Source organism: Sphingobium abikonense NBRC 16140 (genome assembly GCF_001598335.1).
In the GTDB taxonomy this organism is placed as follows: Bacteria; Pseudomonadota; Alphaproteobacteria; order Sphingomonadales; family Sphingomonadaceae; genus Sphingobium; species Sphingobium abikonense.
The window spans coordinates 1-54,674 of sequence record NZ_BCYT01000016.1 but is presented as its reverse complement, the minus strand read 5'-3'; the positions used below and the strand labels follow the sequence as shown (position 1 = coordinate 54,674).

Genomic DNA, 54,674 nt, shown 5'->3' with positions numbered 1-54,674 from the left:
TCACCGCGGCCGATGTCTATGTGGGGGCGCAGGTGGACTGGGGCCTGGCGTTTCAGTCGATCCCCTCCCGCCCCGCATTCGAAGCCTATGCAGCGCGGTCGCGGGAACGGCCCGCCTATAAGCGGCAGAAGGAGATCGACAACGCCCTTATCGAGAAGATGCAGCAGGGCGGCTGACCAGGTTTCCACACCCAAAAAAAGGCCCGGCGGAAACCATCCCGCCGGGCCTTTCTGCTTTGCCTGAAATTGCGTTCAGTCGCGGCTGCCGCCCATGAACCGCAGCAGGAACAGGAACATGTTGATGAAGTCGAGATAGAGGTTGAGCGCCCCCATAACGACCGACTTGCCCATCATGTCCGTGCCGGCGACATGCGCGTAGATGCTCTTGATCTTCTGCGTGTCATAAGCGGTGAGACCCGCGAACAGCAGCACGCCAACAAAGCTGATCACCAGGTCCATCGCGCTGGAGCGCAGGAACAGGTTGATGAGGCTGGCGACCAGCAGGCCGACGACACCCATGATCAGGAAGGTGCCGAAACCCGACAGGTCCTTCTTGGTCGTGTAGCCCCAGAGGCTAAGGCCCGCGAAAGCGGCGGCGGTCGCGAAGAATGTCTGCGCGATCGACGTGCCGGTATAGACCAGGAAGATCGACGAGAGCGACAGGCCCATGACGGCGGCATAAACCCAGTAGAGCGTCTGCGCCGTGGCCGTGGACAGCCGGTTGATGCCGAAGCTCAGCACCATCACGAACGCCAGCGGGGCGAACATGATGACATATTTGAGGATGCCCGGCCCGGCGAGCACCTGATAGGCCAGGCCGCTCGACGCGAACAGCAGCGCGACGATGCCGGTCAGCAACACGCCGCTCGCCATATAATTATAGACTGAGAGCATATAGCGGCGCAGCCCGGCGTCGAACGCCTCGCCGCGTGCGGTGGTGGCGTTGCCAAAACCCGCAACGCCGGATCGGGGGTCGGACCAGTTGGCCATGAAATTCATCTCCTTTGCCGGCGCTTGTCGCCGGTCCCCTCATTATCGGCGCTAATGGCCGCGACTTCAAGCCAAACCGGAACAGAACTGGCACATTGCCAATGCGCGACTATAGTCGACCCATGCACCGCCTGTTCGTCGCCATCCGTCCCCCTGCCCCGGTCCGGTCCGCGCTCCTGTCGCTGGCCGGCGGCGTGGAAGGCGCGCGATGGCAGGATGACGAACAATTGCATCTGACGCTGCGTTTCATCGGCGATGTCGACCGCCACCGGGCCAACGACATAGCAGACCTGCTGGGCGGCATCCGCTTCACGCCCTTCGACGTGCGGATCGAGGGGGTGGGCAGTTTCGACCGCAGGGGCGTTGTGGATACGTTATGGACGGGCGTGCAGCCGCGCGACGCCTTGGCGCAGTTGCACCGCAAGGTCGATCGCGCCTGCGTGCACGCGGGCCTGCCGCCCGAGGGTCGCGCCTATCTGCCGCATGTGACGCTGGCGCGCTTTGGACGTGGTGGAGCCTTGGTCGATGCGTTCCTGGCGGTTCACGCCGGCCTCGCCGGCCCGTCCTTCCGCGTCGATGGCTTCACCCTGTTCGAAAGCCGCCTTGGCCATGACGGCGCGCGATATGAGGCGGTAGCAGACTATCGCGCCGATGGCGGGAGCCTGTCCCCCGCCATCTGACGCGAATATGCGGCATCAGCCGGCCTTGAGCACACCGCACGCTACGCGACCGCCGGCATTGCCGGCCGGATCGCTCTTGTTATCGTCCGCCTGCGCATGGATGACCACCGCCGCGCCATCGCTGTCCAGCAAGGGCATGGAGCCGGTCGAAATCATGCCGCCGGGCACGACATATTCCAGTTCGCCCATGCCGTCCGATCCCGCCATCATGTTGGGCATGTCGCCCATATGCTTGCCAGCGGGATTTTCCGAGCCATGCTGGCGATTGGTCGGGTTCCAGTGACCACCGGCGCTGGTGAAATCGGGCGGCGTGCACATGCCGGTGGTGTGGATATGCACAGCGTGCATGCCCGGCGTCAGCCCCTGCGCCTTAACGAGGACGTGCAGCCCGTCGGCCGCTTCGGTCACGGTCGCTGTGCCGCGCGCGCTGCCGTCGGCGGCCATGAGCTTCGTGCTGGCCATCGGCGCTTCGGCGGGCATCGCGGCGTCGGTGGCTGTCGTGGCGCAGGCGGACAGGGCGGCGCCCAGTGGCAGGGCGAGCAGGACAGGCAGGAATTTCATGAGCAAGTCTCCAAGGGCAGAAAAGCAAATATCATAGGCGAACGCGGCAGGCCGGCATTTGTTGCCGATGCGAACCGATTTGTCACGGCTGGTTACGCTCCGCGATCCGGAGAGCGAACTCAACAGGCAAAAAGATTTTCCTTGAGCGGATCCGTCAATTCCGTTATTTCTGTTTTTACGGAAAGGAACGTCATGCCACTTCTCAACCATCCCGACGCCAAGGCGTTCCTGCTTCACTGGGGCGAAATGGGCACGCAATGGGGCGTCAACCGTTCAGTCAGCCAGGTCCATGCGCTGCTCTATCTGTCCGACCGGCCGCTCCCCGCCGACGAGATTGTCGACCAACTCGGCCTCGCCCGCTCGAATGTGTCGACCGCGCTCAGGGAATTGCAGTCCTACGCGATCGTCCGTCGCGTCCATATGGAAGGCGACCGGCGCGACCATTTCGTTGCGGAGTTGGACCTGTGGGAAATGCTGACCCGCATCGCGGCCGAGCGCAAGCGGCGCGAAATCGACCCGACCATCGCCCTGCTGAACGAACTGGCCCAGCGACTGGCCAAGGACGACAGTTGCCCGCCCCATGTGCGCGAACGCATCACCCGCATGCATGAGTTCCTGTCCACCCTAGGCAATTGGTATGAGCAGATGCGCGTGCTGCCCAAGCCGACGCTGATCGCGCTTATGAAGCTGGGCGGCAAGGTCGCCCGCTTCCTGCCGGGCGCGAAGAAGGCACAATCCGACAACTGATCCACCGACCAGCCCCTCTTTCGCATGCCTGATAATTTCTGTTTTTACCGAAATAACGGAATTTACCAAAGGAGATGAATTATGGTTGAAATCGCCTATGCCCTTTATCTGGTCATCACGCTCGCCATCACTATCTGGGTCGCGCGCACCCTGTCTAAAAATGGCGAGGTCTTCCTGATCCAGTGCTTCTGCCATAATGCGCAACTGGCGCGCTCCACCAATCATCTGCTGGTCGTCGGCTTCTACCTCGTCAATATCGGCTTCATCACCCTGACGCTCAGCCTGGGCAAGGAACCGGTGACCTATGCCGACGCAATCCGCTTCCTGAGCGCCAAGATCGGCTTGGCCGTGATTGTGCTGGGCGGAATGCATTTCTTCAACATGGGCGCGATTTCGCATTTCGGGCGCAAGGTGAATGGCTGGCTGACCGATGGTCATACTCAGGCCGCCTGACCCAGGGCGCGGGCGGTCGCCGGCTGCCCGACGCCGCTCCGCCCCTCCAGCAAGGAACGGATCATGTATCGACCCGATCATCCGGGATGGTCTATCCCACTCGCCATCATATTGGCCGGCCCAATCTTCATCGCCCTGTTCTTCATAGCCGACCTCTATCTGAAACTACCCGCATCCATTGCCTTCGAGCCGTCAAACATGCTCGGCTACGCGACCAATGCATTGCTGTTGCTGGGCCTGGGGATGGCCATGAGCGTTCCTATCGCCATCCTGCCCATCCTGTTCGGCATGGCGCTGATGCAAATGCTGGTGCGGTGCTCGCCGGCGTTTCGTCCGCCGGTCGTGTGGGCCATTATCGGCGGCCCGATCGGCGCGTTACCCCTGTTGGCGTTCCAGCCGAAGGACATTTACAGACCGGCCGCCTTCGCGCTGGTGGCGACGTCCGCTATCTGTGCCTGGCTCTGCGGGCGCGGGCAATGACCTGACAGCGTGCTTGCGGGATGATAGAGCGCCCGCTTTCTCTGTAGACATGGAATCAGCATGCCCCATCATCAGGTCCATATCATTGGCGGCGGACTCGCCGGGTCGGAGGCCGCGTGGCAGCTGGCGAAGGCGGGTGTTCGCGTGCGGCTGTCGGAAATGCGGGGCGCGGGCGACATGACGCCGGCGCATCAGACGGACGGGCTGGCGGAACTGGTCTGTTCCAACAGCTTTCGGTCCGATGATGCCGACAAAAATGCCGTCGGCCTGCTGCATCAGGAGATGCGGCGGCTGGATTCGCTCATCATGGCGAGCGCGGAGCCGGCCAAGGTGCCGGCCGGATCGGCGCTTGCGGTCGACCGACATGTATTTTCGCAAGGCGTCACCCGCGCATTGGCCGAGCATCCCAATATCGAGATCGTGCGCGAACGGATCGACGCGCTGCCGCAGGACGGCATGACCATCGTCGCCACCGGCCCGCTGACCGCGCCCGCCCTGGCTCAGAGCATCGGCGCGGCGGCAGGGATGGAGCATCTGGCCTTTTTCGACGCGATCGCCCCCGTTATCCACCGTGACAGCATCGACATGGAGCAATGCTGGATGGCCAATCGCTGGGACAAGATCGGTCCCGGCGGCGGCGAGGGCAAGGATTATATCAATTGCCCGATGGACAGGGACCAGTATCAGGCCTTCGTCCAGGGGCTACTGGACGGCGAAAAGACCGAATTCAAGGAATGGGAGGCCAACACCCCCTATTTCGAGGGGTGCATGCCGATCGAGGTGATGGCGTCGCGCGGGCCGGAAACGCTGCGCCACGGCCCCATGAAGCCGATGGGCCTCGACAATCCGCGCACCGGCCGCTGGCCCTATGCGGTGGTGCAGTTGCGGCAGGACAATGCCAGCGGGACGCTCTGGAACATGGTGGGCTTTCAGACCAAGCTGAAGCATGGCGCGCAGGTCGAATTGTTCCGCACCATTCCGGGCCTGGAAAGGGCCGAGTTCGCGCGGCTGGGCGGGCTGCACCGTAATACTTTCATCCAGAGCCCCAAGCTGCTGGACGAGACGCTGCGCCTGAAAAGCGCGCCGCATATCCGCTTTGCCGGGCAGATGACCGGGTGCGAAGGCTATGTCGAAAGCGCGGCAATCGGCCTCATCGCCGGACGCTTTGCTGCGGCCGAACTGCTGGGCCGGGCGATGACGCCACCACCGGCCGACACGGCGCTGGGCGCGCTGCTGGGCCATGTGACGGGCAATGTCGCCACCGCCGACTATCAGCCGATGAACGTCAATTTCGGCCTGTTTCCCCCTCTGGACGACGTGAAGAAGAAACAGCGCAAGGAAGCCTATACCGCACGTGCGCGATCATCCCTGGGCGCATGGATGGGCGAACTGGAACTGGTATAAACAAATACTCAGCGTTCGGCTCGGCCGCCGGTTTTCGACACGCTCGAACTGAACGGGGAACCTTAGCATTTGCATTGGGGCTTCGGGGTCCGTTTCGGCGCGGTGGTGGCAAATTCCGCTGGGGTCAGCTTGCCGTCTTTGTTGGCGTCGGCGCTGGCGAAGCGATCGGACGTCGCGACCGCCCATTCCTCGAAGGACAGGAGGTTGTCGCCATCCTTGTCCAGCGCCTTGAACGCCTTGGTCCGGCTGCCCATCATTTCGAGTCGGGTGATGACGCCATCGCGGTCCTTGTCATAGCGGGCAAAGCGCTTTTGCTCGCGGGTCTGGGGGCTGGCCTCAGCCGGCATGGGCGGCGGCTTTCCCCTGGCGTTGGGATCGCCCCTGGGCAGCGGTTCGATCGCAGGCGGAGGCGGAGGCGCGGCGGCCAGTTGCGGCAACGGGGCCTGGCTCGCGCGGCTGGACCACCAGAAGAGGCCGCCCGCCATCAGCAGCAATGCCGCCATGCCGCCCATCAGCATACGCCCCATCGTCGCCCTCCTCCGTTCGCGCGACGGGCAACCTAACCCGATGCGTCAGCGCCCGACAAGCGCGATCCGCAGCAGCCGGAACGCCTGACCACGGGACATGCCGCGCGGCATCCCGCGCCCCTTGGCGACATCCTGCCGCGCCAGGGTGGACGCGATGCGCAGCGGTCGCCACGCAGCGGGCCAGCGCACTTGATCGACACGCGGCGACAAATCCCGAGCCAGCGCCAGCGCCGCGTCGGCAAGCGCCGCCTCCTCGACATGACCGGCAAGGTCCCACAACGCCCAGACCTGCCCCGCCGCGACCAGCCAGTCGGGCGCATCGTCCTGCCCGGCAAGCGCGCGGAACAGCCCCCCGCCGCGCCCGGTCGCATAGTCGCGCAGGCCCTGCGCGTCGATTTCAGCGTCGACCACCAGCACTTCCCAACCGTCGATCATCGCGACGAGGCCCGGCGCCGCCATGCCGCCCGTCGCGCGCAGGGCGTCGACGACCGGCTCCCCCTGCCCCTTTACGCCGGACGGGTCTTCGATGACGTCATTCCACCAGGCGAGGCGCATCTGGCCGATCGCCCGCTCGCGCGTCGTGCGCGCGACTTTGGCCAGCTGTGCGTCAAACGCCCAGATCGCCTGGTGGCGCGGCCCGTCCGCCCCGGCATGGGCCGACAGCAGTGTCGACAGCGGCGTCAGCAAGGATTCGATACTCATGCCCGGCCTGCGCGGCGAGGCTTTTCGAGGCCGATTTGCGATATTTTAAGCATTATCCTCCTAAAGACGTCCCGCGTGCGCACGCAGGCGCGCGCAAAAGCGCCCAGCCCGGATGTGGGGGGCTGTCGGGCGCGACATGGGTGATTGCGGACTGATGGGCAAGACGAACACAGATGCCAAGGGCTTTATGAGCCGTCTGGCGCGCAACCAGAAAGGCAATGTCATGGCGATGGTGGCTGCGGCCATCATCCCGCTGGCGGCGCTGATCGGCGGCGGGCTGGACATGGGCCGCGCCTATATGGCGCGCGCACGCATGCAGCAGGCCTGCGACGCCGCCGCGCTTGCTGGTCGGCGGGCGATGACGACGTCTTCGATGACGCCTGACAACATCACCGAAGCCAAGAAATTCTTCGACTTCAATTTCCCGCAGAGGACGTTTCAAGCCGCGACCTTCACGCCCGTCATCCGCAGCAAACCGGGCGAAACGACCACCGTTCAGGTGACGGCGTCGACCACGATGCCGACCACGGTTATGAAGATTTTCGGCTTCGAAACCCTGCCCCTGTCGGTGACGTGCGAGGCGCGCTTCGACATCGGCAATACCGACGTGATGCTGGTGCTCGATACCACCGGGTCGATGGCCTATGCCATCTCCGACGGCAATGGCGGCACGACGACGCGGCTGGCGGCACTCAAGCAGGCGGTGAAGGATTTCTACGACACGCTGGGCGCGGGATCGAACGCCACCGGCCGCATCCGCTACGGCTTCATGCCCTATAGTTCGACGGTCAATGTCGGCTATCAACTGCCTACCAGCTATTTGGTGGGCGGCATCAGCGGCGAGACATGGGATTACCAGACGCGGCGGCTGTTGACGAGCTATGGCACGGCGGTCAACCAGACGGGATCCTGGGTTCATACATCAGGAACGGTCTCCTCACCGACCACCTATAGCAGCACCAGCGGAGGAACGGCTGCGCAATGCGTTGCGCCCGCCAGCGCCACGCCCGTCGTCAATACGCCGACCACGACGACCACAACCGACCCCGTCACGGGCGTTCGCACGACCACCACGGTCACGACGCGCACCACCAATGGCTATGCCTATAATGCGACCTATACCCCGGCTGTTGCGGGAGGCTGGCAGTGGCAGGGATGGAGCCTGGTCTATGTTGCTCCAAAGCCGAGCCAGTGCGTCATCACGCGTACCCAATATAGCAACTATGTTGAAACCAAAACGGACAGCAGCACGCAGACGCCACAGAAGAGCTGGGAATATGGCAAGTTCCCGCTGACGGTATCCTCCTTCATCACCGGAAACGCCGTTGCCAACCCGGCCTATGACGCCAGCGTGCCGACCGACTCCAGCGGCAATGTCGTGGCGGCCACGTCGACTTGGGCGGGCTGTATCGAGGAGCGGGATACCGACAGCACTATCACCGCCAGCACATCGACCAGCAGCACGCCGTCCAATGCGCAGGACCTCAATATCGACGCCCTGCCCGATCCGACGCAGAAGGGCACCAAGTGGCGACCGCACTGGCCCGATGTCGAATTCACCCGCAGCAACAGTGCGTCGGGCACCTGGCTCAACACGCAGGCGCGCAAGGATGGCGGCTGGAACGCCTGCCCCAGCCAGTCGCGCAGGCTGACCAGCTACGCCAACCGGACGAGCACGCCCACCGGCCAGTCCAGCAGCTTCAACAGCTATGTCGACAGCCTGATCGCGGTCGGTGGCACCTATCACGACATCGGCATGCTGTGGGGCGCGCGCTTCCTGTCGCCCAAGGGCATTTTCGCCAGCGACAACAGCAACGCGCCCAACGGGTTCAACATTTCCCGGCATATCGTCTTCATGACCGATGGCGACATGAGCGCCTATCAACAGGTCTATGGCGCCTATGGCTATCAATTGCTCGACGCGCGCGTTGCTGCCGGCAGCACCAGCGACACCGACCTGACCGCGATCCACAACACGCGCCTGCAAATGCTGTGCAATGCGATCAAGGCCAAGGGCATCACCATCTGGGTTATCGGGTTCCGCAACCAATCGGAAGGCGATATTCAAACGCCGCTGCAAAATTGCGCCACCAGCACCAACCATTGGACCATGGCCTATGACGCCGCGTCGCTGAGCCAGAAATTCAAGGACATTGCCAAGAATATTGGCGGTCTGCGGGTGTCGCAATGAGGGGGCGGATTATGGCGATGCTGACGCGGCTGGGTAGGGATGCGCGCGGCGTCACGCTGCTGGAATTCGGGCTGATTGCGCCACCGCTGATGCTGACGATCATGGCGATCGGCGACATGGGCTATCAATCCTACTGGCGCGCCGTTGCCCGTGGCGTACTGGAAAAGGCCGCGCGCGCCGCGTCGGTCGGCACGCTCAACGGCACGCAGTTCGACGCCTATATCACCCAGCAGATGCGCGCCATCAGCGCCCGGAATGCCAGCCCGCCCCATATCGTCAAGAAAAGCTATTATAATTTCTCGCGCGTGGGAAAGCCCGAGAAGATCACGTCTGACACCGCGCCGCTGGGCGTCTATAATAGCGGCGACTGTTATGAGGACGCCAATGGCAATGGCAGCTTCGACGCATCGGGCGGCAGCACCGGACTGGGGAGCGCGGACGACATCGTCTATTACGAGGTCACTTTGTCACAGCCGCGCCTGTTCCCGATGGCAAGGCTGCTGGGATGGAGCCCCACCCAGTCGGTGACGGTGTCAACCATGGTCCGCAACCAGCCCTGGGCGAACCAGGCCACGCCCACGATCCGCTGCTCATGACGATGCGGCGTCCCCTGCTCTCGGCCATGATCCCGGCACTGCGCCGGTTGCGTCGCGACGATCGCGGCCTGGCGCTGATCGAGTTCGCCTTTTCACTGCCGGTGCTGCTGATCCTGTGCATGTGCGGGCTGGAAGCCGCCAATCTGGCGCTGGCGCATCTGCGGATCAGCCAGATCGCGATGCTGGTGGCCGACAATGCCTCACGCGTGCGCACATCCATCGACGAAGCCGACGTTAATGAAATCATGATCGGCGCCAATCAGTCGACGCAGTCGCTTGCGCTTCAGGCCAATGGCCGCATCTTCCTGTCGGACCTGGAACCCAACGGCCTCGCCGCGCCGAACGAGGGACAATTTATCCGCTGGCAACGATGCTGGGGCAATGGCGCCTTCACGTCCAGCTATGGCGTCGCAGGAAACGGTCAGACCAACGCCAGCATGAAGGACGGCATGGGTCCGGGCACGACCGCCGCGACCAAGGTCAAGGCGATGAGCGGGACGGCGGTGATGTTCGTCGAAGTCGCCTATCGCTATCAGCCGATCGTCAGCAACGCCATCTTCGGTCCCAAGGTGATCCGCTATACCAGCGCCTTCAACGTGCGCGAACGCACCGACCAGGCGATCAAGAATGCGGGCAATCTGGCGGCGGCGAACACGGCCCGCTGCACCTGACAGGGACACAACGCGCGCGTTTGCGCGCCTCTTGGCTATCCCGCCAAAACGTGTCATCACCCGTGCGCACTGGGCCGCTTTCACACGGCCGTAGGCCTCTGCGCGTGACTTGATACGGCCGCAATATCCGCACATCAAAAATTAGGAAATTTCATCCATATTGCAAAATATTACACCGGAATGGATGATTATGAACTCGCCGCGTCAGAAGATAACAACCGTGGTCCGTAATCGCTTGCATGATGCCCAGGGGTCTATTGGGGGGCTTTGGGCTGACCGTCGCGGCTCCACACTGGCCTTGATGGCGGCAGGCCTGATCCCCGTGATCGCTGCTCTGGGCGCCGGGATCGACGCCGGCCGGCTCTATCTGGTAAAATCGTAGCTTCAGGCCGGGGTGGATGCCGCAGCGCTTGCCGGCGCCCGCGCCTTCGCCGTAACCGATGGCTCCGCCGCATCGCGCGACAAGCAGGCGCAGGCCTATTTCTACGGCAATTTCTCCAAAGATTATATGGGCGTCAGCAATTTGCAGCTGACCCCGGATTTCAAGACGGTCAGCGGGATCAACGTGACCACCATCACCGCGCGCGCCATGCTGCCGATGACCTTCATGCGAATCTTCGGCTTTCAGCCGCGCACCATGCAGGCCGTCGCAAAGGCGGAACTCCAGCCGCGACCGCTGGAGGTGATGGTGGTGCTGGACGACACCGGGTCGATGAAGTCCAATTTGTCAGGCGGGCGCACCCGAATGGTCGCGCTCAAGGAAGCCGCGACCGACTTTGTCGACATTCTCCATCAGGGCGCTTCCAGTCGTCGCGACCTGGCCATGGGGTTCATCGGCTATGACGTGACCGTCAATGTCGGCAACCTGCTGCCCAGCAATGCGGTCAAGAAGATCGAAGGTTTCAACAGCTTTGCGGGCGCCAGCGCCTATGGCGTATCTGTTCCCGGCTATGCCAGTGGCAATTATCTGGCCTGGAAGGGCTGCGTCATGGCCGATGCCACGGTCAAGGATGTCGACAAGAACCGCCTGACTTCGGAAACCGGCGCCTGGGACCTGGTGCGATCGCTGCCTGGCGAAGGCAGTCACCCCGCCATAGAGCCCTTTTTCGTGCCGCCCATGTATGTGCCGAACGCGAAAAACAGTTCGGGCGCCAGCGATCCCGCCAGCGCCTATTACGGCATCTACAGCACGGAGCCGGGGAATAATCTCTACCGGATCGACAAGTCGACATTCGGAGAAAAAGGCGCTGATTATCTCGCTCGCACCGAACTTTATCGTCAGTATTTCTACGATTATTATATCGGCCTGAATAATGGCGACGCCACCAAGGCGGACGATGTGGTCCGCCGGCTGGATGGCAGCTATTACACGCCGTCGGCGGCAAACCGGGCCGGCAATGACTGGTATATCGACTGGAAACGCATCCCCAAATATTATGACAGCGCCTTGTGGAAAGACCCCGCGAGCGCGACGGTCAACCCGCTGGGCGGTTCGGTGGATTCCGGCAGCAAGAATACAACGCCAATGCCTTCGCCAAACTGGCAATGTCCCGAAGAGGCGATGCCGGTCCGCTATGGCCGGATGAAGAGCGAATATCTGAGCCATATCACCAACCAGCATGGCGCCATCTATCCGGCGAACGGTACGATCCACCATGCCGGCCTGCTATGGGGCTATCGCCTGCTGGTGCGCGACGACGTGTTCACGCGCGCAAACCCGACCACCGAAAGGCCGCGCCGCGCGCTGGTGTTCATGACCGACGGCGTGAACGAAATCGGCGAATCCCAGAATGGCTATCTGGATCGCACCTTTACCTGGTACGGCCGGTGGAGCGACTCGCGCATCGCCGCGAGCCAGTCGAACACGGAAACGCAGATGCTGCGGCGGTTCGAAAAGACCTGCGCGAATATCCAGCGGGAAGCGAACCCGCCCGAAATCTACATCATCGCGCTCGTTGCCAACAGCGCCGCCATTGATACCGCGTTCAACAATTGTGCGCCGGGCCGCGTCTATCGCACCAGCAGCACGGACGAGTTGCGGCGCGCCTTTCAAGACGTGGCAGCCGAGCTTGTGGACCTGCACCTGATCCAATGAGACATTTTCTTCCCCTTGCGAAAGACCGGGCGGGCGTTTCGACGGTCGAATTCGCCATCATCCTGCCAGCCCTGCTGACGCTGATTTGCGGCGCCATCGAGCTGGGGCACATGCTGTTGGCACGGGTCGTGCTGGAAGGCGCGATGACCGAAGCCGCTCGTATCTCCACCGCGTCGCTCGAAACGGCAGAGGCCAAGCGAACCGCCGTGATGGAGGATAGTATCGAACGGGCCATGGGTAATTTCCCCCTGGCCGACGGCGCGCATGTCAGTGTGCAGACGATCGTCTACGGAAATTTCAGCAGCGCGCATCCCGAAACCTATGAGGATGCCAATGCGAACGGCCAATATGACCTGGGCGAATCCTATGTCGATCGCAACGCCAACGGCAAATGGGATGCGGCAACGCCCAAAAGCGGGACGCTGGGGGGACCGGGCGATGTCGTCAGCTACACCGTGCACTTCCCCAAGCGCATATTGTTCGGCTTCCTGGGCGCGCAATGGCTGCTGGGCGACAGCATCATGCTGACCGGATCGACCGTCGTGCGCAACGAATCCGTCGTGCGAAGGACGTCCTGATGCGGGTGCCTCATTTTGTCCAAAGGCTGGCGCGGGATCGCAGTGGCCTGGCCCTGATCGAGTTCGGCCTCGCCCTGCCCCTGTTCCTGGGGTTCGTCCTGTCGGGCATAGAAATGGCCAATTACGTCATGGCGAACAACCGGACGCAACGGCTGACGACCATGGCGGCGGACCTTGTCGCGCAAAGCGGCGCGGGGGCGATCGGCACCAGCGAAGCGCAGATTTACGATCTGTTTTCAGCGCTGGATCTGACAGCGCAACCGTTCGACCTGCGCAATCATGGCCGCATCGTCATCACGGCGGTCAAGGGCACGGATACGAATGCGGACAATGTCGTCGAAAGCCGTATATTGTGGCAGAGGTTCGACGGCAAATATGTTGTGACGCCGGAGGTAGGCTGCGTTCAGTCGACCAGCCTTGCGACATTGCCGGAAAACCGGACTTTGGCGCTGGATGAGCTGCTGTTTCATGTGCAGGTCACCTATCGCTATCAGCCGGTTTTCAGCAGTGCGCCATTTCGGATGCTGTCGCTGCCGGTGGATTTTTCCCGCCACGCCATGTTCCGGGCGCGATCGACCCAGTTCCAGACACCGGCGGCGGATGCGCGCTTTCCACCCAAGACCAAGTGCGCGTCGGTCACGGGGCTGTGACCCACTGAAAAAAGGGCGACCCCGACGGGGCCGCCCCTTCCAATCTTACTTGTAGCAGACCTTCTTGGCTGCCTCGACCACACGAGCCGCGTCGATCAAAGCGGCCTTTTCCAGGTTCGCGGCATAGGGCAGCGGCACGTCCTCATTGGTAACGCGCAGCACCGGGGCGTCGAGGTCGTCGAAACCCTTTTCCATGACGACCGCCGCGATTTCCGACGCGATCGAACAGGTCGGCCAGCCTTCTTCGACCACTACGATGCGGTTGGTCTTCTTGAGGCTTTCCAAGACGGTATCGGTATCGAGCGGACGCAGCGTGCGCAGGTCGATGACTTCGGCGTCGATCCCCTCACCCGCCAGCGTTTCGGCTGCTTCCAGCGCGACGCCCACGCCGATCGAATAGCTGACCAGCGTCACATCCTTGCCCGGCTTCATGATCCGCGCCTTGCCGATCGGCAGGACATAGTCGTCAAGCTTGGGCACGTCGAAGCTGCGGCCATAGACCAGCTCATTTTCCAGGAAGACGACCGGGTCTTCGGAACGGATCGCGGCCTTGAGCAGCCCCTTGGCATCGGCCGCGTCATAAGGCGCGATGACGATGAGGCCGGGGACGGACGCATACCAGGGGCCGTAATTCTGGCTGTGCTGCGCGCCGACGCGGCTGGCCGCGCCGTTGGGACCGCGAAACACGATCGGGCAGCGCATCTGGCCGCCCGACATATAGTTGGTCTTGGCCGCCGAATTGATGATGTGGTCGATCGCCTGCATGGCGAAGTTGAACGTCATGAATTCGATGACCGGACGCAGGCCGCCCATCGCCGCGCCGGTGCCGACGCCGGCAAAGCCATATTCGGTGATCGGCGTGTCGATGACCCGCTTGGGACCAAACTCGTCGAGCAGACCCTGCGTGACCTTGTAGGCGCCCTGATATTCGGCGACTTCCTCACCCATCACGAAGACGCGCTCGTCCTTACGCATCTCTTCGGCCATGGCGTCGCGCAGCGCTTCGCGCACGGTCGTCTTGACGAATTCCGTGCCTTCAGGGATCGCCGGGTCCTGCACCGCGGGCTTGATTTCCGCGGCCAGATTGGCGGTGCCGCTTTCCGGCTTTTTGGGCGCATCGGGCGATGCCTCGGCCTTGGCCGGCGGCGCGCTTTCATCGGCCTTGGGCGCGGGCGCGGCATCTTCGCCGCCTTCGCCCGCCATTTCGGCGATGACGGTGCCGACCTTCACGCCTTCGGACCCTTCGGCCACCATGATCTTGCCGATCTTGCCTTCGTCGACGGCTTCGAATTCCATCGTGGCCTTGTCGGTCTCGATCTCGGCGAGAATGTCGCCAGACTTGACCTCATCGCCTTCCTTCACCAGCCACTTGGCCAGCGTGCCTTCTTCCATGGTCGGCGAGAGCGCCGGCATCTTGATTGCGATACCCATCAATATTGCTCCACCAGCACGTCGGTATAGAGTTCAGCCATATCCGGTTCGGGCGAGGTTTCGGCGAAATCGGCCGCCTCGCTCACGGTCTTGCGGATGTCCTGATCGATGCTCTTGATCTCATCCTCGCTCACGCCGGCCTCGATCAGATATTTCTTCACGCCCTCAATCGGATCGCTGTTGTCGCGCATGGACTGCACTTCCTCACGCGAGCGATATTTGGCCGGGTCGGACATGGAGTGGCCGCGATAGCGGTAGGTCTTCATTTCCAGCAGGATGGGGCCATTGCCGCCCTGCACCCATTTGAGCGCTTCCTCGGTGGCGCCGCGCACGGCGAGCACGTCCATGCCATTGACCTGAATGCCAGGGATGCGGAAACTTTCGCCGCGGCGATAGAGCTGATCCTCGGACGAGGCGCGGTTGACGCTGGTGCCCATGGCATATTGGTTGTTTTCGATGACGAAGATGATCGGCAGCTTCCACAGCTCGGCCATGTTGAAGGCTTCGTAGACCTGGCCCTGGTTGGCCGCGCCATCGCCGAAATAGGCGACGCACACGCCGCCATCGTCATTATATTTATGCGCAAAGCCCAAGCCCGCGCCCAGCGACACCTGCGCGCCGACGATGCCATGGCCGCCGTAGAATTTATGTTCGACGCTGAACATGTGCATCGAACCGCCCTTGCCGCGCGAGATGCCGGCTTCGCGGCCGGTGAGTTCGGCCATGATGATCTTGGGGTCGATGCCATAGGCCAGCATATGCCCATGGTCCCGATAGCCGGTGATAACGCTGTCCTTGCCGGGCTTCAAAGCCGACTGAATGCCGACCGCGACCGCTTCCTGGCCGATATAAAGGTGGCAAAAACCGCCGATCAGGCCCAGGCCATAGAGCTGGCCCGCCTTTTCTTCGAAGCGGCGGATGAGGACCATCTGCTTGTAGAAGTCCAGCAACTCCTCCTTGCTGGCTTCGTAATCGGTGGGCGTTTCGGGGCGAGGCCGGTTATGGTCCGCTCCGGCGGCGGGTGCAGCCGCCTGTGCCTTTGCACTCGAAGCGCGCGGCGTCGTTGGTTTCGCCAAGGCTCTTATCCTTTTGCGTGGGTAGGATGGAAGGAAGGCCGATATAGCGACAGGGTTGCATAGTTTGCAACTGCGGACGCCACGGAATCCGGGCGAAACCAATAGGACAAGCGGGAAATTTATGCCTCGATCGAACGGCGCTCGTCCTTAGTTTTTCGGCCTGGATACTAAAATTGCCGACAGACCGCCGCGCACGCATATTCGTTGCGCCGACCGCTAACAGGCTCAGGACTCGCTTTGTCAGTTGAGCGGCACGATCACTTCGTCATGATGGATGACGCCCAGCTGACGGCGGACCAGTTCATCGGCCAGATCGGGATCGACGCGCCGGGGATTGAGCGCGTCCACCCGGTTGCGCAATTCCGCGCGGGCCTGCTGCGTCTTCTTCAGCTCCAGCTTGGCGCTGTGCAGCTGGCGGCTGTAATCGCCCCAGGCAAGCACGCCGTTGGACCCCAGCACGACATAGCCGGCAAAGGTCAGCAGCAGCATCAACGCGATCGCCGGTCCAAAGGCCGACGCCAGCAACAGTCTGAGTTTCGCGATATGCGCCATGACCTAGTGGAATCACAGGGAAAGGCCGGCCGCAAGCGAAAAATCATCTGCTTGCGACCAGCCGATCATTTTCGGCCCGAAAGCCCTGATTCAGCGAAAGATCGAGCGCCCGGCATAGACAGCCATGTCGCCCAGTTCTTCCTCAATGCGGATCAGCTGGTTATATTTGGCCAACCGGTCGGACCGGGCCAGAGAGCCGGTCTTGATCTGCCCGCAATTGGTGGCGACGGCGAGGTCGGCGATGGTCGAATCCTCGGTTTCGCCTGAACGGTGGGACATGACCGCGCTGTAGCGCGAGCGATGGGCGAGATCGACGGCGGCGAGCGTTTCGCTCAGCGTGCCGATCTGGTTGACCTTGACCAGCAGCGAGTTGGCCAGCCCCTTGCCGATGCCCATGGCAAGGCGAGCGGGGTTGGTCACGAACAGGTCGTCACCCACCAGCTGAACCGTGCCGCCAATCTTGTCGGTCAGTGCCTTCCAGCCTTCGAAATCATCCTCGCCCATGCCGTCTTCGATCGAGCGGATCGGATAGTCGGCGCACAGGGCGGCGAGATAATCGGCCATTTCCACCGGCGACAGGGACAGGCCCTCGCCAGAAATCTCATATTTGCCGCTCTTGAAAAATTCGGTCGCGGCGCAGTCCAGCGCCAGCACCACATCGTCGCCGGGCTTGTAGCCGGCCTTTTCCACCGACAGCATGATGAAGTCGAGCGCATCGCGGGTGGAGGCGATGTTGGGCGCAAAGCCGCCTTCATCGCCGACCGAGGTAGCCAGCCCCTTGTCGTGCAGGCCCTTCTTCAACGTGTGGAAGATTTCCGAGCCGATCCGCACGGCGTCGGCGATGCTGTCCGCCCCGACCGGCATGATCATGAATTCCTGGAAATCGATGGGGTTGTCGGCATGTTCGCCGCCATTGATGATGTTCATCATCGGCACCGGCAGCACATGCGCGCTGACACCGCCGACATATCGATAGAGCGGTAGGCCGCGCGCATCGGCAGCGGCCTTCGCGACCGCCAGGCTGACCCCCAGTATCGCATTGGCGCCCAGGCGTGACTTGTTGTCGGTGCCATCCAGATCGATCATCGCGGCGTCGACTTCGCCCTGGTCTTCGGCATCCAGCCCGATCAGCTGTTCGGCTATCTCGTCATTGACGGCAGCAACCGCCTGAAGCACGCCCTTGCCCAGATATTTCGACTTGTCGCCATCGCGCTTTTCGACCGCTTCATAGGCGCCGGTCGACGCGCCCGACGGCACGGCCGCGCGGCCGAAGCTGCCATCTTCGAGCATGACGTCGACTTCGACCGTGGGGTTGCCGCGGCTGTCGAGGATCTGGCGGGCGTGAATGTCGAGAATGGCGGTCATGATCGCTCCTGAGATGAAGGGCCTGGCTTCGCGGCCGGTCGCCGAATTCGCGCTTCGCTTAGCCAGCGGCCGGCTCGATGGCAATGCGGGGGCTTGCACCGGCGCAAAAAATGCCGATGGTCAAAATGTAACGGCAACGGAACTGTAGTCGCCCGCGAAGCATTAGGGGCTGGAACGCCTGCCGACACACTGTATCGAAAGGGAGAAACAGGACGATGGTCGACACCCCCGAAACCCCGCCCGTCAAGCGCGGCCGCAAGCCCGCCGCCGACAAGACCACCAAGGCAAAGCCCGCCAAGTCCGTCATGGCGTCCGATCCGGTGGCGGTCGAGCCGATCAAGCCCGCCGCGACCAGCGCGGCGGCTGATGAAACGAAAAATGGCGTTGACAGCAAATGGAGCGCCCAGATCGCTCCCATCAAGGCGCAGGCCGAAAAGGCCGCCAAGACCGCCAAGGACAAGATCAACTCGGTGGACTGGAAAGCGCATGTCGATCCGCTGAAGGACCAGGCGGGGAAGACCGCCAAGTCGGCCGCGATCGTCGCCAAGGACAAGACCGGCACGGCGATTCAGAGCCTGGCCAAGCTGATTTCGGACACCGCCGGCACCGTCGACGCAAAGCTCGGTCCGCAATATGGCGATTATGCCCGTCAGGCCGCGGAACAGGTCGCGGGCGCCGGCAGCGCGCTCGAAAGCAAGGATGTCGACCAGCTGATGGACGAAGCGCGCGATTTCGTGCGCAAAAGCCCGGCAGTGGCGATCGGCGCGGCCGCCGTTGTCGGCTATGTGCTGATGCGCCTGGCCAAGGGGTCCGACGACAAGGCCTGAAGATACCAGGCTCGATCGCATCGAGCCTGTCCAATCCCGCGTAGCGGAGGATATATTGATAGAAGAGCCAGCGGAAACGGCGGTAACGCCGCATACCGAGGGGCCGGAGGAGGCTGCGCGGCAGGAATCGGTGGGGGACGCATTCAGGCGGCTCTACACCGACGCGCGCGACTATGCCGCTGCCGAAGCCGAAAAGCAGAAGCTGCGGTTGAACCTCATAATGGCGGGAGTGCGCAATGCGGCGATCTTCGCCGTTACCGCCTTCCTGATCCTGTTCGCCAGCCTGGTGGCGCTGCTGGTCGGCCTTATCCACGTGCTGGAGCCGATGATCGGTCCTTTGGGGGCGACGTTGGCCATTTTCGCCGCAGGCATCGTCATAGCGATCCTTCTGCTGCTGCTTGCGAAGGGATGCATCACTCGCATGAAGAAGGCCATTGCGCCATGAGCCCCACCGAAACGGCCTATCGCGCGGCAATCGCCAAGGCCCAAGCGCAGAAGGCGCAATTGGTGGACAGCGCTCAAGCGGCAAAGGAGCGCATTTCGCCTGCGCGATTGAAGCAGGACGCAAAGGACAAGGTTGCCGCGACGGCGCTGGATGGCGTGGCCTATGTCGGCGCCAAGGTGCAGCAGCGACCCATAGCGATCGCAGCGGCCGCTGGCGCACTTGGCCTGTTCATGGCCCGCCGCCCGATCGCGGCACTTTTGCGCCGCTTATACGTTCGCATCCAGGACAGACATGAACAATCCGGAGACTGAGTGATGGCCGATATTCGCGCACAGATTTCCCGCGCCCGGGAAGCCGCCAATGACGCGGCGACCAGCGCGTCCGACCGCCTTCGTGAAACGAGCGGCAAGGCTCGCGAAAGCGCGGGCGAACTCATCAGCACCAGCCGCGAAAAGGCGGGCGACGCCTATGCCGACGCGCGCGACAAAACGCAGCGCGCGGCCTCTCGCGCCAACCAGATCGTGCAGGATCATCCCGTCATGGCGGTTGCAGGCGCAGTCGCCGCAGGTGCCCTGGTTGCGTGGATGTTCCCCAAGAGCCGCCGTGCGATAAAGGCCCTGCCGGGCCTCGCCACGACCTTGGGCTCCCGCGCGGTCGAGGCGGCGATGGCCGCCCGATCCGCCGCGGCGGAAGAGGCCGATGTCGTATCCTACAAGGCTGGCGGCGTCTTGAAAAAGGCCAAGGCTCTGGCGGCCCAGAGCGCCGACATGGTGCGCGATCGCGCAGACGACGCCTACAGCGCGGCGAGCGACGCGGCTTCGACGGCGCGGGAAAATCTTGCCGCCGCTGACCTCAGTGCCAAGGCGTCCAAGCTGGCGGATGACGTCACCGCGTTGGTCGTGGCAAAGGTCGACGCCATTAGTGAGGCCGTGAAAGCCCGGTTGCCCAAAAGCTAATCGCGGTTGCGCGCAACGCAATCGAGCGACCCATCCCTGTTCTTGGCGGATCGCGGAGTCGATGATAAGGCTTCGCGATCATCCAAAGGAGAACAGATAACGCCATGAGCAAAATGCATCTGGTGATGGGCGGTCGCGTAAAGGACCCGCAGACGCTGGAATTTCAGGATCTGAACCAGGTGGATCTGGTCGGCGTCTATCCTGATTACGCGTCGGCCGAAAAGGCGTGGCGCGGCGCGGCGCAACGCACGGTGGACGACGCGGAAATGCGCTACGTCATCGTGCATCTGCACCGCCTTCTGGAACCCGAGCTGCCGGCCGCCTGATCCGGGCCTTACAGCCTGTAAACTCGTTCGATCGTTACGGTCGGACGGGTTTTTCTTGGTCAGTGAACGACGCGCGGCTTCTTGCGAAAACGCCAGCGCAGCAGCGGTCGGGTGAGCGCAAGTCCGGCGAGGAACCCGCCGATATGCGCGGCAATCGCGATCTGCCCCAGGCCACCGGCACCGCCGGACGTCGCGACGCCGATCATCAGCTGGATGGCGATCCATCCGGCCGCCAGCCACAAAACCCGCACCAGATTGGCCGACAGCGGCCCGACCCTGCGCACCTGCTGCTGGCTATAAAGCAGCGAATAGGTAGCGATGATCGCGGAAATCGCGCCGCTGGCGCCGACCATCGGATTGGTAGACGCCGGATCGACCAGATATTGCGTGAGACAGGCCGCGTAGGCGCCGACACCGTAGAGGATAAGCGTCCCGCTCCAGCCCAGCACATGCTCCACCTGCCGTCCACAAAAGACCAGCATCAGCATGTTGAAGCCGATATGCAGCCACCCGGCATGGACCAGCGTGCAGCTGAGCGGCGTCAGCCAAGCAGGCACGGCGGCCATGCCTGCCAGCAGGGCTGGGTCGCCGAACCGCGCGGGAATGAAGCCGCCAAGGACCGCGGCATCCTCGACCCGATTGGCGGCGATCAGCGCGAGAAAGACGGCGACGCTGATCGCTGCCAGCGCATTGGTGGCACGGCCCGACGGCAGGCGCACAGGCTCAGATGAACTCGATCTTGTCGACCAGGTAGAATTTGTCGCCCGACGGGACAGACACTTCCACCTCGTCGCCGACTTCGCGGCCGATCAGCGCGCGACCCAGCGGGCTGGAATAGCTGATCATGCCGGCCTTGGCATCGGCTTCGGCCTGGCCGACGATCTGATATTTCACCGGCTTGTCGTCCTCGTCCAGCAAGGTGACGGTCGCGCCGAAGATGATCTTGCTGCCCGACAACGTCGTGGGGTCGATCACCTGCGCGCGCGACAGCTTGTCTTCCAGATCGTTGATCGTCGCTTCGACCTGGCCCTGCCGTTCCTTGGCGGCATGATATTCCGCATTTTCCGACAGGTCGCCATGCGCGCGGGCTTCCTCGATGGCGTCCACGATGAGCGGCCGTTCGGCCTTCAATTCGCGGAGCTGCGCATTGAGCTTGTCATAGCCCATTTGCAGCATCGGCATCTTCTCGACGGTCGCCATTCCTGTAAATCCTTCGTCAAAACTTCCCTTTGGCGGCCCCGACATAGGGCCGCCCCGCATCGTCATTCCTGTGCAGGGGATCAGGCGTGCGACCCGGGATAATAGGATTGGAGCGAGCGCACTTCAAGGGCGCGACTGCGCACCGCCTCGATCGCGTCGGCCGCGGCGACACTGGCGGCCGCCGTGGTGAAGCTGGCGATCTTGGCGCGCAGGGCCGATGTGCGGATGGCCTTGCTGTCCTTCAACGACTGCCAGCCTTCGGTCGTGTTGAAGATCAGCTGCACGTCGCCATCGGTGATCCGGTCGACGATATGCGGCCGCCCTTCGGCCACCTTGTTCACGCGTTCGACCGCGATGCCCTGACCTTCCAGATAGCTGGCGGTGCCGCCGGTGGCGATGATGGTGAAGCCCATGTCCGCCATCTTCTGCACGGCCGGCAGGATGACCGGCTTGTCGCTGTCCTTGACCGACACGAACACGGTGCCGCCGGTGGGCAGCAATGTGCCGGCCCCCAGCTGCGCCTTGGCGAAGGCGGTCGCGAAATCCTTATCGATCCCCATGACTTCGCCCGTGCTCTTCATTTCGGGTGAGAGCACCGGATCGACGCCAGGGAAGCGGGCGAAGGGGAAAACGGCTTCCTTGACCGCGATATGGTCGATCGCGTTGCGGTCGATCGTCGGCAGGTCCTTGAGCTTCTCGCCCGCCATCACCCGGCTCGCAATCTTGGCGATGGGCGTGCCGATCGCCTTGGCGACGAAGGGCACGGTGCGGCTGGCGCGCGGGTTCACCTCGATCAGGTAGACGACCCCGTCCTTGACCGCGAACTGGATGTTCATGAGGCCCCGCACGGAGAGCGCGCGGGCCAGCATATCGGCCTGCCGCTCGATTTCCGCGATGATGTCGGCCGACAGGCTGTAGGGCGGCAGCGAACAGGCGCTGTCACCGGAATGGACGCCCGCTTCCTCGATATGCTGGAGCACGCCGGCGACCACCACATCGTCGCCATCGCACAGCGCATCGACGTCCACCTCGACCGCGTCGCGCAGATACTGGTCGATCAGCACCGGCGAGTCGCCTGATACCTGAACGGCGGTGGCGATATATTCCTCCAGCTGCGCCTGACCGTCGACAATCTCCATCGCCCGGCCGCCCAGCACATAGGATGGGCGCATGAGGACGGGGTAGCCGATGCGGTTGGCGACCGCGATCGCCTCCTCCCGGCTGCGGGCGATGCCGTTGGCGGGCTGCTTCAACTTGAGCTTGTCGATCAGCGCGGCGAAGCGTTCGCGATCCTCGGCCAGGTCGATGGCGTCGGGGCTGGTGCCCAGGATCGGCACGCCCGCATCCTCCAGCGCCTGCGCGAGCTTCAGCGGCGTCTGACCGCCGAACTGCACGATGACGCCGGCCAGCGTGCCGTTCGACATTTCGACGCTCAATATTTCGAGCACATCCTCGGCGGTCAGCGGCTCGAAATAAAGGCGGTCGGACGTGTCATAGTCGGTCGACACGGTTTCCGGGTTGCAGTTGACCATGATCGTCTCATAGCCCGCCTCCGCCAGCGCGAAGCAGGCGTGGACGCAGCAATAGTCGAACTCGATCCCCTGCCCGATCCGGTTGGGGCCGCCGCCAAGGATCACAACCTTCTGCCGGTCGCTGGGCTGCGCCTCATTCTCCGCCTCGCCGAACAAAGGCGCTTCATAGGTGGAATACATATAGGGCGTCTTCGCCTCGAACTCGGCGGCGCAGGTGTCGATGCGCTTGAAGACGGGGCGCACGCCCAGCTTGTGGCGCAACTTGCGCACTTCCTCCTCGGTGACGCCGCCGGTCATGGCCTTGACCGCATCATGGATCAAGCCGCTGCTGCGCGCGATGCCGCGTTCCATGCCACGCAGATTGGCGGACTTGAGCGCCAGAAAGGCCAGACGCTTGTCGGAAAAGCCCATCGACTTCAAACGCCGCATGCCTTCGGCATCCTGCGGCAGGCCGTTTTCCAGCACTTCGCCCTCCGCGTCGACGATTTCCTTTAGCCGTTCCAGGAACCAGGGGTCGAACTTGGCGATGCTGTGAATTTCCGCGACGGACAGGCCTTCGCGCAGCGCCTGCGCCGCAATCAGCAGGCGGTCGGGCGTGGGCTTTGCCAGCGCGGCCACGATGTCGTCGCGCGACGCCCCTTCCAGATGGTCGACAGTGTTGAAACCCGACAAGCCGGTTTCCAGCCCGCGCAGCGCCTTCTGCATCGATTCATGGATGTTGCGGCCGATCGCCATCACCTCGCCGACGGACTTCATCGCGGTGCCGAGCAAAGGTTCGGACCCCTTGAACTTTTCGAAGGCAAAGCGCGGAATCTTGGTCACGACATAGTCGATGGTCGGTTCGAATGACGCGGGCGTCGCTCCGGTAATGTCATTCTCGATCTCGTCGAGCGTATAGCCGACCGCCAGCTTGGCCGCGACCTTGGCGATGGGGAAACCGGTCGCCTTCGACGCGAGCGCCGAGGAGCGCGACACGCGCGGGTTCATCTCGATCACGATCAGGCGGCCGTCCTTCGGATTGACCGCGAACTGCACGTTGGAACCGCCTGTTTCCACGCCAATTTCACGCAGCACCGCAATCGATGCGTTGCGCATGATCTGATATTCCTTGTCGGTCAGCGTCAGCGCCGGCGCGACGGTGATGCTGTCGCCGGTATGGACGCCCATCGGATCGACATTCTCGATCGAGCAGATGATGATGCAGTTGTCGTTGCGGTCCCGCACGACCTCCATCTCATATTCTTTCCAGCCGAGCAGCGATTCCTCGATCAGCACCTCGGTGGTGGGCGACGCGTCGAGCCCAGCGGCCACGATCTGCTTGAACTCGTCCTTGTTGTAGGCGACGCCGCCGCCGGTGCCGCCCAGAGTGAAGCTGGGGCGGATGATCGAGGGCAAGCCGGTGAACTCCAGCGCCTCAAGCGCCTCCTCCATCGTGTGCGCGATGCGCGAGCGGGCGGATTCCAGCCCGATCTTGTCCATCGCGTCGCGGAATTTAAGGCGATCCTCCGCCTTGTCGATCGCTTCGGCGTCCGCGCCGATCATCTTGACGCCGAACTTGTCCAGCGTGCCGTCGTTGAACAGCGCCAACGCGGTGTTGAGCGCCGTCTGCCCGCCCATGGTCGGCAGCACCGCATCGGGCCGCTCCTTCTCGATGATCTTCGCCACGATTTCGGGCGTGATCGGCTCGACATAGGTCGCGTCGGCGAATTCCGGGTCGGTCATGATCGTGGCCGGGTTGGAATTGACCAGGATGATGCGATAGCCCTCTTCCTTGAGCGCCTTTACCGCCTGCGTGCCCGAATAATCGAACTCGCACGCCTGGCCGATGATGATCGGCCCCGCGCCGATGATGAGGATGGAGGAAATGTCAGTGCGTTTGGGCATTGTTTAGCGTGCTCTCATGGAATAAATTGATTGCGATGCAATCATGGGAGGCTGGCGATGGGAAGCGTGACGATCCGCAATCTCGACGACGCGGTCAAAGAGGCTGCCCGTTTGTCGGCGGCAAAGCATGGACGATCGCTGGAAGCCGAATTGCGCGCATTGCTGGAGCGGACCTACGCGCCCGCCGGCATCGACGCGGATCATGTCCGCAATGCGGCCGGAGATGACTGGGTTCGCGACCTGATCGCCATCGCCGGAGGCGCGGATATGACCCTGCCGCCTCGGCTGAATAAGGTTTCCCGACGCGAGACTTTTGGTGCTGATTGACACCAATGTCTGGAGCGAATTGACAAGGCCAAAGCCGGAGGCGCGCGTCATCGCCTTTCTGGCGGGCAACCGGGAACGCTGCCTGCTATCGACCATCGTGCTGGCCGAAATGGAATATGGCATTGCAAAGGCGGCCGATCCGACGCGCCGATCACGCCTGATCGCCTTTCGCGACCGGGTCCAGACAATCTGCGGCGACCGGATCGTAACCCCGGACGAAACAACTGCGGCAATCTGGGGTCGCTTGAAGGCCCAGCTTGAAAAGAGCGGGGAAACGATAGCGGACATGGACCTGCTGATAGCCTCCCAGGCCATCGGCGCCGGCGTGCCGCTGGTGACACGAAACCTGTCGGATATGGAGAGAACGGGAGCGGCCATCATCAATCCGTGGAAACCTTGAACGCCCATCCCCGCATATCACCCATCGTCGGCGCCGCGCCGATGATGAGGATGGAGGAGATGTCGGTGCGTTTGGGCATTAGTCTGCTTTTCTCTCTTCGACGGCCGCGTTTCCGATGAACACAAGGCTGATCCCGTGTTGCTCCATATCCGATGCCATCCAAGCATCTGTAAGGCATTCGGCACCCGGTTTTATTGGGAAGGTCAGAAAGTCACTTTTATAAGTGAAGCTATTCTCCCCTATAACCTCGAATGCGCTTCCCGGCTTTAAGCCGCAAAACACCTCGAGCGCATTCAGATACTCGCTCAAAGGACGCTCAGGCGAATAGGCAGGCATAGTATCCAGCTTACCCGTCTTGCGTAGTTTCTCTTGCGCATATGCCTTCATCAACCCGCCGACTTTGGCGTTTTCATAGGCCTGATAGCGATCTTTCAATTCCGGCTGTTCAAATTCGACCATCGCCCGCGCCCAGGTCGCCAAACGAATGCATTCGAACATTGTGTCAGAGGCTCCAGCCGAAGCCGCTATCGAAAGAACGTCGCTTTGTAGGATGTCTTCATACCGCAAAGCGACGCCAGAGCGCTGCAAGCCACATTGCACGACAGCCTCTATGATAGGCACAGTGGACGGTGGCGGCAGATCAATCAATGCACGCCCCCCGCCTGCGCCTCGCATCCCCAGCCGTCATATTCGACGCCGCAGAGGATTTCGATCTGAAGGCATTTGCGGGTCAGCGCGCGGATCGAGGCTTCATCGACGGGCTGCACGCATTCGAGGAACAGGAACAGGTCGCCCTCCTCATCCTCCTCGCGGTCCAGTTCGACCATGCCGAACTGGCTGGCGATGGTCAGGACGCGTTCGAAATCCTGTTCGCTACCCCGGAAGCTGACGTCCACGGGCCGCGCGATGCGCGCGACGTCGCCATTGGCTGCGAGATTGGCGAGAACTTCGCGGTCCGCCTCCCACTCGGCGGCAAGGCGCGCTTCATCGACGGGGGGCAGGTTCTGGCTCACGCCGCGACCGGCCCTTTGAGACCCTCCACGAACCGCTTGAACAGGTAGAAGCTGTCCTGTGGCCCCGGCGAGGCTTCGGGGTGGTACTGGACCGAGAAGGCGTTTTTATCCGTCAGTTCGATGCCGCAATTGCTGCCGTCGAAGAGCGAGATGTGGGTGGCGCGCACATTGGGGGGCAGCGTGTCGGCGTCGACTGCAAAGCCATGGTTCATGCTGGTGATTTCGACCAGGCCGTCCGACAGCCGCTTGACCGGGTGGTTCGCGCCGCGATGGCCCTGATGCATCTTGATGGTCTTCGCGCCCACGGCAAGGCCCAGCAGCTGGTGGCCGAGGCAGATGCCGAAAACGGGAATGTCATGGTCAAGCACCTGCCGGATCACCGGCACCGCATATTCACCGGTCGCGGCGGGATCGCCGGGGCCATTGGAGAGGAACACGCCGTCGGGCTTCTGCTCCATCACCTGCTCATAGGTGGCGGTGGCGGGCAGCACGGTGACGCGCGCGCCGGCCTTCACCAGATTGCGGAAGATATTATTCTTCGCACCATAGTCGATCGCGACGACATGGGGGCGGTCGTCGGTCGCCTCCCCTGCCCCATAGCCGAAACCCAGCTTCCACACGCCGTCCTTCCACAGACGGCTTTCCTTGCCCGTGACTTCGATGGCAAGGTCCATGCCCTCCAGCCCCGGCCAGGCCGCAGCCTTGTCGGCAAGCGCGGCAATGTCGAACGCGCCGTCGGGATCATGGGCGATGACGACATTGGGCGCGCCCTTTTCCCGGATCATGCGGGTGAGCGCGCGGGTATCGACGCCCGACAGGCCGACCCGGCCATGCGCCGCCATCCATGCGTCGAACGGCGCGACATTGCGGAAATTGCTGGGCGCGGTCACGTCCTGCCGCACGATGCAGCCGAGCGCATAGGGGTTGTCGGCCTCGACATCCTCGTCATTGGTGCCGACATTGCCGATATGGGGGAAGGTGAAATTGATGATCTGCCCGGCATAGCTGGGATCGGTCATGATCTCCTGATAGCCGGTGATGGACGTGTTGAAGCAAAGTTCGCCCACCGCATCGCCGACCGCGCCGAAACCGCGACCAAAGACAGCGGAGCCGTCCGCAAAAACCACGACCCCTGTCGCTCCTTTGGGCACAATGAGGGTCTTGGCGTCAGCCATGGTCTGCGGTTCCTTTATGCTTTTGCGGAGGCCCGTCTGGTGCGGGTTAAACGGCCGGTCAGGTAGGCGGGCGTCTCCCCAAGGTCAACGTCTGTTAAAAATCTCTTTTGCCGCTATATCTGGTCCTTTCCGAAAGAGACAGGATTCTATCGCCCATGATTCGCGAGCAGGTTAAGAGCGCCCAGGTTGAAGCGATGAAGGCGGGCGACAAGGAAAAGCTGGCCGCCGTCCGCCTGATCCTGGCGAAGCTGAAGGACCGCGACATCGAATTGCGCACCGCGACCAGCGTGCCCGATGACGACGCCATGGTCGTCGACGTGCTGCAAAAGATGGTGAAGCAGCGCCGCGAATCGATCGAGATGTTTAAGAGCGGCGGGCGCGACGAACTGGCCGCCAGGGAAGAAGCCGAACTGGCCGTGATCGAAAGCTTCCTGCCCGCGCAGATGAGCGAGGACGACACCAGAGCCGCGATCGAAAGCATCAAGGCCGAGGTCGGGGCGACGAGCGTCAAGGATATGGGCAAGGTGATGGCAGTGCTGAAGGAACGCCACGGCAGCGTCATCGACATGAGCAAGGCAAGCGGTCTGGTGAAGGCGGCGCTTGTCTGAGTGAAGAGGATGCGCCTGCGCTCCCCCTCCCGCCTGCGGGAGGGGGTCGGATCGCCCCCTATCCCCGTTCGTTTCGAGCGAAGTCGAGAAACGCCCTACACGGCGCTCGACACGCTTAGGGGTTCGGGCATAATCGCATAATGGCTTTCTGGACCTACATGCTCAAATGCGCGGATGGTCGCTATTACACCGGACACACCGACAATCTGGAGCATCGCACAGGTCAACATCAATGCGGTCACGGTAGCCGTTTCACTCGCGCGCGCCTCCCTGTCACGCTGGTCTGGAGCGAAAATTTCAGCAGTCGGATCGAGGCACTTGAAGCCGAACGCGTGATAGGCGGATGGTCGCGCGCCAAGAAAGAAGCGATGATAGCGAATAACGTGTCCCTGATGTCATATCTCGCGAAACCACCCAAGGAGCGCGACACAGCGACAGGTCCGTTCGGCTCAAGCGAAATGGAGAAGCGAGAAAAGTGCGCCAGCCGTTTCTCGACTTCGCTCGAAACGAACGGATTGGGTATGCCAGATGCTGAGCCACCCGCATGACCCTCACCCCGCAATGGCTGGACGAGTTGCGCGCGCGCACGTTGCTGTCGACCCTGATCGGCAAGTCGATCAAGGTGCAGAAGGCCGGGCGCGAATATAAGGCCTGCTGCCCGTTCCATAATGAAAAGACGCCCAGCTTCACGATCAACGACGAGAAGGGCTTTTACCACTGCTTCGGCTGCGGCGCGCATGGCGATGCAATCCGATGGATGACCGACCAGCGCGGCCTGCCCTTCATGGAGGCGGTGAAGGAACTGGCGGCGACCGCCGGCATGGACGTACCCGCCGCCGATCCGCGCGCGGCTAAGCGAGCCGAACAGGCCAGGGGCCTGCATGAGGCGATGGCGGCGGCGCAAAGCTTCTTCGAGGATCAACTGGGCGGCCTCGATGGCGGGGAAGCGCGCGCCTATCTTGGCCGACGCGGGATCAGTGACGCCACCCGCCGCGCCTTCGGTTTTGGTTATGCGCCCGACGCGCGCGGCAAGCTCAAGACCGCGCTTCGGGACTTTGGCGAGCCCATGCTGGTCGAGGCCGGCCTGCTGATCGACCCCGATGGTGAACGCGACAGCTACGACCGGTTCCGGGGCCGGCTGATGCTCCCTATCCGCGACATTCGCGGAAGGGTGATCGCCTTTGGCGGCCGCATCCTGGGCGATGGCGAGCCCAAATATCTCAATTCCCCCGACACGCCTTTGTTCGACAAAGGTCGCACGCTTTACAATATCGACAAGGCGTCGCCCGCCAGCCGCCAGACCGGCCGCGTCATCGTAGTCGAAGGCTACATGGACGTGATCGCGCTGGCGCAGGCGGGCTTTGCCGATGCGGTGGCTCCGCTCGGCACGGCGCTCACCGAACATCAGATCGAGCGGCTGTGGAAGATGGTGGAGGTGCCGATCCTCTGCTTCGATGGCGACGCGGCGGGGCAGAAAGCGGCGATCCGCGCGGCAACCCGCGCCCTGCCCCTGCTGCGCCCGGGGCACAGCCTGTGCTTTGCCACCCTGCCCACGGGCCAGGACCCCGACGACCTGCTGCGCGCGAGCGGCGCTGGAGCGATGCAGGCCGTGCTGGACGCCGCGCAACCGCTGATCGAACGGCTCTGGTCGCATGAACTATCGGCCGCGCCGCTCGACACGCCCGAACAGAAGGCCGCGCTCAAGCAGCGATTGCGGGACATTAGCGATGCGATCGGCCATCCCGATGTGCGCGCCCATTACGCCCATGAATTTCGCGAGCGGTACAGCGCGCTGTTCTTCGCCCGGCGGGAGGCGGCGCCGTTTCAGCCGCGGGCTCAAGGAAGCGGCGGCGGGCAACGCTGGCAAAGGGACCGGCGCGGCAATTGGAAGCCGCCCATTCCGCCGGCGGGACAAGAAGCGCGGGCAATCGGCGCGGGCGGCATGGAACAACGGCTGCTGCGCGCCGTTCTGGCCGCATTGCTGCGCCATCCCGAACAGATTGCACCGCATCGCGAGCTGCTGTCGGGCCTCCACATCGCCGACCCGCTGCTGGGCCAGTTGATGGACGCGATGATTCGTTGTTCCTTCCGCAAAGAAACAGTTGAAACACAGGCCCTCCTTACCATATTGGGGCAAGGTGAAGTGTATAATATGGCCAAGGGGATGCTCCGGGCCGACACGTTCACACTCACCCCAAACAGGATGACCACCGACCCTGATCGCGTAGCGCGTGATCTGGAGGAGGCCGTTCGGGTGATTGCGCAAGGACCGGAGCTGGAAGCGGCGCTGGTGGAGGCTACGAGACGATTCGAAAGCGATTTCAGCGAAGCCAATTTCGCTGAACAGCAGCGCATCCGCGCACTGAAAGCCGAACATGATCGTCGCCTGGCGGAACTGGCGCAGTCCGAAGATAGTATTTGAACAAGGTTCGCCCTTTTGACGAAGGGCAGCGAAGCAAGGCGATTACATGGCGACCAAGGCGAACAGCAAGACCGGTGTGGCAGAGGGCGAGGATGGTGGCGATGCGCCGCTGCTCGACCTGAACGAAGCGTCCGTCAAGAAGCTGATCGCGCGCGCCAAGAAGCGCGGCTACATCACCTATGATGAGCTCAATGATGCCCTGCCGCAGGACCAGATGTCGTCCGAGCAGATCGAGGACATCATGGCCGCCCTCAACGAGATGGGCGTCAACATCGTCGAGAATGAAGAAGCCAGCGAGGATGGCGACGAGCAGCGCGAGCGCGAGGACGCCGAGGACGCCGAGGACGAATCGAGCGATGATGACGGCCCCAAGCTCGTCACTGAAAAGAAAAAGGAAACGGTCGATCGCACCGACGATCCCGTGCGCATGTATCTGCGCGAAATGGGCGCGGTGGAATTGCTCAGCCGTGAAGGCGAAATCGCCATCGCCAAGCGGATCGAGGCCGGCCGCGACACGATGATCCTGGGGCTTTGCGAAAGCCCGACCACCTTCAACGCGATCATCGAATGGTCGACCGCGCTCAACAATGGCGAAATGCAGCTGCGCGAGATTCTCGATCTCGACGCGATGCTGTCCAAGGACCCTGCCCCGGAAAGCCTGGAAGAAGGCGCCGAGGATGATGATGGCGAGATCAGCGAAAAGACCGCCGGCCCCAGCTTCAAGGAAGAGGAAGAGCCGGAGGAAGAATCCGCCGATGGCGACGAGGATGAGGACGGCCTGACCGAACGCCGCGCCCGGCGGTCCGAGGAAGAGGATGAGGAGGACAACACCCTCTCCCTTGCCCAGATGGAAGAAACGCTCAAGCCCATGGCGCTGGAGAAGTTCGCGACCATCACAGACATCTTTCGCAATTTCTCGCAGGCACAGGAAAAGCGCATGCAGGCGATGGCGAATGGCGATGTGCTAAGCCAGAAGGCCGAGGATGATTATCAGGCATTGCGCGAAAGCCTGACCGCCGAAGTCGAAAGCGTGCAGTTCCACCAGCAGAAGATCGAATATCTGGTCGACCAGCTCTATGCCTATAACCGGCGCCTGACGGCGCTGGGCGGGCAGATGCTGCGCCTGGCTGAACGGCACAAGGTCAGCCGCAAGGATTTCCTCGATCGCTACGTCAATCACGAGTTGGACGATGGCTGGCTCGACAAGGTGAGCGGCCTCGACAAGAAGTGGACGGCCTTTGCCGCAGCGGAGGGCCGGTCGGTCGACCGCATCCGCAACGAAATCGCCGAAATCGCGCAGGCGACCGGCATGTCGCTGAGCGAATTCCGCCGCATCGTCAACATGGTGCAGAAGGGCGAACGCGAGGCGCGCATCGCCAAGAAGGAAATGGTGGAAGCGAATCTGCGCCTCGTCATCTCCATCGCGAAAAAATATACCAATCGCGGCCTGCAGTTCCTCGACCTCATTCAGGAAGGCAATATCGGCCTTATGAAGGCGGTCGATAAGTTCGAATATCGCCGTGGCTACAAGTTCAGCACCTATGCGACCTGGTGGATCCGTCAGGCGATCACCCGGTCGATCGCCGATCAGGCGCGCACCATCCGCATCCCGGTGCACATGATCGAGACGATCAACAAGCTGGTCCGCACCAGCCGCCAGTTCCTGCACGAACAGGGTCGCGAGCCGACACCGGAGGAAATGGCCGAACGTCTCTCCATGCCGCTCGAAAAGGTGCGCAAGGTGATGAAGATCGCCAAGGAGCCTATCTCCCTCGAAACGCCGATCGGCGACGAAGAGGACAGCCATCTGGGCGACTTCATCGAGGACAAGAATGCCATCATCCCGGTGGATGCCGCGATCCAGGCCAATCTCAAGGAGACGGTGACGCGCGTCCTTGCTTCGCTCACGCCGCGCGAGGAACGTGTGCTGCGCATGCGCTTTGGTATTGGCATGAACACCGACCACACGCTGGAGGAAGTGGGCCAGCAGTTCAGCGTGACGCGCGAACGTATCCGCCAGATCGAGGCGAAGGCGCTGCGCAAGCTCAAGCACCCCAGCCGGTCGCGGAAAATGCGCAGCTTTCTGGATCAGTAAAGCAATCTTAACCATGTTCGACGGAAAAGGGCGGCTTTCACGGTCGCCCTTTCTGATTCTGTAAACCGGGCGTTTACTCGGCAAGCGTATGCCGGTGAGGATCCCCGCACAGGCCGGGGCCTGACAGGGATTGCGACATGAGCGAAGCGGCACCGCGTATGCAGTTCGGCGACATTGCGCGGGTCGTCGATGCGCTGGTCGCGGCGGACGGCACGGCTGCCCACGCCTATGTCATCCGCGCGCGCACGGGCCTGGCGAGCGAGGGACTGCTCACGCTCCCCGATTTGGCCGATGCGGCGTCCTATATGTGCCTGCTCCACGGCCGCCATCCCGGCGTCATTGATCATGCCGCGACCCGCTCCGCTGAAAATGCGGCGCGCCAATGGCTGATCGAGACGGCCGACGCCTTCGCCGCCGAACGCGCCTATCTCGCCAGTGTCACGGTCGCTGCCGGCCCCGCCCCCAGCACGGCGGGACAGGCCGATTGCGAAGCGGCGGTCAGCCAGCAACGCCATGCGCTCGACACGCTGGCCCAGTCCGACCGGCGCGGCTGCGCCATGGGGGCGGCGATCGCCCTGGTGCTCGACTGGCGCGGCATGCGGCAGATGCTCGACATGGCGGCCATCCGCGCCGGCATCGAGCCGCACGCCTGCACCCTGCCCGACCGCTCCGCCACGCTGGAGGTTGCGCGCGCGATCGGCGGCGATGACATAATCGACCGGGCAATCCAGTTCGGCGCACGGCAGTTGCTCGCCCAGCATCGCGGCCTGTGGGACTTGCTCGCCGCCCGCGCCGCTTTGCGCGGCCGCCCAGACTGACCGCCGCTTTCGCGATTGCGTCCCACCGCTGCTTTCCCTAGTCCGGTTGCAGGCAGCAACGGGAGCGGACGGATTTCATGCGCTTTGAAGGCACCCAGGATTATGTCGCGACCGACGACCTGAAGGTCGCGGTCAATGCCGCAGTGCTGCTGCGCCGCCCGCTGCTGGTGAAGGGGGAGCCGGGCACGGGCAAGACGGTGCTGGCGCAGGAAATCGCGCAGGCGCTCGACGCGCCGCTGATCGAATGGAACGTCAAATCGACGACCAAGGCGCATCAGGGCCTGTACGAATATGACGCCGTCGCCCGCCTGCGCGACGGGCAACTTGGCGACCCGCGCGTCCACGACATTTCCAATTATATCCGCAAGGGCAAGCTGTGGGAGGCATTCACCTCGCCCCGCCTGCCGGTGCTGCTGATCGACGAAATCGACAAGGCCGATATCGAATTTCCCAACGACCTGTTGCAGGAACTCGATCGCATGGCCTTCCATGTCTACGAAACCGGCGAGACGATCGCGGCGGCGGAGCGCCCCGTCGTGGTCATCACATCGAACAATGAAAAGGAACTGCCCGACGCCTTCCTGCGCCGCTGCTTCTTCCACTATATCAAATTTCCCGATCGCGAGACGATGGAGAAGATCGTCGAGGTGCATTTCCCCGGCATCCAGAAAATCCTGGTCAGCCGCGCGATGGAGATATTCTACGAGATCCGTGACGTGCCGGGCCTCAAGAAGAAACCCAGCACCAGCGAGTTGCTCGACTGGCTGAAACTGCTGCTGGCCGAAGACATGCCGCTTAACGTGCTGCAAAACAGCGATCCGACCAAGGCGATCCCGCCGCTGCACGGGGCGCTGCTCAAAAATGAGCAGGACATCATGATCTTCGAGCGCCTTGCCTTCATGGCGCGCCGTCAGGGACGCTGAGCCATGGCCCATCATGCCGGATGCCTGTGCGGGCAGGTGCGCATCACCATCGACGCCGAACCAACAGGCGCGCGCCATTGCTGGTGCCGGCTGTGCCAATATCTGAGCGCGGGCGGCGGCACGGTGAACCTCGCCTTCCCCAGCGACGCGGTGCAGGTGGATGGCGACATATGCTGGCACGACAGCGTCGCCGACAGCGGCAATGCGATGCAGCGCGGTTTCTGCCCCCGTTGCGGGACGCCCCTGCTCAGCCGGACCGAAGCGCGCCCTGCGGTCATGATCGTCCGGGCGGGCGCGCTCGACAATCCGTCGCTGCTGGCGCCGCAAATGGAAATCTGGACCAGCGCAGCGCCTGATTGGGCCTGCCATGATCCCGGCATCCCGCACTACCCTGAACAAAACCCGCAATAGGGCTTGCGCCCGCCGGGCAAGCCTGTAGCCTCCCTGTCATAGTTCAAGGCCGCGCCAAGACGGTCTGGTTCTGGAGAGGGATGCCCATGCCCGCACGCGCCTTGTTCTTTCTGCCCATCGCCCTTGGTCTGGCGACGCCCGCACTCGCGCAGGCGGCGCCGGACATGGAGGCATGGACCCCGACGGCCACCGCCCTGCGCGCCAATGCCGCGGGCATCAGCCTGCCGCAGACCGTCGGCGGCCTGTCCCTCACCAAAAGCGGGGAAGCGTCCAATGGCGGGCGCGCGGTCGACAATTATGCGCAATATCTCTCGCAGGACGGCGCGGTCCAGGCGACCTTCTACGTCTATATGCCGACCTATGCCGACGCATCGCTCGCCGCCTATATGACCGACAAGGCGATCATGGAGCGGTTTGGCGCAAAGACGCGCCGGACGGCCTATGGCACAGCGGCGGTCGACGGACTGGCGGGCCGGGCCATTCGCGCGGTCTATGACGATGCCGCCGATGGCGCACTGACGACGGCGGCGGGCTTCGTCCATGCCGGGCGCTGGATCGTCAAGATCCGCGTCACCGGGCCGACCGAACGGCGCCGGGATGTGCTTGCGGGCCTGGACGCGATGCTGGCGGGCCTGCAGGTCGAGGACAAGGCGTCGCTCCACGTGACCGCCCCGGCGCAATTCGCCGCCTGCCCGGTGGCGGATGCCGGCGAGGCCAGATTGACGCGCGCGAAGGACAGCGCGCTCGCCCCAGCGCAGGATATCCGCATTCCCCGCGACGGGAAGGACCAGCTTTGCCTGCGCGGCGCGGTCGACACCGCCGAGGGCCGCTACGATATCCTCCAGCAGGCCGGGCGCAGCGACGGCGCAATCATCGTGCCGGTCGACGACAGCGGCACGCTGCTCGCCTTCGATCCCGCCGCGCCGGGCAAGGGCTATCGCCTGTCAATTCATATGGTGGGCCAGACCGACCTTTATGGCACCTATGACCGGGTGCCGAGCGCGCGCCAGATCGCCGCCATTCTCGACGGGAAGGACCCACAGACCGCGCAGGCGCAGGCGATCGTCGCCTATGCGGCCACCGGCGAAGCAACGATGCAGCCGGGCGGCGCAGCCCGGCGCTGAGAGCGCATATTCCAGCGCTGCGCCTCGTGCCCTAAGCCCACCGCATGAGGCCCATCCCCGGCGCAACCCGATTCGCGCGCATCCGCGCCCGGCTGGAGGCCATTCGCCTGTCCCCCGGCCCGCGCGCCTGGGCCTTCGAATTTCTGCTCTTCGGTTTCAAACAGGGTTGGGCCTGCCTGTTCGGTGGGTTGATGCTCGCATTGCTGCTGGCGACGCATTTTTTCTATCCCAACGACGCCGCCCTGCACCGCTATGATTTCCTGACGCTGGCGGCGCTCGCGATCCAGGCGGCCATGCTGGCCTTTCGCCTGGAAAGCTGGGCGGAGGCCAAGGTCATTTTCGCCTTCCACGTCATTGGCACGGTCATGGAATTGTTCAAGACGCAAGCCGGCTCTTGGATGTATCCCGAAGCCAGCCTGCTCCACATCGGCGCGGTGCCGCTCTTCTCCGGCTTCATGTATGCCGCCGTCGGCAGCTATATTGCGCGGGTCTGGCGCATCTTCGATTTTCGCTTCACCCGCTATCCGCCGGTCTGGGCGACGGTGGCGCTGGCCGGCGCGATCTACGTCAATTTCTTCGCCCATCATTGGTTGCCCGATATCCGACTGATCCTGTTCGCCGCGGCCATCGCGTTGTTCGGCCGCAGCTGGATTGTCTTCACGCCCTGGCGCACGCCACGTTCAATGCCGCTGCTGCTCGGCTTTTTCCTGGTCGCCCTTTTCATCTGGCTGGCCGAAAATATCGGCACCTTCGCCAATGCGTGGACCTATCCCGATCAGCGGGACGGCTGGCACATGGTCAGCGTCGCCAAATTGGGCAGCTGGTATCTGCTCATGATCATCAGCTTCGTATTGGTGTCCCTGATCCACGGCGTTCGCGCCAGCAACGATCAGATCAGATAGCCGACCTCATAAAGCCCCCAGCGCCGGCCGCCAAAGATCAGCGGCACGAACACGCTACGCAGCGCCCGATACCGCCCCTCGCCCAGGTCCTGCCGGTAGGTGCAGACGAAGAAGTCATCGGCCCCGTCGAGCGCGCGACCGGTCTGCGCATCCATGAATATCTGCCGGTTGCGGGCATGTTCCATATTCCATAGCCCCTCGCCCGGCCGCTGCGGCTGGCTGCGCGCACTGATATGCGTCGGCAGATAGCCGTTCATGTCGATCAGGCAGCAGCCCACGACCGCGTCATCCTGCGCACTGTGGCGGTCGAGCAGCGGACGCAGCGACGCGTCGGCAAAGGCGGTGAAGCCGGTCAGATATTGCGCGGGATCGGAGCCTTCGATGCGCTGATAATCGGTGTCGAACAAGGCCTCCAGGCTCAGAGCCCCGCGATCCAGCGCGCCGCCGATCGCCAGGCGCACCGCTTCAGCCCCCTGCTGCGCCAGCGCGATATAGCGGCTGTTACGCGTCGCCTGCCCGCCATGCGCCGCCGTATTGAGCATGGCGTTGGCCATCTGCTCCAGCGCCTCCAGTTGCGTGAGCGCCGCACCCACCCGCGCCGTGCTTTCGCGGGCGGAAAGGCTGAATTCGCCCAGTCCCTGCGTCAGCGCATCGACTTCGCGGCTGGCGGCATCGGTGCAATCGACGATGGTGCCGGACCGTTCGCCAAATTGCGTGACCAGCGACGCCATGTCCGCCAGGCGCAGCCGCAACTGATCGATATGGGTGCCTGCACCCCGGCCCCGCAGGATATTATCCTCCACCCCATGAATCAGCGTGCGCGCATCCTGGTCCAGCTGGCCCAGCTTGGCGGCCACGGATGCGGAGGACTCGCCCGCCTGTTCGGCCAGCCGGCGAATTTCATCAGCGACCACGGCGAAGCCCCGTGTCGCCTCGCCCCCGCGCGCGGCCTCGATGGCGGCATTCACGCCCAGCAGGCGGGTCTGCCGCGCGATGGCGCTCAACTGGCCCGACACGTCGCCCACCGCCTCGATAACCGCCAGAAATCGGCGTAATTGGCCTTCCATCCCGGTGACATGATCGACGAGCGCCGTCACTTCATTCAGGGACAGGCTGATGACGTCATGCCCGTCTGCAACGATCTGCTGCGCGCGCCGGGCGGTCTGGCTGAGCTCCTGCGCCGCCGCTACGCTTTCGCCCTGGCTTTCCGCCAGCCGAGTCATGTTCGCTTGCAACCGGTCAAGGCGCGTGCTGTCCGCCTGAATGCGATGATCCACCTCGCCCAGAAAGCCTGCCGTTTCGCTGCACTGCAATGCTATGTCGCCTGATTGTTCCCCCAGATCAGCCAACAACCCCCTGTTTTCCAATGCTACCCCGCTTATTTGCCCGCAACATGAATAGTGCCGGATTAACCATGCACTGCAACACTTAATATTCTGTCGGTTTGTTGGGTCGTTGGGCTTGCATCCCCATCCGCGCTGCCGGACAAGGCGTGTCATGTTGCTCAACTTCCTCGACGCGCTGCGCACCGCCGGCATACCGGCCAGCATCAAGGAACATCTGCTGCTGCTCGAAGCGCTGGATCGCGACGTCATCGCCCGCCGGCCGGAGGATTTTTACTATCTAGCCCGCGCCACCTATGTGAAGGACGAAGCGCTGCTCGATCGCTTCGATCAGGTCTTCGCGCGGATATTCAAGGGGATCATGAGCGACGATGGCGTCGAGGCCGACATTCCCGAGGAATGGCTGCGCCTCGTCGCCGAAAAATTCCTCAGCCCCGAAGAGATGGAGAAGATCAAATCCCTGGGCGACTGGGACGAGATCATGAAGACGCTCAAGCAGCGGCTGGAGGAACAGAAGGACCGGCATCAGGGCGGCAACAAATGGATCGGCACGGGCGGCACCTCTCCCTTCGGCCATGGCGGCTATAATCCGGAAGGGGTGCGGATCGGCGGGCAGAGCCGGCACAAACGCGCGATCAAGGTGTGGGAAAAGCGCGAATTCGCCAATCTCGACAATCAGAAGGAACTCGGCACGCGCAATATCAAGGTCGCGCTGCGCCGCCTGCGCCGTTTTGCGCGCGACGGCGCTGCCGAGGAGCTGGACCTGGACGCCACCATCCGCGGCACCGCGCGGCAGGGATGGCTCGACATTCGCATGCGGCCCGAACGGCACAATGCGGTCAAGCTGCTGCTGTTCCTGGATGTGGGCGGATCGATGGATCCGTTCATTACGCTCTGCGAGGAATTATTCTCCGCCGCGACCGGCGAGTTCAAGAATATGGAATTCTTCTATTTCCACAATTGCCTGTATGAAGGCGTGTGGAAGGATAATCGTCGCCGCTTTTCGGAGCGGACGCCGACCTGGGACATCCTCCACAAATATGGCCATGACTATAAGGTCATCTTCGTCGGCGACGCGGCGATGAGCCCCTATGAGATCAGCCATCCGGGCGGGTCGGTCGAACATATGAACGAGGAAGCAGGCGCCGTCTGGCTGCAACGGGTGGCGCATACCTATCCGGCGACGGTGTGGCTCAACCCCACGCCGGAGGCGCACTGGACCTATAGCCAGTCGACCCGGATGATCCGCGACTTGGTGCAGGACAGGATGTTCCCACTGACGCTGGGCGGTATCGATTCAGCGATGCGCGAACTGACGCGCAAGCGGTAGACGCGCGCAATGGAGTGGCGGACGGTAGAATAGAGCGCGTGGACAAATTCAGACTGTCCGCGAACGACCATTAGCAGTCCTTTAAGCGATGAATGGCAAGTCGGCAGAATGGAGCACTGCCTATGATTAGGTTGCTAAGATTTGCTAGCTATACGGCCTTGAGCGCATGTGCATCATGCAGCGAGGAAGAGCCATCGGCCTTTAGGGTCGGCAACGCGCTTTATCATTTCCCGACTGGCCAAGTCGATTTCGTTCTGGATGATGGCGCTTTGCCGCCAACCTATGTCCACATAGACACTCCACCTACGCCAGACAAAGAAGATGTGGACTTCTTGAGGTTCGTATTCAACACGGAAGATGGCAGACCTACGCGCACAAGCGTTATGTTGAATTATCATGGAAAGCTAGGCTCTCCACTATCGAGGTTTTTGTCGCGGGAGATAAAGGTATTTCATAAACCTTGGGGAACGGTGTTTTGCGATGCCAAGGCAACAAAAGTGGACTTACGATTTCCCTGCGGGATAGAAATAACGGATCGAGGAGCAGACTGGGAAGTCCTTTTCGACTACAGCAGATTAGCAGAAGAAGTAGACATGGCGGCAGAGGGCAAGAGAATTCTTGCGGCGTATCGCCTCGGACGTTCCCAACGATAGGGCTGGAAACTATCGGACGGTCTTCTTTAATGCTGCTTGCCTTTCGGGAGCAGTCGGTCCGCTAACCACCCATCCCGGTCATCCCGCATTGCCAGCTGATTTGTCCAAACGCCCTAGTGAATCAGGCGGTTCAGCGTGCCGACGATATGCCGGATGCCGTCGGGCTTGGCGAGCACCGGCGTGTGCGGGTGCGTGCCGATCACTTCATGGCGCGCCGCCCCGGAGCAAAAGACATAAGGGATGCCATAGGCATCCAGATCGTCGGCCAGCAGCCCGGCATCACTCCCGCGCAAGGCCAGGTCCAGCACGGCGCCCGCCGGAAACCGCGTCGCCAGCGCCGCCATTCCGTCGGCCAGCGTCGCATATGGCCCATCGACGGTATAGTCGGCCTCTTCCAGCATGTCCGCGATCAGAGCGGCGACACGGCTGTCATCTTCCACCAGCAATATGCGGGGCAATTCGGCCATGGCGATCAGTCCAGTCCGAAATGCGCACGATAGCGATCGAAGCATCGCGCGCCGCAGCGCAAGCGAATGAGCGCCCCTTCGGCCATGGCGGTGGCGCGCCGCGGGTCCGCCGCCACCAGCGGCTTGATCGCTTCCTCGTTCCAGTCGGCGCTGTGCTTGATGTCCAGCACCGCATGCAGATCGAAATAGCGGCGCTGGCTGGTCGACAGGCCCACGCGGCGCAAGGCGCGCGCCGTTTGCGCCGACCGGCCCGGCGCCGTCAGCTCGATCACGCCCAGGGCGCCGATGCTGTGCCAGCTATAGCAACGCTGCGTCGCCATCGCCGTCATCGCATTGGCCAGCGCCAGGCTTTCCCAGACGGTATGCTCGATGCAAGTATCAAGGTCGAGCAGGTCGACCAGTTGCCCCAGCATAGGGCCGTGCATGCCCTTGATATTGCCCCGGCCCATCTCGTCCCAGTAATTGCGCGCCAACTCCATCTTGGCCCGGTCCGGGATCTTGACCTGCGTCATCGCTACCAGATCGTCGAAACCCGCTTCGCCCGCCGCTTCCTGCGACAGAAACCAGCGGATATGGTCCATCTGCGCGTCTTCGGCGAGCCAGGGGAACAGGCTGTCATGCTGTCCCGGCCCTGTTGCCTCAAGCCCTTCGAACCAGGCGATGAAGCCGTCCACATCCGTCGGTGCCTGGGCGGCTTCGACGCGCACTTCCGCGCGCAATTCCTCGATGAAGGCATGTTCCAGCCGCGCCATGCGCTGATCTTCGTTGAAGCGATCGGCCGACCAGTCGTCGGGAAAGCCGGGCGAAAGCCGTCGTCGATTCCACCGGCTCAGTTGCTGCTGGAACGAATCCTGGAGAAATTGGGATTCCTCATCCTTGAGTTGGGTCGCCACGTTCAGACCTTTCTATTCCGTTGCCCAACAAATCCCGGAGACAGGCCCCCGTTCCCATAAAAGCGACTAACCTATGTCAGCCAGGGCGGGCGCGGTTGACCATCAGCCGCCATTGGGCGACGTCGCCCCTCACATCGAACAGGGAGCCAATGCCATTCATCCGCTCGACACACCCATTTGGAACAGCCTGCAAGGCGGCTGGGCATCCCTGGCGCAGGGCGATGCGCAGGCAATTCGGCTGGACCGCGATCATGGCCCCTTCGCGGCTACCGCCCATGGCTTGCCCACGGAAATGACCGCGCTTGCCCCTCTATTGCCACCGGGCGATGAACTCTGGCTGCTGGGCCGCGACGCGCTGGCGGCTCCTCCGCCCGGCATGCAGGTCGTTCGTACCGCCATGCTGGCGCAAATGGTGGCGGACCGCCCCGTGGAGATCGGTGGCAGCGGCCCGGACTGGCAGGAACTGGGCGAAGCGGACGCCCCCGACATGCTGGTCCTGGCGCTGCTGACGCGGCCCGGCCCGTTCCGCGCCCGCACCCATCGCCTTGGCCGCTTCATCGGCGTGCGCGAACAGGACCGCCTGATCGCCATGGCGGGCGAGCGGATGCGGATGCCGGGCTTTGCCGAAATCAGCGGCGTGTGCACCCACCCCGATCATCGCGGCCGCGGCCTTGCCGGTCATCTGATGCGACGGATCGCGCGGCACATGCAGGACCGAGGCGAAACGCCGTTCCTCCACGCCTATGCCAGCCACGACCGCACCATCGCCCTTTATCGCAGCCTGGGTTTTGCGGTGCGCGCCCAGTTGCCGATGGCGGTGCTGTCCAAAGCGTGAGGGACAAAGAAAAAGGCCGGCGGATCGCTCCGCCGGCCTCTTCCTGTTTCGCAGGTCGGTAGACTTAGAAGTCCATGCCGCCCATGCCGCCCATGCCGCCCGGCATCGCGGGAGCAGCGGACTTGTCTTCCGGCAGCTCGGCGATGGTGGCTTCGGTGGTGATCAGCAGACCAGCGACCGAGGCAGCGTTCTGGAGCGCGGTACGCACGACCTTGGTCGGGTCGATGACGCCAGCGGCGACCAGGTTTTCATACGTGTCGGTCGACGCGTTGAAGCCGAACGAGGTGTCGCTCTGGTCGAGCAGCTTGCCCGAAACCACCGCGCCGTCATGGCCCGCATTGGCCGCGATCTGGCGAACCAGAGCCGTCAGCGACTTGCGGACGATGTCGATGCCGCGGGTCTGGTCGTCATTGGCGCCGGTCAGACCGTCAATCGCCTTGGTCGCGTAGAGCAGCGCGGTGCCGCCGCCGGGGACGATGCCTTCTTCAACGGCCGCACGGGTGGCGTGCAGCGCGTCGTCGACGCGGTCCTTGCGCTCCTTGACTTCCACTTCGGTCGCGCCGCCGACCTTGATGACGGCCACGCCGCCGGCCAGCTTGGCCAGGCGTTCCTGCAGCTTTTCACGGTCATAGTCCGACGTCGTGACTTCGATCTGCGCACGGATCTGCTCGGTGCGGCCCTTGATCGCTTCGGCATCACCAGCACCGTCAACGATGGTGGTGTTGTCCTTGTCGATGGTGACGCGCTTGGCGGTGCCCAGCATGCCCAGCGTGACGTTTTCGAGCTTGATGCCCAGGTCTTCGCTGACGACTTCGCCCTTGGTCAGGACGGCGATGTCTTCCAGCATGGCCTTGCGGCGATCGCCGAAACCGGGCGCCTTGACGGCCGCGACCTTCAGGCCGCCGCGCAGCTTGTTGACGACCAGGGTCGCCAGCGCTTCGCCTTCAATGTCTTCCGCGATGATGAGCAGCGGACGACCCGACTGCACGACCGATTCCAGGATCGGCAGGATCGACTGAAGGTTGCTGAGCTTCTTTTCGTGAATCAGGATGTAGGGGTCAGCCAGTTCGACCTGCATCTTTTCCGGGTTGGTGATGAAGTAGGGCGACAGGTAGCCGCGGTCGAACTGCATGCCTTCGACGACGTCCAGCTCGAATTCCAGGCCCTTGGCTTCCTCGACGGTGATGACGCCTTCCTTGCCGACCTTTTCCATGGCTTCGGCGATCTTCTGGCCGACTTCGACGTCGCCATTGGCCGAAATGATGCCGACCTGCGCGACTTCCGACGAACCCGAAACGGGCTTAGACCGCGCGCTGATGTCCTCGACGACCTTTCCAACGGCGAGGTCGATGCCGCGCTTCAGATCCATCGGGTTCATGCCGGCGGCAACCGACTTCATGCCTTCGCGCACGATGGCCTGGGCCAGAACCGTCGCGGTGGTGGTGCCGTCACCGGCGATGTCGTTGGTCTTCGAAGCGACTTCGCGGACCATCTGGGCGCCCATATTCTCGAACTTGTCCTTCAGTTCGATTTCCTTGGCGACCGAAACACCGTCCTTGGTGATGCGGGGCGCGCCGAAGCTCTTGTCGATGACGACGTTGCGACCCTTGGGGCCAAGCGTCACCTTGACCGCGTCGGCCAGGATGTCGACGCCACGCAGGATGCGCTCACGCGCGTCACGCGAAAACTTTACGTCCTTCGCTGCCATGATCTTATACCTTTCGAATAAGTGGGATGTTTAGGAAAAGCGGAGTGCGATCAGGCGATGACGCCCAGAATGTCGCTTTCCTTCATGATGAGCAGGTCTTCGCCATCAACCTTGACTTCGGTGCCCGACCACTTGCCGAACAGGATGCGGTCGCCGGCCTTGACGTCCAGCGGCGTGACCTTGCCGTCGTCGGCCTTGGAGCCGGTTCCGACGGACACGATTTCGCCTTCCTGCGGCTTTTCCTTGGCGGTGTCGGGGATGATGATGCCACCAGCAGTCTTCTCTTCCGCTTCCACGCGGCGGACGAGAACACGGTCGTGCAACGGACGAAATGCCATGTTAAGTGCCTTTCCCTTGGCGATGGAGGGGATAGCGGCGGTGGCGGACCATAGAGCCCGCTGACCCGTCGCGCCGGTCCGTCTCCCGATGAACTTTCCTGTGTTAGCACTCTTTGACGTCGAGTGCTAGCGACGCGAATATGGCCTGTGCGGCCAGAGCGTCAAGAGGGTTCCCGCATCTTTTTCGCTAAGCCACGGAACATTTTTCAGCGATGCTTCTGCGGCAGGACGCCTCTCGCGCCAGCCGTGCGCCTTGCCGCCCCTCGCACGGCTTCCTACCTGCCGTCCTGTCTTCCAGCGTCATGAGGAATTTCCGATGAGCGATACTCCCTATACCCCGCCCAAGGTCTGGACTTGGGACAAGGCCAGCGGCGGTCAGTTCGCCAATATCAACCGGCCGATCGCCGGCCCCACCCATGACAAGGATCTGCCGGTCGGCAAGCACAAGCTGCAACTCTATTCGCTCGCCACACCCAATGGGCAAAAGGCCGCGATCATGCTGGAGGAATTGCTGGAGGCCGGCGTCAGCGCGGCGGACTATGACGCCTGGCTCATCAAGATCGGTGATGGCGACCAGTTTTCCAGCGGCTTCGTCGCCGTCAACCCCAACAGCAAGATCCCGGCGCTGATGGACCATAGCGTCTCCCCGCCGCAGCGCGTCTTCGAATCCGGGGCGATCCTGCTCTATCTCGCCGAAAAATTCGGCAAATTCCTGCCCACAGATCCCGCCGCGCGCACCGCCGCGCTCAGTTGGCTGTTCTGGCAGATGGGCGCCGGCCCGTTGCTGGGCGGCGGCTTTGGCCATTTCTACGCCTATGCGCCGGAAAAATATGAATATCCGATCAACCGCTACGCCATGGAAGTGAAGCGTCAGCTCGACGTGCTCGACCGGCATCTGGCGGACAATGACTATATGGCGGGCGACGACTACAGCATCGCCGATATCGCCATCTGGCCCTGGTATGGCGGGCTGGTGCTGGGCCGCGCCTATGACGCCGCGGAATTTCTGGACGTCGCCAGCTATAAGAATGTCGTGCGCTGGGCCAAACAGATTGACGAGCGCCCCGCCGTCAAGCGCGGCCGCATGGTGAATAAGGCGAACGGCCCGCTGGAAGAGCAGTTGCACGAACGCCATGACGCCAGCGATTTCGAGACGAAAACGCAGGATAAGCTGCAAGGCGCAGCCTGATCCTGTTGAAATATAACGGACTGGACGGCGGGCCGTGCCATGGCGATAACACAGCCCTATCGACATTAGGGAGTCGCCCCATCATGGACCGCCGTCTTTTCCTTTCCACCGCCGGAGCCTCCGCCCTCGCAGCCGCCGCGCCGCGCGCTTTTGCGCAGGCGGCCATGCCGGGCAATGGCGACGACGCCCGCCTGTCCGCCGCCTTCGCCGCGATTTTCGAAGGCGTGCTCGATCGCTCGCCCATGTTCGTCACCAGCCTTGGCCTCGACAAGGGCGCGCGCGCCGACGCCAAGAGCCAGCTCGACGACAACAGCAAGTCGGGCATGATGAAGGACCTTGCCGCGACGCAGGCGGCGATCAAGGAACTGGAGGGGTTCAAGGGCGCGAACCTGTCCGACGCGCAGCGCCTCAACCTCGACGTCATTCTCTATTCGCTGGGGCAGCAGACGGTTGCGCCGGGCAGGTTCGGCCTCAACAGCGTGCAGCGGCCCTATCGCATCTTCCAGCAGGGCGGCAGCTATTTCCGCGTGCCTGATTTCCTCAACACCGCACACACCATCAACGACAGCGCCGATTGCGACGCCTATGTCTCGCGGCTCGACGCCTTTGCGCGGAACCTGCGGACCGATACCGCGCTCCAGCGGGACGAAGCGGCGCGCGGCTATCTCGCCCCCGCCTGGTCGCTGGACCTGACGATTGGCCAGCTGAAGAAGCTGCGCGGCCAGCCGGCGGCGCAAAGCTCGATGGTCCAGTCGCTGGTCAAGCGCGCCGCCGCCAAGGGCATCAGCGGCGATTGGCAGGCGCAGGCGACCGGCATCGTGGAAAAGGCGATCTATCCCGCACTCGACGAACAGATCGCGGCGATCGAATCGCTCAAGGACAAGACAGCGGCGGGTGATGGCGTCTGGCGCACGCCGCGCGGCGATGAAATCTATGCCGCCGCGCTCAAGCAGGCCACGACCACGGACCTCAGCGCAGACCAGATTCACGCCATGGGGCTGGAGCAGGTCGCCGACATCAGCGCGCAGCTGGACGGCATCCTCAAAGGCGCCGGCTATGACAGCGGCACGGCGGGCGAACGACTGGCAAAGCTCAACGTCGAACCCTCGCAGCTTTACGCCGACAGCGCGGAGGGCCGCGCCGCCCTGCTCGCCCAGCTCAACCGCGACGTCGACGCGATGAAAGCCAAACTGCCCCAGGCCTTCGCCACCATTCCCGATACGAAGCTGGAAATCCGCGCGGTGCCGGTGGAAATCCAGGACGGTGCCTCCAACGGCTATTATAACCGCGCCGCGCTCGACGGGTCGCGCCCGGCCATCTATTTCATCAACCTCAAGGATGTGGGCGACTGGCCGAAATATGGCCTGCCCGCGCTCACCTATCATGAAGGCGTGCCAGGGCATCATCTCCAGATTTCGACCGCGCAGACCGCCGGCGACATTCCGATGCTGCGCAAGACCGCCTTCATGAGCGCCTATACCGAAGGCTGGGCGCTTTATGCCGAGCAACTGGCCGACGAACTGGGCGGTTATGCGACGCCGCTCGATCGGGCAGGCTATCTGCAATCCTTCCTGTTCCGCGCGGCGCGGCTGGTGGTCGACACCGGCATCCACGCCAAGCAGTGGAGCCGTGAGAAGGCAACCGATTATATGGTTGAAAATACCGGCTTTGCCCGCCCCCGCTGCCAGCGCGAAGTCGAACGCTATTGCACCCAGCCGGGCCAAGCGACCAGCTACAAGGTCGGCCATGGCGTGTGGACAAAGGCGCGCGCGGCCGCGCAGGCGCAGCTGGGCGACGCCTTCGATATCAAGCAGTTCCACGCCATCCTTGAGGAAGGCGCAATGCCTTTGTCGATGCTGGAACAGCGCGTCGCCGCGCGGGCCAGGGCAGCGAAAACGTAAAATCCTCCCCTGTAAGGGGAGGTGGCTGGCCGGAGGCCAGACGGAGGGGTATCACCCTATGGAGACCGCACCCCTTCCCCGCCACGGCTCAGGGCAGCGGACCTCCTCCCCTTACAAGGGACCCGCCGGCGTCACTCGTAGCTCATATCCTGATAGCCATCATCGGCGATGTCGGAGAAGCGCGTGATTTTGGCGTCGAATTTCATGCGGATGCGGCCGGTGGACCCATGGCGCTGCTTGGCGACGATCACCTCGGCCAGGCCGTAGATGCGCTCCATATTCTCCTTCCACGCGGCATAGGCAGCCTCGTCGTCGGGCTTGGGTTCCTTTGCGGCCTCGTAATAATCCTCGCGGAACACGAACCACACCATGTCCGCATCCTGCTCGATCGATCCGGATTCGCGCAGGTCGGACAGTTGCGGCCGCTTGTCCTCGCGCTGTTCGACTGCACGGCTGAGCTGGGAAAGCGCCAGCACCGGCACATGCAGTTCCTTCGCCAGCGTCTTCAACCCGCGTGAGATTTCCGAAATCTCGTTGACGCGGTTGCCGTCGCCCCGCCCCGTGCCCTGCAGCAGCTGGAGATAATCAACGACGATGAAACCAATGTCATGCCGCCGCTTCAGCCGCCGGGCGCGCGTGCGCAGCGCCGCGATGGTCAGGCCCGGCGTATCGTCGATGAACAGCGGCAATTCCTGCAACTCGCGCGCCGCTCGCGACAGATTCTGGAAATCCGCGCGGCTGATCTTGCCCATGCGCAGCGCTTCGCCCGAAATGCCCGACTGTTCGGCGAGCACGCGGGTCGCCAGCTGGTCGGCCGACATTTCCAGCGAAAAAAACGCCGTCTTGGCCCCCATATTCTTTTCCGGCGGGATGCCGTCGGCATTGTCGCGCACCCATCGCGAGGCTGCATTATAGGCGATGTTGGTCGCCAGCGACGTCTTGCCCATGCCCGGGCGCCCGGCCAGGATCATGAGGTCGGAATTGTGCAGACCACCGATCTTGGCGTTGAGGCTGTTGATCCCGGTCGTGATCCCCGACACATGCCCGCCGCTGTTGAGCGCGCGTTCGGCCACCTGCACCGCCATGGTCGACGCCATCAGGAAGCTCTTGACCGACCCGGTCTCGCCTTCGCCCTCCGACACTTTATACAGCGCGACTTCGGCCGCTTCGATCTGCTCGCGCGGGTTGACATCCTCGCTGGTATCCAGCGCGTTTTCAACCAGTTCGCGCCCGACGCTCACCAATTCCCGCAACAGCGCCAGGTCGTAAATCTGGCTGGCGAAGTCACGCGCACCGATCAGCGCCGCGCCATTGCCGGTCAGCTGCGCCAGATAGGCAGCGCCGCCCAGTTCCTTCAACGCTGGGTCCTGCTCCAGCATGGGCTTGAGCGTCACCGGATTGGCGACCATGTCCTTGTCGAGCAGGCGCATGATCGCGTCATAGATGCGTCCGTGCAGCGGCTCGAAAAAATGTTCGGCCTTCAGCTTGAGCTGCACATCCTCGGCAATGCGGTTGTCGATCATGATCGCGCCCAGCAGGGCGGCCTCAGCCTCCACATTGCGCGGCAGTTCGGCGCCGCCATTGTCAGCGGGATTGATTTTCAGCAGTTCGACCATGGCCTCTCTTTCCTCTCCCGGCGGCGCGGGCGCAAGGGGCCATGGGGACGCAGTTGTGGATAAGTCCCGCTTGCATTTGGGCGCGCGCCGCCGCACTGACTATCCGCTCGCATATGGCCGATCCGCGCATCATAGACATCAAGCTCGACGAGCGCACGATCCTGTGGCGCAATGCCGACGTGGAGCAGGAACGGCGCATCGCGATCTTCGACTTGCTGGAGGATAATCATTTCGCGCCCCAGCGGGTCCATCCCGACGGCTATGCCGGCCCCTACAAGGTCGTGCTGCGGGTGGAGGAAGGACGGCTGGTCATCGAAATCAACCGGCAGGACGACAGCCCGCTCGAAGCGATCATCTTGAGCCTTGGCCGGTTCCGGCGTCCGATCCGCGATTATTTCGCCATTTGCGACAGCTATTATCAGGCGATCAGCAATGCCTCGCCCCAGCAGATCGAAACGGTCGACATGGCGCGACGCGCCATCCACAATGACGCCGCCGACATGCTGATCGAGCGGCTGGAGGGCAAGATAAAGGTCGACTTCGACACGGCGCGGCGGCTGTTCACGCTCATCTGCGTGCTGCATATCAAGGGGTGATGGGATCAGGGGTTTGACGTTCGGGGGCATGCTGGTCCGCATCGGGGCGGGACTGGCGCTGATCGCGATGCTGGCGCTGGCATTGTGGCTCTATGCGCGCGCCTGGGCGCCCAGCCGGGACGACTATCCGGTGCAGGGCGTGACGATCGGGTCGGCCGATGGCCCGGTCGACTGGGGCACGCTGGCGGCGCAAGGGGCGGACTTTGCCTATATCCGCGCGGTGCGGGCGCAGGATGGGCGCGACCCCGCCTTCGCCGCCAACTGGCGCGGCGCGCGCGCGGCGGGCATGCGCTATGGCGCGGTGATCGAATTCAGCGCCTGCCGCAGCCCGATCGACCAGGCAACCGGCTTCATGACCACGGTGCCGCGCGACAATGCCGCCCTGCCCCCGGTCATCCGCCTTGCCTTTTCGGCCGGATGCGCGCGTCGGCCGGGCCGCGACCTGCTGCTCTCCAACCTCAACACCCTCATCAACCTGGTGGAGGGGCAGGCGGGCAAGCCCGCCCTGCTCAACGTGAGCGAGGATTTCGATGCGGCCTATGATATCGGGTCGGGCATCAACCGCACCTTGTGGCTGGACGGCAATTTCTTCCCGCCCGATTATGCCAGCCGCCCCTGGGTGATGTGGACAGCTACGAACATGCGGCATATCGACGGCGTCGATGGTCCGGTGCGGTGGAATGTGGTGGCGCGATAATGAGTGATGATTCCGATACCCAAGCGCTGATCGCCGCCGCGCGTGCGGCCATGGCCCATGCCCATGCGCCCTATAGCCGCTTTGCCGTGGGCGCGGCCGTGCGCCTCATCGATGGCAGCATCGTCACCGGCTGCAACTTCGAAAATGCCAGCTACGGCCTGTCGCTTTGCGCCGAAACGGTCGCGCTCGCCACCGTGAACGCGCAGGGGCGCTTTGCCGACGTCGCCGCCATCGCGGTGGTGGGCGGCGCGATGGACAGCGCGGACGAAGCGCTCGTCACCCCCTGCGGTCGCTGCCGGCAGGTGATGAACGAAGCGGAACAAATGGCCGGCCGCCCGCTCGCCATCCACTGCGCGACGCCCAGCGGAGACCGCGTGCTGGCCCTCACCCTTGCCGATCTCCTTCCCCATGCCTTTGGTCCCGCGGACCTTGGCATCGCCCCTGCCAAAAAGAGCTGACACATATGGCCATTCTTTCCGACAAATGGATTCGCCAGCAGGCGCTTTCGACCGGCATGATCGAACCCTTCGTCGAAAGCCAGAAGCGCGAAGGGAGCATCAGCTACGGCCTGTCCTCCTATGGCTATGACGCGCGGGTAGCCGATGAATTCAAGATTTTCACAAATGTCGACAGCACCATCGTCGACCCCAAGGATTTCGACCCCAAGAATTTCGTCGACCGCAAGACCGATTGCTGCATCATCCCCCCCAACAGCTTCGCGCTCGCCCGCACGGTCGAATATTTCCGCGTGCCGCGCGACGTGCTGGTCATCTGCCTTGGCAAGTCGACCTATGCCCGCTGCGGCATCATCGTGAACGTGACCCCGCTCGAACCCGGCTGGGAGGGGCATGTGACGCTGGAATTTTCCAACACCACGCCGCTGCCCGCCAAAATCTATGCCAATGAAGGCGCCTGCCAGTTCCTCTTCCTTCAGGGCAATGAACCGTGCGAAGTCAGCTATGCCGACCGCGCGGGCAAATATATGGGGCAACAGGGCGTCACCCTGCCCCGCCTCTAGACGATCGGGCGGGCGGTTGCTCCGCCGCCTTCATGGCGGGTCGCCCTAGCCCCGTCCGTTTCTCCTGATTGACGGCCGCCTGACCGGGCGGGCGACAAGGGGGAATGGCCATGCGCCTCTTTCAAGCCCTGGCCGGGCTTATGCTGCTTTGCTGTTCGGCGCTGCCCACGCGGGCCAATCCGCCGCCGGACAAGATACTGGATCAGCGGCACCGTTTCGATATTCATGTCCAGCCGCTCAGCGGCGCGTTGCGTCAATTGTCCGCGCAAACCGGCGTGCGCATCCTCTTTCCCTATGAGGAGGTGTCGGCGATCCGCAGCCGCCGGATCGACGGATGGATGACCACGGGCCAGGCTCTGCAAAAACTGCTCGCCGGCACGCATCTGCGCATGACGCAGACCAGCGCCGGCGTCATCGCGCTCGCCGCCCCGCCCCGCGCCACCGCGCGGCAAAGTCCGCTCTCCTTTCAGCTGAGCCAAGCTGCGTCCCCGCCGCCGCCGGTCGCGGACCCGACACCGATCATCGTCACCGGCACGCGCCTCGTTACCCGCACCGTCACCGACAGCATGAACCCCATCGACATCCTGTCGGCGCGGGATATGGAAGCAAATGGCCGGCAATCGGTCCGCGACCTGCTGGGCGCACTGATCCCCGCCATCAATGTCTCCAACAGCGGCGCGGGCGCGAGTTTCGCGATCAAGACGCTGTCGCTGCGCGGCCTGGCGGGCGACCATCTACTCGTGCTGGTGAACGGCAAGCGGCGGCACAACAGCGCCACCCTGTTCATCAACGGCACGACGCAAAATGGTCAGTCGCCCCCTGACCTTGATCTCATTCCGTCGAACATGATCGATCGGATAGAAGTGCTGCGCGACGGCGCGTCCGCCCATTATGGATCGGACGCGATCGCGGGCGTCGTCAATATCCTGCTTAAGTCTAACAGCCGCGGCGGCGCGTCGGTAATGGGCGGCGGGGCGGGGGACGGCGGCGGCGAACAGGGAAGGTTTCAGGTGGACAAGGGCTTTGCCATCGGCCCCGGCACGATCCACCTTGCCGTCGACGGCGTGCTTCAGGGCCGCACCATTCGCGGCGGGCCGATCACCTCCAGCCTCTATTTCCCCGGCGATCCGCGCGAAGCCACGGCCGACCGGATGCGCAACAAGCCCGGCCAGCCGCAAGTGTCCGGGGTCAATCTGGCCTATCATGCCGTCATGCCGCTAGGCGCATCGGAACTTTACAGCCACGGCACCTGGTCGCGCCGCCGCGCCGACGCCTATCTCACCTACCGACCGCCCAACTCCATCCTCTCCATCCCGGATATCTATCCCGAAGGCTATATCCCTCATCTTTTCATCCAGGATCGCGACAGCCAGTTCACCGGCGGCCTGCGCGGTGATGGCCCAGCCGGCTTCCATTATGATCTCAGCACAAGCTATGCCCGCAACCAGGGGCGCTATTCCGAACAGTCGCTCAACGTCTCATTGGGTCCGACCAGCCCGACCCGCTTCTTCTTGGGCGCCGTGACCGCCACCGAATGGACCAGCAATGTCGACGTGCAGCGCGACGTGCCGCTGGGGCTTGCCGCGCCGCTGCTGCTGGCGATCAGCGCGGAATATCGGGAAAATGGCTATCGCATCGTGGCCGGCGATCCTTCCTCCTATGCCGATGGCGGCTATCGCTCGCCCGCAGGCGCGCCCTTTGCCGGCGCGGCGCGCACGCCCGGCGCGCAGGGCGTTACCGGCTTCACCCCCGACAGCGCGGGCCAGTATCGCCGCCACAACTGGTCGGCCTATCTCAACCTGGAACAGAAGGTCGCCGACGGGTTCGAAATCGCGCTGGCCGCCCGGCATGAGGATTATTCCGACTTTGGCGCCACCAACACGTGGAAAATCTCGACCCGGATCGAAGCGGCGCCCGGCATCGCCCTGCGCGGCACGGTCAGCACCGGCTTTCGCGCGCCCACGCTCCAGCAGCGCCATTACGCCTCGTCCAGTACGATCGGCGTGCTGTTTCCCGGTGAAACCACCACCCGCCTCGCCCCGGTCCGTGCGCTTCGCGTCAATGATCCGGTCGCCGTTGCCTGGGGCGCGCAGCCGCTGAAGCCGGAGCGGTCGACCAACCTCTCCGCCGGACTGGTGCTTGCGCCCCTGCCCCGGATCAGCCTTGCCATCGACGCCTATCAGATCCGCATCCGCGACCGTGTCCTGCTCAGCGGCACGCTGTCGGCCCTGCCCGATGCGACGCGCGCCAGCGGCTATAACGCGCTGGGCGAATTGCTGCTCGCCGCCGGGCTCGACCCGGTGCAGAGCGGTTTCTACTTTTCCAACGCCGCCAGCACGCGCACGCGCGGCGTCGACATGGTCGCCACCTGGCGCGCGGATATGGGCGCACTGGGCCAAGCCCTCCTGACCCTGTCGGGCAATATCAACCGCACCATCTTCACCCGGCTCGACGTGCCGCCGGTGCTGGCCGGGATCGGCATCGACCTGATCGACCGCGCGCGTCAGGGCGACATCACCAAGGGCACGCCGCGCAGCAAGGTCATCGCCAATCTGAACTGGACGCGGGGGGACGCCACGCTCAATCTGCGCGCCACGCGCTACGGCAGCATGACCCAGGTCGCCGCGCGCACCGTCACAGTGGACGGCGTGACCTATTATCCCGATGATCGCATCACGCCCAAGCTGATCTTTGACGTCGAATATAGCCACCGGCTGGCCGCTGGCGTTCGCCTCGCGGCCGGGGCCGACAATCTCTTCAACATCTACCCGACAAAGCTCAGCGCGGTAAACCAGGGCACGTCGGGCTTCGCGCTCTACAACAGCTATGCGCCTTATGGCATCAGCGGCGGCTATTATTATGGCAAGCTCTCGCTCGCTTTCTGAACAGCTTATTGCGCCGCGATCACCATCGCCCGCGCCCGGTCGGTCGCGCTGCGCGTGTCCCCGGCCAGC

At 63.3% G+C, this 54,674-nt stretch carries 59 protein-coding genes (1 of these 59 running past the window's edge); 39 read left to right on the top strand and 20 right to left on the bottom strand.

The features are described from left to right. A protein-coding gene (locus SAB01S_RS14655; RefSeq protein WP_062733867.1) for a glutathione S-transferase family protein crosses the window boundary here: on the top strand, positions 1-176 show its 3' end. 457 nt of this gene lie to the left of the window's left edge; only the last 176 of its 633 coding nucleotides appear in the window; the start codon falls outside the window, past its left edge; it ends in the stop codon at positions 174-176. A 75-nt stretch (positions 177-251) separates the two neighbouring features. On the opposite strand, the gene SAB01S_RS14650 is transcribed toward SAB01S_RS14655, so the two are convergent. After that, a complete protein-coding gene (locus SAB01S_RS14650) occupies positions 252-989 on the bottom strand; it encodes a Bax inhibitor-1/YccA family protein (protein ID WP_031299036.1) in 738 nt (245 codons plus the stop codon). A 122-nt stretch (positions 990-1,111) separates the two neighbouring features. On the opposite strand from SAB01S_RS14650, the gene thpR reads away from it, so the two are divergent. Next, complete coding sequence (thpR, locus tag SAB01S_RS14645) at positions 1,112-1,669, top strand: RNA 2',3'-cyclic phosphodiesterase (protein WP_062733865.1); 558 nt, start codon at positions 1,112-1,114, stop codon at positions 1,667-1,669. 15 nt (positions 1,670-1,684) lie between these two features. Here thpR and SAB01S_RS14640 read toward each other — a convergent pair whose 3' ends face one another. Continuing rightward, entirely contained in the window at positions 1,685-2,230 is a 546-nt protein-coding gene (locus SAB01S_RS14640; RefSeq protein ID WP_062733863.1) for a superoxide dismutase family protein, read from the bottom strand. A gap of 192 nt (positions 2,231-2,422) precedes the next feature. On the opposite strand from SAB01S_RS14640, the gene SAB01S_RS14635 reads away from it, so the two are divergent. The 4 genes from SAB01S_RS14635 (at position 2,423) to trmFO (ending at position 5,314) form a co-directional block, all read left to right on the top strand. After that, positions 2,423-2,977, top strand: a complete 555-nt coding sequence (locus tag SAB01S_RS14635) for a GbsR/MarR family transcriptional regulator (protein ID WP_062733862.1) — start codon at positions 2,423-2,425, stop codon at positions 2,975-2,977. Between the two features lie 81 nt (positions 2,978-3,058). Continuing rightward, positions 3,059-3,430, top strand: a complete 372-nt coding sequence (locus SAB01S_RS14630; RefSeq protein WP_062733860.1) for a hypothetical protein — start codon at positions 3,059-3,061, stop codon at positions 3,428-3,430. Positions 3,431-3,493: 63 nt separating this feature from the next. After that, a complete protein-coding gene (locus SAB01S_RS14625; RefSeq protein ID WP_218016159.1) occupies positions 3,494-3,910 on the top strand; it encodes a hypothetical protein in 417 nt (138 codons plus the stop codon). A gap of 60 nt (positions 3,911-3,970) precedes the next feature. Next, positions 3,971-5,314, top strand: coding sequence for a methylenetetrahydrofolate--tRNA-(uracil(54)-C(5))-methyltransferase (FADH(2)-oxidizing) TrmFO (gene trmFO, locus SAB01S_RS14620; protein ID WP_062733857.1), 1,344 nt, complete (start codon positions 3,971-3,973; stop codon positions 5,312-5,314). Between the two features lie 62 nt (positions 5,315-5,376). Here the strand turns inward: trmFO and SAB01S_RS14615 are convergent, their stop codons facing one another. Continuing rightward, complete coding sequence (locus SAB01S_RS14615; protein WP_062733855.1) at positions 5,377-5,841, bottom strand: EF-hand domain-containing protein; 465 nt, start codon at positions 5,839-5,841, stop codon at positions 5,377-5,379. Positions 5,842-5,886: 45 nt separating this feature from the next. After that, a complete protein-coding gene (locus tag SAB01S_RS14610; RefSeq protein ID WP_062733854.1) occupies positions 5,887-6,543 on the bottom strand; it encodes a hypothetical protein in 657 nt (218 codons plus the stop codon). 154 nt (positions 6,544-6,697) lie between these two features. Here SAB01S_RS14610 and SAB01S_RS14605 point away from each other — a divergent pair, with 154 nt between their 5' ends. The 7 genes from SAB01S_RS14605 (at position 6,698) to SAB01S_RS14580 (ending at position 13,324) form a co-directional block, all read left to right on the top strand. Next, positions 6,698-8,734 (top strand): pilus assembly protein, encoded by a 2,037-nt coding sequence (locus tag SAB01S_RS14605; RefSeq protein WP_062733852.1) that lies wholly within the window; start codon positions 6,698-6,700, stop codon positions 8,732-8,734. Between the two features lie 11 nt (positions 8,735-8,745). After that, entirely contained in the window at positions 8,746-9,330 is a 585-nt protein-coding gene (locus SAB01S_RS14600) for a TadE/TadG family type IV pilus assembly protein (protein WP_245646496.1), read from the top strand. 2 nt (positions 9,331-9,332) lie between these two features. Then, complete coding sequence (locus SAB01S_RS14595) at positions 9,333-10,001, top strand: hypothetical protein (protein ID WP_062733849.1); 669 nt, start codon at positions 9,333-9,335, stop codon at positions 9,999-10,001. A gap of 184 nt (positions 10,002-10,185) precedes the next feature. Further along, the gene (locus tag SAB01S_RS19035; RefSeq protein WP_369405246.1) at positions 10,186-10,383 is read left to right on the top strand and encodes a TadE/TadG family type IV pilus assembly protein; all 198 of its coding nucleotides are present in this window, start codon (positions 10,186-10,188) and stop codon (positions 10,381-10,383) included. A 12-nt stretch (positions 10,384-10,395) separates the two neighbouring features. Continuing rightward, positions 10,396-12,096, top strand: coding sequence for a vWA domain-containing protein (locus SAB01S_RS14590; protein WP_062733848.1), 1,701 nt, complete (start codon positions 10,396-10,398; stop codon positions 12,094-12,096). Continuing rightward, positions 12,093-12,674: a TadE/TadG family type IV pilus assembly protein gene (locus SAB01S_RS14585; RefSeq protein WP_062733846.1), complete on the top strand. Its 582-nt coding sequence runs from the start codon at positions 12,093-12,095 to the stop codon at positions 12,672-12,674. The genes SAB01S_RS14590 and SAB01S_RS14585 overlap by 4 nt, the downstream gene beginning before the upstream one ends. Then, the gene (locus SAB01S_RS14580) at positions 12,674-13,324 is read left to right on the top strand and encodes a TadE/TadG family type IV pilus assembly protein (RefSeq protein ID WP_021228278.1); all 651 of its coding nucleotides are present in this window, start codon (positions 12,674-12,676) and stop codon (positions 13,322-13,324) included. Before SAB01S_RS14585 ends, SAB01S_RS14580 begins: the two co-directional genes overlap by 1 nt. 45 nt (positions 13,325-13,369) lie before the next feature. On the opposite strand, the gene SAB01S_RS14575 is transcribed toward SAB01S_RS14580, so the two are convergent. From SAB01S_RS14575 to eno, 4 genes are all read right to left on the bottom strand, one after another. Beyond that, positions 13,370-14,755, bottom strand: coding sequence for a pyruvate dehydrogenase complex E1 component subunit beta (locus tag SAB01S_RS14575; protein ID WP_062733845.1), 1,386 nt, complete (start codon positions 14,753-14,755; stop codon positions 13,370-13,372). Continuing rightward, positions 14,755-15,831 (bottom strand): pyruvate dehydrogenase (acetyl-transferring) E1 component subunit alpha, encoded by a 1,077-nt coding sequence (gene pdhA, locus SAB01S_RS14570; protein WP_021228280.1) that lies wholly within the window; start codon positions 15,829-15,831, stop codon positions 14,755-14,757. Before pdhA ends, SAB01S_RS14575 begins: the two co-directional genes overlap by 1 nt. A gap of 240 nt (positions 15,832-16,071) precedes the next feature. Continuing rightward, entirely contained in the window at positions 16,072-16,383 is a 312-nt protein-coding gene (locus tag SAB01S_RS14565) for an FtsB family cell division protein (RefSeq protein WP_021228281.1), read from the bottom strand. A 90-nt stretch (positions 16,384-16,473) separates the two neighbouring features. Then, positions 16,474-17,748: a phosphopyruvate hydratase gene (eno, locus tag SAB01S_RS14560; RefSeq protein ID WP_062733843.1), complete on the bottom strand. Its 1,275-nt coding sequence runs from the start codon at positions 17,746-17,748 to the stop codon at positions 16,474-16,476. Here eno and SAB01S_RS18510 point away from each other — a divergent pair. From SAB01S_RS18510 to SAB01S_RS14535, 6 genes are all read left to right on the top strand, one after another. Further along, on the top strand, positions 17,738-17,896 hold the full coding sequence (locus SAB01S_RS18510) for a hypothetical protein (RefSeq protein WP_157078361.1): 159 nt from the start codon (positions 17,738-17,740) through the stop codon (positions 17,894-17,896). The genes eno and SAB01S_RS18510 overlap by 11 nt on opposite strands. Before the next feature lie 67 nt (positions 17,897-17,963). Beyond that, complete coding sequence (locus SAB01S_RS14555; protein WP_062733842.1) at positions 17,964-18,575, top strand: hypothetical protein; 612 nt, start codon at positions 17,964-17,966, stop codon at positions 18,573-18,575. A gap of 55 nt (positions 18,576-18,630) precedes the next feature. Further along, entirely contained in the window at positions 18,631-19,020 is a 390-nt protein-coding gene (locus SAB01S_RS14550; protein ID WP_062733840.1) for a hypothetical protein, read from the top strand. Then, positions 19,017-19,331, top strand: coding sequence for a hypothetical protein (locus tag SAB01S_RS14545; protein WP_062733839.1), 315 nt, complete (start codon positions 19,017-19,019; stop codon positions 19,329-19,331). Before SAB01S_RS14550 ends, SAB01S_RS14545 begins: the two co-directional genes overlap by 4 nt. A gap of 3 nt (positions 19,332-19,334) precedes the next feature. Continuing rightward, positions 19,335-19,976 carry a DUF883 family protein gene (locus SAB01S_RS14540; RefSeq protein ID WP_062733838.1) on the top strand — a complete coding sequence of 214 codons (642 nt, stop codon included), beginning with the start codon at positions 19,335-19,337 and terminating at the stop codon, positions 19,974-19,976. A gap of 104 nt (positions 19,977-20,080) precedes the next feature. Further along, entirely contained in the window at positions 20,081-20,302 is a 222-nt protein-coding gene (locus tag SAB01S_RS14535; RefSeq protein ID WP_062733837.1) for a DUF4170 domain-containing protein, read from the top strand. 59 nt (positions 20,303-20,361) lie between these two features. Here the strand turns inward: SAB01S_RS14535 and SAB01S_RS14530 are convergent, their stop codons facing one another. The 3 genes from SAB01S_RS14530 to carB all read right to left on the bottom strand — a co-directional run bounded on the left by SAB01S_RS14530 (position 20,362) and on the right by carB (position 24,918). Next, entirely contained in the window at positions 20,362-21,021 is a 660-nt protein-coding gene (locus SAB01S_RS14530) for a rhomboid family intramembrane serine protease (RefSeq protein WP_062733836.1), read from the bottom strand. Between the two features lie 4 nt (positions 21,022-21,025). Next, positions 21,026-21,502 (bottom strand): transcription elongation factor GreA, encoded by a 477-nt coding sequence (greA, locus tag SAB01S_RS14525; RefSeq protein ID WP_021228288.1) that lies wholly within the window; start codon positions 21,500-21,502, stop codon positions 21,026-21,028. 80 nt (positions 21,503-21,582) lie between these two features. Further along, entirely contained in the window at positions 21,583-24,918 is a 3,336-nt protein-coding gene (gene carB, locus SAB01S_RS14520; RefSeq protein ID WP_062733835.1) for a carbamoyl-phosphate synthase large subunit, read from the bottom strand. A 57-nt stretch (positions 24,919-24,975) separates the two neighbouring features. Here carB and SAB01S_RS14515 point away from each other — a divergent pair, with 57 nt between their 5' ends. Both SAB01S_RS14515 and SAB01S_RS14510 read left to right on the top strand, forming a co-directional pair. Next, the gene (locus tag SAB01S_RS14515) at positions 24,976-25,245 is read left to right on the top strand and encodes a FitA-like ribbon-helix-helix domain-containing protein (protein ID WP_062733834.1); all 270 of its coding nucleotides are present in this window, start codon (positions 24,976-24,978) and stop codon (positions 25,243-25,245) included. Then, on the top strand, positions 25,235-25,645 hold the full coding sequence (locus SAB01S_RS14510) for a PIN domain-containing protein (protein ID WP_062733832.1): 411 nt from the start codon (positions 25,235-25,237) through the stop codon (positions 25,643-25,645). The genes SAB01S_RS14515 and SAB01S_RS14510 overlap by 11 nt, the downstream gene beginning before the upstream one ends. Before the next feature lie 78 nt (positions 25,646-25,723). On the opposite strand, the gene SAB01S_RS14505 is transcribed toward SAB01S_RS14510, so the two are convergent. The 3 genes from SAB01S_RS14505 to carA are packed head-to-tail and all read right to left on the bottom strand — an operon-like array spanning position 25,724 to position 27,833. Beyond that, complete coding sequence (locus SAB01S_RS14505; protein ID WP_157078360.1) at positions 25,724-26,293, bottom strand: hypothetical protein; 570 nt, start codon at positions 26,291-26,293, stop codon at positions 25,724-25,726. Further along, complete coding sequence (locus SAB01S_RS14500) at positions 26,290-26,658, bottom strand: ribonuclease E inhibitor RraB (RefSeq protein WP_062733829.1); 369 nt, start codon at positions 26,656-26,658, stop codon at positions 26,290-26,292. Before SAB01S_RS14500 ends, SAB01S_RS14505 begins: the two co-directional genes overlap by 4 nt. Then, positions 26,655-27,833: a glutamine-hydrolyzing carbamoyl-phosphate synthase small subunit gene (gene carA, locus SAB01S_RS14495; RefSeq protein WP_062733828.1), complete on the bottom strand. Its 1,179-nt coding sequence runs from the start codon at positions 27,831-27,833 to the stop codon at positions 26,655-26,657. Before carA ends, SAB01S_RS14500 begins: the two co-directional genes overlap by 4 nt. Before the next feature lie 155 nt (positions 27,834-27,988). Between carA and SAB01S_RS14490 the strand changes: the two genes are divergently transcribed. The 9 genes from SAB01S_RS14490 to SAB01S_RS14450 all read left to right on the top strand — a co-directional run bounded on the left by SAB01S_RS14490 (position 27,989) and on the right by SAB01S_RS14450 (position 37,136). Then, positions 27,989-28,441 carry a GatB/YqeY domain-containing protein gene (locus tag SAB01S_RS14490; RefSeq protein WP_062733826.1) on the top strand — a complete coding sequence of 151 codons (453 nt, stop codon included), beginning with the start codon at positions 27,989-27,991 and terminating at the stop codon, positions 28,439-28,441. A 140-nt stretch (positions 28,442-28,581) separates the two neighbouring features. Next, entirely contained in the window at positions 28,582-28,989 is a 408-nt protein-coding gene (locus SAB01S_RS14485; RefSeq protein ID WP_062733825.1) for a GIY-YIG nuclease family protein, read from the top strand. Further along, on the top strand, positions 28,986-30,863 hold the full coding sequence (gene dnaG / locus SAB01S_RS14480; protein ID WP_062733823.1) for a DNA primase: 1,878 nt from the start codon (positions 28,986-28,988) through the stop codon (positions 30,861-30,863). The genes SAB01S_RS14485 and dnaG overlap by 4 nt, the downstream gene beginning before the upstream one ends. Before the next feature lie 46 nt (positions 30,864-30,909). After that, positions 30,910-32,958: an RNA polymerase sigma factor RpoD gene (gene rpoD / locus SAB01S_RS14475; protein ID WP_062733822.1), complete on the top strand. Its 2,049-nt coding sequence runs from the start codon at positions 30,910-30,912 to the stop codon at positions 32,956-32,958. Between the two features lie 137 nt (positions 32,959-33,095). Next, positions 33,096-33,776 (top strand): DUF6975 family protein, encoded by a 681-nt coding sequence (locus SAB01S_RS14470; protein WP_062733820.1) that lies wholly within the window; start codon positions 33,096-33,098, stop codon positions 33,774-33,776. Positions 33,777-33,853: 77 nt separating this feature from the next. Continuing rightward, a complete protein-coding gene (locus SAB01S_RS14465; protein WP_062733818.1) occupies positions 33,854-34,699 on the top strand; it encodes an AAA family ATPase in 846 nt (281 codons plus the stop codon). Between the two features lie 3 nt (positions 34,700-34,702). After that, the gene (locus SAB01S_RS14460; RefSeq protein WP_062733816.1) at positions 34,703-35,110 is read left to right on the top strand and encodes a GFA family protein; all 408 of its coding nucleotides are present in this window, start codon (positions 34,703-34,705) and stop codon (positions 35,108-35,110) included. Positions 35,111-35,196: 86 nt separating this feature from the next. Continuing rightward, a complete protein-coding gene (locus SAB01S_RS14455; RefSeq protein WP_062733814.1) occupies positions 35,197-36,234 on the top strand; it encodes a hypothetical protein in 1,038 nt (345 codons plus the stop codon). Between the two features lie 44 nt (positions 36,235-36,278). Then, positions 36,279-37,136, top strand: coding sequence for a DUF817 domain-containing protein (locus tag SAB01S_RS14450; RefSeq protein ID WP_062733812.1), 858 nt, complete (start codon positions 36,279-36,281; stop codon positions 37,134-37,136). Here SAB01S_RS14450 and SAB01S_RS14445 read toward each other — a convergent pair. Next, entirely contained in the window at positions 37,124-38,488 is a 1,365-nt protein-coding gene (locus SAB01S_RS14445; RefSeq protein ID WP_174525662.1) for a methyl-accepting chemotaxis protein, read from the bottom strand. The genes SAB01S_RS14450 and SAB01S_RS14445 overlap by 13 nt on opposite strands. 145 nt (positions 38,489-38,633) lie before the next feature. On the opposite strand from SAB01S_RS14445, the gene SAB01S_RS14440 reads away from it, so the two are divergent. Then, positions 38,634-39,809, top strand: coding sequence for a vWA domain-containing protein (locus SAB01S_RS14440; protein ID WP_062733809.1), 1,176 nt, complete (start codon positions 38,634-38,636; stop codon positions 39,807-39,809). A gap of 766 nt (positions 39,810-40,575) precedes the next feature. Here the strand turns inward: SAB01S_RS14440 and SAB01S_RS14430 are convergent. Then, on the bottom strand, positions 40,576-40,929 hold the full coding sequence (locus tag SAB01S_RS14430) for a response regulator (RefSeq protein WP_062733805.1): 354 nt from the start codon (positions 40,927-40,929) through the stop codon (positions 40,576-40,578). A 5-nt stretch (positions 40,930-40,934) separates the two neighbouring features. Then, positions 40,935-41,822 (bottom strand): iron-containing redox enzyme family protein, encoded by an 888-nt coding sequence (locus SAB01S_RS14425; protein WP_062733803.1) that lies wholly within the window; start codon positions 41,820-41,822, stop codon positions 40,935-40,937. Positions 41,823-41,895: 73 nt separating this feature from the next. Between SAB01S_RS14425 and SAB01S_RS14420 the strand changes: the two genes are divergently transcribed. Continuing rightward, positions 41,896-42,657, top strand: a complete 762-nt coding sequence (locus SAB01S_RS14420) for a GNAT family N-acetyltransferase (protein ID WP_218016158.1) — start codon at positions 41,896-41,898, stop codon at positions 42,655-42,657. Between the two features lie 64 nt (positions 42,658-42,721). On the opposite strand, the gene groL is transcribed toward SAB01S_RS14420, so the two are convergent. Further along, positions 42,722-44,365 (bottom strand): chaperonin GroEL, encoded by a 1,644-nt coding sequence (gene groL / locus SAB01S_RS14415; protein ID WP_021228310.1) that lies wholly within the window; start codon positions 44,363-44,365, stop codon positions 42,722-42,724. 50 nt (positions 44,366-44,415) lie between these two features. Further along, positions 44,416-44,703, bottom strand: coding sequence for a co-chaperone GroES (gene groES / locus SAB01S_RS14410; RefSeq protein WP_021228311.1), 288 nt, complete (start codon positions 44,701-44,703; stop codon positions 44,416-44,418). Positions 44,704-45,019: 316 nt separating this feature from the next. Between groES and yghU the strand changes: the two genes are divergently transcribed. Beyond that, positions 45,020-45,892 (top strand): glutathione-dependent disulfide-bond oxidoreductase, encoded by an 873-nt coding sequence (gene yghU, locus SAB01S_RS14405; RefSeq protein WP_062733801.1) that lies wholly within the window; start codon positions 45,020-45,022, stop codon positions 45,890-45,892. Positions 45,893-45,975: 83 nt separating this feature from the next. Further along, complete coding sequence (locus SAB01S_RS14400) at positions 45,976-47,793, top strand: DUF885 domain-containing protein (protein ID WP_062733800.1); 1,818 nt, start codon at positions 45,976-45,978, stop codon at positions 47,791-47,793. Positions 47,794-47,924: 131 nt separating this feature from the next. On the opposite strand, the gene SAB01S_RS14395 is transcribed toward SAB01S_RS14400, so the two are convergent. Beyond that, positions 47,925-49,409 carry a replicative DNA helicase gene (locus SAB01S_RS14395; RefSeq protein ID WP_021228315.1) on the bottom strand — a complete coding sequence of 495 codons (1,485 nt, stop codon included), beginning with the start codon at positions 49,407-49,409 and terminating at the stop codon, positions 47,925-47,927. Between the two features lie 113 nt (positions 49,410-49,522). Between SAB01S_RS14395 and SAB01S_RS14390 the strand changes: the two genes are divergently transcribed. The 5 genes from SAB01S_RS14390 to SAB01S_RS14370 all read left to right on the top strand — a co-directional run bounded on the left by SAB01S_RS14390 (position 49,523) and on the right by SAB01S_RS14370 (position 54,605). After that, on the top strand, positions 49,523-50,005 hold the full coding sequence (locus SAB01S_RS14390; protein WP_062733798.1) for a UPF0262 family protein: 483 nt from the start codon (positions 49,523-49,525) through the stop codon (positions 50,003-50,005). A 28-nt stretch (positions 50,006-50,033) separates the two neighbouring features. Continuing rightward, positions 50,034-50,702 carry a GH25 family lysozyme gene (locus SAB01S_RS14385; protein WP_062733796.1) on the top strand — a complete coding sequence of 223 codons (669 nt, stop codon included), beginning with the start codon at positions 50,034-50,036 and terminating at the stop codon, positions 50,700-50,702. Continuing rightward, entirely contained in the window at positions 50,702-51,160 is a 459-nt protein-coding gene (locus SAB01S_RS14380) for a cytidine deaminase (RefSeq protein WP_062733794.1), read from the top strand. Before SAB01S_RS14385 ends, SAB01S_RS14380 begins: the two co-directional genes overlap by 1 nt. Before the next feature lie 5 nt (positions 51,161-51,165). Then, positions 51,166-51,720, top strand: coding sequence for a dCTP deaminase (gene dcd / locus SAB01S_RS14375; RefSeq protein WP_021228319.1), 555 nt, complete (start codon positions 51,166-51,168; stop codon positions 51,718-51,720). A gap of 110 nt (positions 51,721-51,830) precedes the next feature. Then, complete coding sequence (locus SAB01S_RS14370; RefSeq protein WP_062733894.1) at positions 51,831-54,605, top strand: TonB-dependent receptor plug domain-containing protein; 2,775 nt, start codon at positions 51,831-51,833, stop codon at positions 54,603-54,605. Positions 54,606-54,674 lie beyond the last annotated feature (69 nt).

Excerpts from the sequence above, each read along its gene's own strand:
- groL (WP_021228310.1), bottom strand. The coding sequence starts at position 44,365 with ATGGCAGCGAAGGACGTAAAGTTTTCGCGTGACGCGCGTGAGCGCATC.
- eno (WP_062733843.1), bottom strand. The coding sequence starts at position 17,748 with ATGACCGCCATTCTCGACATTCACGCCCGCCAGATCCTCGACAGCCGC.
- SAB01S_RS14565 (WP_021228281.1), bottom strand. The coding sequence starts at position 16,383 with ATGGCGCATATCGCGAAACTCAGACTGTTGCTGGCGTCGGCCTTTGGA.
- SAB01S_RS14640 (WP_062733863.1), bottom strand. The coding sequence starts at position 2,230 with ATGAAATTCCTGCCTGTCCTGCTCGCCCTGCCACTGGGCGCCGCCCTG.
- SAB01S_RS14380 (WP_062733794.1), top strand. The coding sequence starts at position 50,702 with ATGAGTGATGATTCCGATACCCAAGCGCTGATCGCCGCCGCGCGTGCG.
- rpoD (WP_062733822.1), top strand. The coding sequence starts at position 30,910 with ATGGCGACCAAGGCGAACAGCAAGACCGGTGTGGCAGAGGGCGAGGAT.
- SAB01S_RS14470 (WP_062733820.1), top strand. The coding sequence starts at position 33,096 with ATGAGCGAAGCGGCACCGCGTATGCAGTTCGGCGACATTGCGCGGGTC.
- SAB01S_RS14585 (WP_062733846.1), top strand. The coding sequence starts at position 12,093 with ATGAGACATTTTCTTCCCCTTGCGAAAGACCGGGCGGGCGTTTCGACG.
- dcd (WP_021228319.1), top strand. The coding sequence starts at position 51,166 with ATGGCCATTCTTTCCGACAAATGGATTCGCCAGCAGGCGCTTTCGACC.
- carA (WP_062733828.1), bottom strand. The coding sequence starts at position 27,833 with ATGGCTGACGCCAAGACCCTCATTGTGCCCAAAGGAGCGACAGGGGTC.
- SAB01S_RS14490 (WP_062733826.1), top strand. The coding sequence starts at position 27,989 with ATGATTCGCGAGCAGGTTAAGAGCGCCCAGGTTGAAGCGATGAAGGCG.
- SAB01S_RS19035 (WP_369405246.1), top strand. The coding sequence starts at position 10,186 with ATGATTATGAACTCGCCGCGTCAGAAGATAACAACCGTGGTCCGTAAT.
- SAB01S_RS14450 (WP_062733812.1), top strand. The coding sequence starts at position 36,279 with ATGAGGCCCATCCCCGGCGCAACCCGATTCGCGCGCATCCGCGCCCGG.
- groES (WP_021228311.1), bottom strand. The coding sequence starts at position 44,703 with ATGGCATTTCGTCCGTTGCACGACCGTGTTCTCGTCCGCCGCGTGGAA.
- SAB01S_RS14610 (WP_062733854.1), bottom strand. The coding sequence starts at position 6,543 with ATGAGTATCGAATCCTTGCTGACGCCGCTGTCGACACTGCTGTCGGCC.
- SAB01S_RS14555 (WP_062733842.1), top strand. The coding sequence starts at position 17,964 with ATGGTCGACACCCCCGAAACCCCGCCCGTCAAGCGCGGCCGCAAGCCC.
- SAB01S_RS14485 (WP_062733825.1), top strand. The coding sequence starts at position 28,582 with ATGGCTTTCTGGACCTACATGCTCAAATGCGCGGATGGTCGCTATTAC.
- SAB01S_RS14625 (WP_218016159.1), top strand. The coding sequence starts at position 3,494 with ATGTATCGACCCGATCATCCGGGATGGTCTATCCCACTCGCCATCATA.
- SAB01S_RS14395 (WP_021228315.1), bottom strand. The coding sequence starts at position 49,409 with ATGGTCGAACTGCTGAAAATCAATCCCGCTGACAATGGCGGCGCCGAA.
- SAB01S_RS14385 (WP_062733796.1), top strand. The coding sequence starts at position 50,034 with ATGCTGGTCCGCATCGGGGCGGGACTGGCGCTGATCGCGATGCTGGCG.
- trmFO (WP_062733857.1), top strand. The coding sequence starts at position 3,971 with ATGCCCCATCATCAGGTCCATATCATTGGCGGCGGACTCGCCGGGTCG.
- SAB01S_RS14370 (WP_062733894.1), top strand. The coding sequence starts at position 51,831 with ATGCGCCTCTTTCAAGCCCTGGCCGGGCTTATGCTGCTTTGCTGTTCG.
- SAB01S_RS14400 (WP_062733800.1), top strand. The coding sequence starts at position 45,976 with ATGGACCGCCGTCTTTTCCTTTCCACCGCCGGAGCCTCCGCCCTCGCA.
- SAB01S_RS14540 (WP_062733838.1), top strand. The coding sequence starts at position 19,335 with ATGGCCGATATTCGCGCACAGATTTCCCGCGCCCGGGAAGCCGCCAAT.
- greA (WP_021228288.1), bottom strand. The coding sequence starts at position 21,502 with ATGGCGACCGTCGAGAAGATGCCGATGCTGCAAATGGGCTATGACAAG.
- SAB01S_RS14630 (WP_062733860.1), top strand. The coding sequence starts at position 3,059 with ATGGTTGAAATCGCCTATGCCCTTTATCTGGTCATCACGCTCGCCATC.
- SAB01S_RS14595 (WP_062733849.1), top strand. The coding sequence starts at position 9,333 with ATGCGGCGTCCCCTGCTCTCGGCCATGATCCCGGCACTGCGCCGGTTG.
- SAB01S_RS14575 (WP_062733845.1), bottom strand. The coding sequence starts at position 14,755 with ATGGGTATCGCAATCAAGATGCCGGCGCTCTCGCCGACCATGGAAGAA.
- SAB01S_RS14580 (WP_021228278.1), top strand. The coding sequence starts at position 12,674 with ATGCGGGTGCCTCATTTTGTCCAAAGGCTGGCGCGGGATCGCAGTGGC.
- SAB01S_RS14615 (WP_062733855.1), bottom strand. The coding sequence starts at position 5,841 with ATGGGGCGTATGCTGATGGGCGGCATGGCGGCATTGCTGCTGATGGCG.
- SAB01S_RS18510 (WP_157078361.1), top strand. The coding sequence starts at position 17,738 with ATGGCGGTCATGATCGCTCCTGAGATGAAGGGCCTGGCTTCGCGGCCG.
- yghU (WP_062733801.1), top strand. The coding sequence starts at position 45,020 with ATGAGCGATACTCCCTATACCCCGCCCAAGGTCTGGACTTGGGACAAG.
- SAB01S_RS14455 (WP_062733814.1), top strand. The coding sequence starts at position 35,197 with ATGCCCGCACGCGCCTTGTTCTTTCTGCCCATCGCCCTTGGTCTGGCG.
- SAB01S_RS14650 (WP_031299036.1), bottom strand. The coding sequence starts at position 989 with ATGGCCAACTGGTCCGACCCCCGATCCGGCGTTGCGGGTTTTGGCAAC.
- SAB01S_RS14390 (WP_062733798.1), top strand. The coding sequence starts at position 49,523 with ATGGCCGATCCGCGCATCATAGACATCAAGCTCGACGAGCGCACGATC.
- SAB01S_RS14635 (WP_062733862.1), top strand. The coding sequence starts at position 2,423 with ATGCCACTTCTCAACCATCCCGACGCCAAGGCGTTCCTGCTTCACTGG.
- SAB01S_RS14460 (WP_062733816.1), top strand. The coding sequence starts at position 34,703 with ATGGCCCATCATGCCGGATGCCTGTGCGGGCAGGTGCGCATCACCATC.
- SAB01S_RS14545 (WP_062733839.1), top strand. The coding sequence starts at position 19,017 with ATGAGCCCCACCGAAACGGCCTATCGCGCGGCAATCGCCAAGGCCCAA.
- dnaG (WP_062733823.1), top strand. The coding sequence starts at position 28,986 with ATGACCCTCACCCCGCAATGGCTGGACGAGTTGCGCGCGCGCACGTTG.
- SAB01S_RS14465 (WP_062733818.1), top strand. The coding sequence starts at position 33,854 with ATGCGCTTTGAAGGCACCCAGGATTATGTCGCGACCGACGACCTGAAG.
- SAB01S_RS14535 (WP_062733837.1), top strand. The coding sequence starts at position 20,081 with ATGAGCAAAATGCATCTGGTGATGGGCGGTCGCGTAAAGGACCCGCAG.
- SAB01S_RS14430 (WP_062733805.1), bottom strand. The coding sequence starts at position 40,929 with ATGGCCGAATTGCCCCGCATATTGCTGGTGGAAGATGACAGCCGTGTC.
- SAB01S_RS14420 (WP_218016158.1), top strand. The coding sequence starts at position 41,896 with ATGTCAGCCAGGGCGGGCGCGGTTGACCATCAGCCGCCATTGGGCGAC.
- SAB01S_RS14605 (WP_062733852.1), top strand. The coding sequence starts at position 6,698 with ATGGGCAAGACGAACACAGATGCCAAGGGCTTTATGAGCCGTCTGGCG.
- SAB01S_RS14600 (WP_245646496.1), top strand. The coding sequence starts at position 8,746 with ATGGCGATGCTGACGCGGCTGGGTAGGGATGCGCGCGGCGTCACGCTG.
- SAB01S_RS14440 (WP_062733809.1), top strand. The coding sequence starts at position 38,634 with ATGTTGCTCAACTTCCTCGACGCGCTGCGCACCGCCGGCATACCGGCC.
- carB (WP_062733835.1), bottom strand. The coding sequence starts at position 24,918 with ATGCCCAAACGCACTGACATTTCCTCCATCCTCATCATCGGCGCGGGG.
- SAB01S_RS14515 (WP_062733834.1), top strand. The coding sequence starts at position 24,976 with ATGGGAAGCGTGACGATCCGCAATCTCGACGACGCGGTCAAAGAGGCT.
- thpR (WP_062733865.1), top strand. The coding sequence starts at position 1,112 with ATGCACCGCCTGTTCGTCGCCATCCGTCCCCCTGCCCCGGTCCGGTCC.